This window comes from Tsukamurella conjunctivitidis (genome assembly GCF_007858475.1).
In the GTDB taxonomy this organism is placed as follows: domain Bacteria; phylum Actinomycetota; class Actinomycetes; order Mycobacteriales; family Mycobacteriaceae; genus Tsukamurella; species Tsukamurella conjunctivitidis.
Genome location: NZ_VIGX01000001.1, coordinates 1 through 57,671, shown reverse-complemented (window position 1 = coordinate 57,671; position 57,671 = coordinate 1). Strand labels below are relative to the sequence as shown.

46 protein-coding genes and 1 pseudogene (1 of these 47 running past the window's edge) are annotated in these 57,671 nt (G+C 71.5%); 24 read left to right on the top strand and 23 right to left on the bottom strand.

Features of this window, described 5'->3' with window-relative positions:
• The 8 genes from FK530_RS00235 to FK530_RS00200 form a co-directional block, all read left to right on the top strand.
• Positions 1–115: the 3' end of a hypothetical protein gene (locus tag FK530_RS00235; RefSeq protein ID WP_146484993.1), read on the top strand. The gene continues 179 nt to the left of window position 1, outside the view; 115 of the gene's 294 nt are visible here — the last part of the coding sequence; its start codon lies beyond the left edge, outside the window; its stop codon occupies positions 113–115.
• 110 nt (positions 116–225) lie between these two features.
• The gene (locus FK530_RS00230; RefSeq protein WP_205124160.1) at positions 226–2,535 is read left to right on the top strand and encodes a M28 family peptidase; all 2,310 of its coding nucleotides are present in this window, start codon (positions 226–228) and stop codon (positions 2,533–2,535) included.
• 34 nt (positions 2,536–2,569) lie between these two features.
• Positions 2,570–3,160 (top strand): phosphoribosylanthranilate isomerase, encoded by a 591-nt coding sequence (locus tag FK530_RS00225; protein WP_146484992.1) that lies wholly within the window; start codon positions 2,570–2,572, stop codon positions 3,158–3,160.
• Positions 3,161–3,212: 52 nt separating this feature from the next.
• Complete coding sequence (locus FK530_RS00220; protein ID WP_146484991.1) at positions 3,213–3,893, top strand: hypothetical protein; 681 nt, start codon at positions 3,213–3,215, stop codon at positions 3,891–3,893.
• Between the two features lie 86 nt (positions 3,894–3,979).
• A complete protein-coding gene (locus FK530_RS00215) occupies positions 3,980–5,437 on the top strand; it encodes a PepSY-associated TM helix domain-containing protein (protein WP_146484990.1) in 1,458 nt (485 codons plus the stop codon).
• 70 nt (positions 5,438–5,507) lie between these two features.
• A complete protein-coding gene (locus FK530_RS00210) occupies positions 5,508–6,011 on the top strand; it encodes a ferritin (protein ID WP_068525967.1) in 504 nt (167 codons plus the stop codon).
• A gap of 204 nt (positions 6,012–6,215) precedes the next feature.
• A complete protein-coding gene (locus tag FK530_RS00205) occupies positions 6,216–6,884 on the top strand; it encodes a TetR/AcrR family transcriptional regulator (protein ID WP_146484989.1) in 669 nt (222 codons plus the stop codon).
• On the top strand, positions 6,877–8,388 hold the full coding sequence (locus tag FK530_RS00200) for an ArnT family glycosyltransferase (RefSeq protein WP_146484988.1): 1,512 nt from the start codon (positions 6,877–6,879) through the stop codon (positions 8,386–8,388). Before FK530_RS00205 ends, FK530_RS00200 begins: the two co-directional genes overlap by 8 nt.
• Positions 8,389–8,420: 32 nt before the next feature.
• On the opposite strand, the gene FK530_RS00195 is transcribed toward FK530_RS00200, so the two are convergent.
• On the bottom strand, positions 8,421–9,647 hold the full coding sequence (locus FK530_RS00195; RefSeq protein ID WP_146484987.1) for a Glu/Leu/Phe/Val dehydrogenase dimerization domain-containing protein: 1,227 nt from the start codon (positions 9,645–9,647) through the stop codon (positions 8,421–8,423).
• 133 nt (positions 9,648–9,780) lie between these two features.
• Positions 9,781–10,299: an Lrp/AsnC family transcriptional regulator gene (locus tag FK530_RS00190; RefSeq protein ID WP_166443235.1), complete on the bottom strand. Its 519-nt coding sequence runs from the start codon at positions 10,297–10,299 to the stop codon at positions 9,781–9,783.
• Positions 10,300–10,454: 155 nt separating this feature from the next.
• Between FK530_RS00190 and hppD the strand changes: the two genes are divergently transcribed.
• From hppD to fahA, 4 genes are read left to right on the top strand one after another with little or no spacing between them, the layout of a single operon-like run.
• Positions 10,455–11,699, top strand: coding sequence for a 4-hydroxyphenylpyruvate dioxygenase (gene hppD, locus FK530_RS00185; RefSeq protein ID WP_146484986.1), 1,245 nt, complete (start codon positions 10,455–10,457; stop codon positions 11,697–11,699).
• Between the two features lie 27 nt (positions 11,700–11,726).
• Positions 11,727–12,923, top strand: coding sequence for a homogentisate 1,2-dioxygenase (locus FK530_RS00180; protein WP_146484985.1), 1,197 nt, complete (start codon positions 11,727–11,729; stop codon positions 12,921–12,923).
• Positions 12,920–13,756, top strand: a complete 837-nt coding sequence (locus tag FK530_RS00175; protein ID WP_205124159.1) for a hypothetical protein — start codon at positions 12,920–12,922, stop codon at positions 13,754–13,756. The genes FK530_RS00180 and FK530_RS00175 overlap by 4 nt, the downstream gene beginning before the upstream one ends.
• Complete coding sequence (fahA, locus tag FK530_RS00170) at positions 13,753–14,949, top strand: fumarylacetoacetase (protein WP_205124158.1); 1,197 nt, start codon at positions 13,753–13,755, stop codon at positions 14,947–14,949. Before FK530_RS00175 ends, fahA begins: the two co-directional genes overlap by 4 nt.
• 115 nt (positions 14,950–15,064) lie before the next feature.
• On the opposite strand, the gene FK530_RS00165 is transcribed toward fahA, so the two are convergent.
• Positions 15,065–16,090, bottom strand: a complete 1,026-nt coding sequence (locus tag FK530_RS00165; RefSeq protein ID WP_146484984.1) for an aspartate-semialdehyde dehydrogenase — start codon at positions 16,088–16,090, stop codon at positions 15,065–15,067.
• A gap of 3 nt (positions 16,091–16,093) precedes the next feature.
• The gene (locus FK530_RS00160) at positions 16,094–17,359 is read right to left on the bottom strand and encodes an aspartate kinase (protein ID WP_146484983.1); all 1,266 of its coding nucleotides are present in this window, start codon (positions 17,357–17,359) and stop codon (positions 16,094–16,096) included.
• A gap of 151 nt (positions 17,360–17,510) precedes the next feature.
• Here FK530_RS00160 and FK530_RS00155 point away from each other — a divergent pair, with 151 nt between their 5' ends.
• On the top strand, positions 17,511–18,299 hold the full coding sequence (locus tag FK530_RS00155) for a hypothetical protein (protein WP_146484982.1): 789 nt from the start codon (positions 17,511–17,513) through the stop codon (positions 18,297–18,299).
• A gap of 47 nt (positions 18,300–18,346) precedes the next feature.
• A complete protein-coding gene (locus FK530_RS00150) occupies positions 18,347–19,567 on the top strand; it encodes a mannosyltransferase family protein (RefSeq protein WP_146484981.1) in 1,221 nt (406 codons plus the stop codon).
• Between the two features lie 169 nt (positions 19,568–19,736).
• Here FK530_RS00150 and FK530_RS00145 read toward each other — a convergent pair whose 3' ends face one another.
• Genes FK530_RS00145 through FK530_RS00135 form a run of 3 tightly spaced genes read right to left on the bottom strand, consistent with a single transcriptional unit; the run spans position 19,737 to position 32,087 of the window.
• Positions 19,737–19,940 carry an MbtH family protein gene (locus FK530_RS00145; protein WP_146484980.1) on the bottom strand — a complete coding sequence of 68 codons (204 nt, stop codon included), beginning with the start codon at positions 19,938–19,940 and terminating at the stop codon, positions 19,737–19,739.
• A gap of 43 nt (positions 19,941–19,983) precedes the next feature.
• On the bottom strand, positions 19,984–20,823 hold the full coding sequence (locus FK530_RS00140; RefSeq protein WP_146484979.1) for an ABC transporter permease: 840 nt from the start codon (positions 20,821–20,823) through the stop codon (positions 19,984–19,986).
• Entirely contained in the window at positions 20,820–32,087 is an 11,268-nt protein-coding gene (locus tag FK530_RS00135; RefSeq protein ID WP_158644992.1) for a non-ribosomal peptide synthetase, read from the bottom strand. The genes FK530_RS00140 and FK530_RS00135 overlap by 4 nt, the downstream gene beginning before the upstream one ends.
• A gap of 562 nt (positions 32,088–32,649) precedes the next feature.
• Between FK530_RS00135 and leuA the strand changes: the two genes are divergently transcribed.
• A complete protein-coding gene (gene leuA / locus FK530_RS00130) occupies positions 32,650–34,518 on the top strand; it encodes a 2-isopropylmalate synthase (RefSeq protein WP_146484977.1) in 1,869 nt (622 codons plus the stop codon).
• A 7-nt stretch (positions 34,519–34,525) separates the two neighbouring features.
• Positions 34,526–35,248 carry a polysaccharide deacetylase family protein gene (locus tag FK530_RS00125; RefSeq protein WP_146484976.1) on the top strand — a complete coding sequence of 241 codons (723 nt, stop codon included), beginning with the start codon at positions 34,526–34,528 and terminating at the stop codon, positions 35,246–35,248.
• Here FK530_RS00125 and FK530_RS00120 read toward each other — a convergent pair.
• Positions 35,217–36,179: a DMT family transporter gene (locus FK530_RS00120; RefSeq protein ID WP_146484975.1), complete on the bottom strand. Its 963-nt coding sequence runs from the start codon at positions 36,177–36,179 to the stop codon at positions 35,217–35,219. The genes FK530_RS00125 and FK530_RS00120 overlap by 32 nt on opposite strands.
• On the opposite strand from FK530_RS00120, the gene FK530_RS00115 reads away from it, so the two are divergent.
• A complete protein-coding gene (locus FK530_RS00115) occupies positions 36,178–37,590 on the top strand; it encodes an aminotransferase-like domain-containing protein (RefSeq protein ID WP_146484974.1) in 1,413 nt (470 codons plus the stop codon). The two genes, FK530_RS00120 and FK530_RS00115, sit on opposite strands and share 2 nt — an antisense overlap.
• Here FK530_RS00115 and FK530_RS00110 read toward each other — a convergent pair.
• The 3 genes from FK530_RS00110 to FK530_RS00100 form a co-directional block, all read right to left on the bottom strand.
• Entirely contained in the window at positions 37,574–38,740 is a 1,167-nt protein-coding gene (locus tag FK530_RS00110) for a globin domain-containing protein (RefSeq protein WP_146484973.1), read from the bottom strand. The genes FK530_RS00115 and FK530_RS00110 overlap by 17 nt on opposite strands.
• 101 nt (positions 38,741–38,841) lie before the next feature.
• Positions 38,842–39,648, bottom strand: a complete 807-nt coding sequence (locus FK530_RS00105) for an SDR family oxidoreductase (RefSeq protein WP_146484972.1) — start codon at positions 39,646–39,648, stop codon at positions 38,842–38,844.
• Positions 39,645–41,360 (bottom strand): FAD-binding dehydrogenase, encoded by a 1,716-nt coding sequence (locus tag FK530_RS00100; RefSeq protein WP_146484971.1) that lies wholly within the window; start codon positions 41,358–41,360, stop codon positions 39,645–39,647. Before FK530_RS00100 ends, FK530_RS00105 begins: the two co-directional genes overlap by 4 nt.
• Positions 41,361–41,452: 92 nt before the next feature.
• Between FK530_RS00100 and FK530_RS00095 the strand changes: the two genes are divergently transcribed.
• Complete coding sequence (locus tag FK530_RS00095; RefSeq protein ID WP_146484970.1) at positions 41,453–42,037, top strand: TetR/AcrR family transcriptional regulator; 585 nt, start codon at positions 41,453–41,455, stop codon at positions 42,035–42,037.
• Here the strand turns inward: FK530_RS00095 and FK530_RS00090 are convergent.
• Genes FK530_RS00090 through FK530_RS00080 form a run of 3 tightly spaced genes read right to left on the bottom strand, consistent with a single transcriptional unit; the run spans position 41,993 to position 44,939 of the window.
• A complete protein-coding gene (locus FK530_RS00090) occupies positions 41,993–43,270 on the bottom strand; it encodes an MFS transporter (RefSeq protein ID WP_158644991.1) in 1,278 nt (425 codons plus the stop codon). The genes FK530_RS00095 and FK530_RS00090 overlap by 45 nt on opposite strands.
• Positions 43,271–43,303: 33 nt before the next feature.
• Complete coding sequence (locus FK530_RS00085; RefSeq protein ID WP_146484968.1) at positions 43,304–44,194, bottom strand: LysR family transcriptional regulator; 891 nt, start codon at positions 44,192–44,194, stop codon at positions 43,304–43,306.
• Positions 44,195–44,216: 22 nt separating this feature from the next.
• A complete protein-coding gene (locus FK530_RS00080) occupies positions 44,217–44,939 on the bottom strand; it encodes an SDR family oxidoreductase (RefSeq protein ID WP_146484967.1) in 723 nt (240 codons plus the stop codon).
• 138 nt (positions 44,940–45,077) lie between these two features.
• On the opposite strand from FK530_RS00080, the gene FK530_RS00075 reads away from it, so the two are divergent.
• Positions 45,078–46,073, top strand: coding sequence for an EamA family transporter (locus FK530_RS00075; protein ID WP_146484966.1), 996 nt, complete (start codon positions 45,078–45,080; stop codon positions 46,071–46,073).
• Here the strand turns inward: FK530_RS00075 and FK530_RS00070 are convergent.
• Positions 45,960–46,709: a class I SAM-dependent methyltransferase gene (locus tag FK530_RS00070; RefSeq protein ID WP_146484965.1), complete on the bottom strand. Its 750-nt coding sequence runs from the start codon at positions 46,707–46,709 to the stop codon at positions 45,960–45,962. The genes FK530_RS00075 and FK530_RS00070 overlap by 114 nt on opposite strands.
• Before the next feature lie 28 nt (positions 46,710–46,737).
• Between FK530_RS00070 and FK530_RS00065 the strand changes: the two genes are divergently transcribed.
• Complete coding sequence (locus FK530_RS00065) at positions 46,738–47,979, top strand: Mur ligase family protein (protein WP_146484964.1); 1,242 nt, start codon at positions 46,738–46,740, stop codon at positions 47,977–47,979.
• A 26-nt stretch (positions 47,980–48,005) separates the two neighbouring features.
• Positions 48,006–48,713: a type 1 glutamine amidotransferase gene (locus tag FK530_RS00060; protein ID WP_146485587.1), complete on the top strand. Its 708-nt coding sequence runs from the start codon at positions 48,006–48,008 to the stop codon at positions 48,711–48,713.
• Between the two features lie 34 nt (positions 48,714–48,747).
• On the opposite strand, the gene FK530_RS00055 is transcribed toward FK530_RS00060, so the two are convergent.
• From FK530_RS00055 to FK530_RS00035, 5 genes are read right to left on the bottom strand one after another with little or no spacing between them, the layout of a single operon-like run.
• Positions 48,748–49,278, bottom strand: coding sequence for a methylated-DNA--[protein]-cysteine S-methyltransferase (locus FK530_RS00055; RefSeq protein ID WP_146484963.1), 531 nt, complete (start codon positions 49,276–49,278; stop codon positions 48,748–48,750).
• Positions 49,275–49,880, bottom strand: a complete 606-nt coding sequence (locus FK530_RS00050) for a DinB family protein (protein WP_146484962.1) — start codon at positions 49,878–49,880, stop codon at positions 49,275–49,277. Before FK530_RS00050 ends, FK530_RS00055 begins: the two co-directional genes overlap by 4 nt.
• Before the next feature lie 32 nt (positions 49,881–49,912).
• Positions 49,913–50,461, bottom strand: coding sequence for a uridine kinase family protein (locus tag FK530_RS00045; protein ID WP_146484961.1), 549 nt, complete (start codon positions 50,459–50,461; stop codon positions 49,913–49,915).
• A gap of 3 nt (positions 50,462–50,464) precedes the next feature.
• Entirely contained in the window at positions 50,465–51,112 is a 648-nt protein-coding gene (recR, locus tag FK530_RS00040; RefSeq protein ID WP_146484960.1) for a recombination mediator RecR, read from the bottom strand.
• 10 nt (positions 51,113–51,122) lie between these two features.
• Entirely contained in the window at positions 51,123–51,431 is a 309-nt protein-coding gene (locus FK530_RS00035; RefSeq protein ID WP_146484959.1) for a YbaB/EbfC family nucleoid-associated protein, read from the bottom strand.
• 94 nt (positions 51,432–51,525) lie between these two features.
• On the opposite strand from FK530_RS00035, the gene FK530_RS00030 reads away from it, so the two are divergent.
• Complete coding sequence (locus tag FK530_RS00030) at positions 51,526–52,350, top strand: Rv3717 family N-acetylmuramoyl-L-alanine amidase (protein WP_231706435.1); 825 nt, start codon at positions 51,526–51,528, stop codon at positions 52,348–52,350.
• A gap of 24 nt (positions 52,351–52,374) precedes the next feature.
• Here the strand turns inward: FK530_RS00030 and FK530_RS00025 are convergent, their stop codons facing one another.
• A complete protein-coding gene (locus FK530_RS00025) occupies positions 52,375–53,313 on the bottom strand; it encodes a pseudouridine synthase (protein WP_146485586.1) in 939 nt (312 codons plus the stop codon).
• A 37-nt stretch (positions 53,314–53,350) separates the two neighbouring features.
• Positions 53,351–53,800, bottom strand: coding sequence for an SRPBCC family protein (locus FK530_RS00020; protein ID WP_146484957.1), 450 nt, complete (start codon positions 53,798–53,800; stop codon positions 53,351–53,353).
• Between the two features lie 190 nt (positions 53,801–53,990).
• Here FK530_RS00020 and FK530_RS00015 point away from each other — a divergent pair, with 190 nt between their 5' ends.
• Both FK530_RS00015 and FK530_RS00010 read left to right on the top strand, forming a co-directional pair.
• Positions 53,991–55,388, top strand: a complete 1,398-nt coding sequence (locus tag FK530_RS00015; protein WP_231706481.1) for an FAD-binding oxidoreductase — start codon at positions 53,991–53,993, stop codon at positions 55,386–55,388.
• Between the two features lies 1 nt (position 55,389).
• On the top strand, positions 55,390–56,691 hold the full coding sequence (locus FK530_RS00010) for a class I SAM-dependent methyltransferase (protein ID WP_146484955.1): 1,302 nt from the start codon (positions 55,390–55,392) through the stop codon (positions 56,689–56,691).
• Between the two features lie 30 nt (positions 56,692–56,721).
• Here FK530_RS00010 and FK530_RS00005 read toward each other — a convergent pair.
• Positions 56,722–57,671 (bottom strand): annotated as a pseudogene (locus FK530_RS00005) (DNA polymerase III subunit gamma/tau); the annotation flags it as partial.

Here is a 57,671-nt window from a genome sequence, read left to right as displayed (position 1 = left end):
CCCGCCCTACAACCCGACGTTCCCGCCGTGCACGATGCCCGCACCCACCGCCCCGCCGGCCGCCGTCCCGACGGCTCCGGCGGCTCCCGGCGCGATCCCGGGCCAGCCCTTCTGACCGCACTCGGTTCGGCGCCGGCCGGGCCGCGCGCGGCCCCGGATCGTCGCCGTTGCTGACCTGCGCGTTGCCGACCGGGAATCACCCGGCGCGGGAGTAGTGTTCGGCGCGTGCCCCGCACCGACACCAGTGTCCCCTCGATCCGCGGCGCAGTCACGGGTGCGGTCTCGTTCCTGGTGCTCGCACTCCTCGCCTGGGGGGCGATCGCCACGGTGACGCCCCCGGCCCCCGGCCCCGCCGACGCACCGGCGGCGGTCTTCAGCGCCGACCGTGCGCGGGTCCATCAGGAACGGATCAGCGCGACACCTCATCCCACCGGCTCGGCCGCGGCCTCGGATGTCCGGCGGTACATCCTCGACCAGCTCGGAGCCGCGGGGATCGCCACCCGGGTGCAGGACGCTGTCGGTTCCACGGACGTCCTGGGCGGTGTCGCCCTCGCGCGCGTGCAGAACGTGATCGCGACGCTGCCGGGCTCCGGCTCGTCGGGAACGCTCTTCCTGGTGGCCCACTACGATTCGGCGACGATCTCGCACGGCGCGGGAGACGACGGCGCGGGCGTCGCAACCCTGCTGGAGACCGCGCGCGCCCTCCGCGCGGGCGCCGCCTTGCGCAACGACGTCGTGCTGGTCTTCACCGACGCGGAGGAGGCGTGCCTGTGCGGCGCCGAGGCGTTCGTGAATCAGGATCCCGCCGCCGCGCGCGGGGGCGTCGTCCTGAACTTCGAATCGCGCGGATCCTCGGGCCCCGCCATCATGTTCGAGACGAGCCGGGGCAACGCCGACCTCGTCGCCGCGTACGCGAAGGCGGCTCCCCGCCCGGTCGCCACCAGCTTCGCGGCGGCGGTCTACCGCCTGCTCCCCAACGACACCGACTTCTCGCCCTTCCGCGACGACGACCGGTTCGCCGGGCTCAACACGGCGTACATCGACGGCTCCGCCGCCTATCACCAGCCGCAGGACGACATCGCCCACCAGTCGGCGGAGTCGCTGCAGCACATGGGCGACGGCGGCCTGGCGATGGCGCGGGCCCTCGGCGTCGCGGATATCGCCGCCCTGACGCAACCCGCCGGCGGCGATGCCACCTACTTCCCGGTGCTCGGCCGCCTCGTCCGGTACCCCGGCGGATTCGTCTGGCCGATCGCGATTCTCGCGCTGCTCGCCGTCGGGGCGGCCGCCGTCGTCGTGGTGCGGGGCGGGGTGCTCACCGCTCCCCGCCTGGCCGCGTGCATCGCGTGGGGCCTCGCGCCGCTGCTCGGCGTCGTCGCGGCGACCTTCGTCCTGTGGCGGGGCCTCCTACTGGCGCAGCCCGGATACGGACAGTTCGCCGACCCGTGGGTGCCGGGCTGGTACCGGGTCGCCGTCGTCGCGCTGGTGTTCACGACGGTGCTCGCCTGGCTCGCCCCGCTCCGCAGGCGGTTCGGGACCGCCGCGCTCACCGTCGGTGCGCTGGCCTGGGTGGCACTACTCGGCGTCGTCGCCGCGGCGCTCATCCCGGGCGGTTCGTACCTCCTCGCCCTCCCCGCGCTGCTCGGCGCCCTGGCGGTGATTGCCGGCGTCCGCACGCGGTGGGGCCTGCCGGTGCAGCTGGCCGCCGCGGCCGTGACGGTGCTGATCCTGGCGCCGACGGCAGCGATCTTCTTCCCTGCGACCGGCGTGCGCCTGGCGGCACCGTCGGCCGTCTTCGTCGCGATCATCGCGATCGTGCTGCTGCCGCTGCTGGACACCCTGCTCCCGGGCCCGTCGACCGGCTCCCGGCGCCTCGTCCGGGCGGCACCGGCGCTGGCGACCGCGCTGGTCGCGGCGCTGGCGATCGGCGGGGGCCTCGCCGCGAACCGGCCGTCCGCGGTGCACCCGGTACCCGTCGCCCTGCGGTACCTCCTCGACGCCGACACCGGGAAGGCGTACTGGGCGCGGCCCGGCGCCGACCCGACGGGGTGGACCGGCCCCCTCGTCCAGCGACGCGAGGACCTGTCGGCGGCGTTCCCGATGCTCAAAGGCCGGAGCACCGGCACGACGACGGTCGGCGATGCTCCCGTCGCGGCCCTCGCCCCGGCGGACGTGCGCGTGGTGTCCGAGCGCGTCGAGAACGGCAATCGACTGCTGCAGCTACACGTCACCTCGGGGCGCGGGGCCCGCGTCCTGCAGCTCACCCAGGAGGAGGGCGTCGTCCTCGCCGCGTCCGCCCGCGGGCGCGCTGTGCCGGTCGACGACGGCTTCACGCTGCGTTTCCACGGCCTGCCCGCCGAGGGTCTGGACGTGGCCCTCACGGTCGAGGGCACGTCACGGCTGCGGATCCGGGTCGAGGACGCGAGCGACGGGATCGACGCACTGCCCGGCTTCGTACCGCGCCCGGAGGGCGTCAGCGCGCTCGGCGGGCACACCGCGGAGATGGCGATCGTCGCCCGCACCGTGACGCTCTGAGCCGCGGCCGCGGCGCTCCGCCTACGATCGACGGGTGTTCGTCAAGGTGTGTGGGCTGCGGACCGTCGAGACCGTCGATGCGGCGGTCGACGCCGGAGCCGATGCGGTGGGCTTCGTCTTCGCGCCCGGAAGCGTTCGGCTGATCGAACCCGCGGCGGCGGCCGAACTGATCGCGCGCGTGCCGGAGCGGGTCGAGACCGTCGGGGTCTTCCGCGGGCAGCCCATCGACGAGGTGCTGCGGCTGGCCCGCGCATCCGGCGTCGGCACGATCCAGTTGCACGGCGACGAGCCCGGCGACCATTTCGTGCGCGCCGCCGCCGCGGGCTTCCGCACGATCCGCGCGATCTCCGCCGCGCGGTACACCGAATCCGGTCACGGCGGCGACGAGCGTCTGCTCATCGATGCGACGGTGCCCGGCTCCGGCGCGACCTTCGATCCCGCGGACCTGCCGGTCCCGCCCCGCGCCGACTGGCTGCTCGCCGGCGGCCTGCGCCCCGACAACGTGGCCGCGCTCATCGCCGCGTTCGGGCCCTCGGGCGTGGACGTCTCCAGCGGCGTCGAGTCCGCACCCGGAGTGAAGGACCCGTCGCTGATCCGCCGCTTCGTCGCCGCGGCCCGCCCCTGACCTGCCCGTTCCCGCTCGGGCTCCGTCCCCTACGGGGAGTAGTATTCCCGCTGTGTTCCGCCCAGCCCGCCCCGAAGCCACGGTCCGTGGCGTCGCGGTGGGCGCGGTCTCCTTCGCCGCGAGCCTGACGGCGCACGCCGTCGCCATGCGGACCTCGTCGATGCCCGGGCACGCGATGCCGGCCGGCGCGACGCCGCACCACGTGATGCCCTCCGGGTCGATGCCGCAGCACGTGATGCCCGACGGCAGTGTCATGAGCGGCTCCACCATGGGACACGACATGGGCGGCCACGCGATGCACTCGATGCCGTCGATGGACATGACGGCGATGCCCGGCGCACCGTCGGTCCCCCTGAGCGCGCTGCTGCTGCTGGCGGCGGTGTGCGCGGTCCTCGGGGCGGTCGCCGCGCGTCCGCGGACCGCCGGTCCGCGCGGGGTCGCCGCGCTGCTGCTCCTCGGCCAGGGCGCGGGCCACCTCGCGCTGGGCGTGACGATGGGGCATCTCGCGATGAGCCCGGTAATGGCAGTCGCGCACGTCGGGGCCGCGATCGTCGCCGGTGCCGTCATCGCGGGCGCCGAGCACGCCCTGCGGGTCGCGCTCGCCACACTCACCCCCCTGACCCCGACCTGGCGGACACGGGCGCGCCCCGTCGTCGCCCCGGTCTGGACCTTCCGCGCCGTCCCCCTCCCCGTGCTCGCGCGACACGGGGCACTGCGCGCGCCGCCCTGCTGACACCCTCACCCTTTTCCTCCGCCCGGATCGGCCCCGCGCCGCCCGGGCTTCCCGCGCGTACGCGCACAACCCCGTGAGGTGTCCTCATGTCAGTTACCGATTCGGCGGCCGAGAACGCGCCGCCGACCGAAGCCACTCCCCCCACCGCGCCGTCGGCGCGGCCCGGGTGGCGCGCCGCGATCCTGCGGCTGCACTTCTACGCGGGCCTGCTGGTGGGCCCGTTCCTGCTCATCGCGGCGATCAGCGGCGGCCTGTACGCCGCGGCGCCGACCGTCGAGAGGTTCGTATACGCCGACCAGCTCGAGGCGCGGACGGACGGTCCCGCCCTGCCGTTGGCGGAGCAGGTCGCCGCCGCGCAGGCGTCCCGTCCCGGGCTACCGCTCGCGGCGGTGCGGACCGGCGACGGCCCCGGGCTCACCACTCGGGTGCTGTTCGACGATCCGTCGCTCGCCCCGGACGGCCGGCAGCTCGCCGTGTACGTCGATCCCGCGTCGGCGCAGGTCCAGGGCGCACTCCCCGTGTACGGCTCCGTCGAGGCCCTCCCGATCCGGTTCTGGATCGACCGGCTGCACGTCGACCTGCACCTCGGCGACGTGGGCCGGTTCTACAGCGAACTGGCGGCGTCGTGGCTGTGGGTCGTCGCGCTCGGCGGCTTCTACCTGTGGTGGCGGCACCGTCGGGGGAACCCCCTCCGGATGCTGGCCTACGACCGCAGGGCCCGCGGCCGCGGCGGCAGGATGAGCCGGCACGCCGCCGTCGGCACCTGGCTGCTCCTCGGGCTGCTGTTCTTCTCCGCGACGGGCCTGACGTGGTCGAAATACGCGGGCGAGAACATCGGCCAGCTCCGCGCGGAGCTGGGGTGGACCAAGCCCGCGCTGTCCACCTCGCTCACGCCGGGCGGCGAGCACGGTGGCGGCGGCGAGCACGCCGATCATCAGATGCCGATGGCCGCACCGAAGGTCTCCCCGGAGGTCGCCGCGCAGACCCGCGCGCGGAACATCGCGGTGCTGGACCGGGCCGTCGCGGAGGCGGCGTCCCGGGGCGTCGACGGTGCCGTCCAGGTCTCGGTCCCGACGGATCCGAACGTCGCGATCACGGTCGCCCAGACCCGCCAGCCGTGGCGGATGGGCATCGACTCCGCGACCGTGGATCCGGCGACGGGGCAGGTGATCACGGTGCTCGCGTTCGCGTCGTGGCCGCTCTTGGCCAAGGCGACGGAGCTCCTGATCAACACTCATATGGGCTGGCAGTTCGGTCTGCTCAACCAGATCGCATTGGTTGCGTTCGCCGCACTTCTCGTGACGGTGATCGTCCGCGGCTACCTCATGTGGTGGCAGCGGCGGCCGAAACGCGGCGGGCTCCCGAAGCCGCCGGCGCGGGGCGCGATCCGGAAGGTCGAACCGTCGCACGCGATTCCGGCGATTCTGGGCATCGCTTTCCTGGGCTGGTTCCTGCCGGTGTTCGGTGTCTCGCTGCTCGCGTTCGTGGTCCTCGATCTTGCGATAGGCGTGGCTAAGAGGGGTAGGGCTAACCTAAGAAAATAGCCCCTGACCTGCACAAAGGGTCGCCTTGCCTGCGTTGCACGATCGCTGGAACGGTTCTAGAGTCGGTCCCATGAAGCTCACGGATGCACTCGAAGAGAAGTTCAACGATCAGATCACGCTCGAGTTCGAGGCCTCGCTGGTCTACCGGCAGTTGGCCATCGAGATGGAGATCCGTGATCTGCCGGGCATCGCGGCATGGCTGCGGCACCAGGCCGACGAGGAGATCGTCCACGCCAACAAGTGGATCGATCACCTCTCGGACCGCGACAACCACCCGAAGATCGGCGCCTCGGCCGCCCCGAAGGTGGACGTGAAGACCGTCCTGGACGTCTTCAACGTCGCGCTGGAACACGAGCGCCGCGTGTCGGATTCGATCCGCGACCTGTACCGGGCCGCGAACGACGACATCGACTCGAAGAGCCTCATCCAGTGGTTCGTCAACGAGCAGGTCGAGGAAGAGGCGACGGTCAGCGAGATCGTCGGCCGCCTCAAGCTGATCGACGGTGACGGCCCCGGCCTCCTGCGTCTCGACGAGGAGCTGGGCTCGCGCCCGACGCGCACCACCGAGGCCTGATCAAGCCACCTATTGCAGCCCGGGAAACGGGGTCCTCCGCTCGCGGAGGGCCCCGTTTTTCGTCGCCACCCGCCCACGCGCTCCCGCCCGTCGCCCGCCCCCGCCCCGCCTCGCCCCGTGCCGTCCCGTCCCCCGCGCTCCCTAGCGGGGCGGGAGCAGCGGATCGGGGTCGACGATTCTGGCCGTGCGTGCTATTTTTTGACCATGCGGCCAGAAAATGAGACGAGCGGCCAGAGATCGTTCATCGAAGAGGCTCGCCGCCGCCAGATCATCGCCGCGGCGGTCGAAGTCCTCGCCGACGAGGGCTACGGCCGCGCCACCCTCTCCCGCATCGCGCAGCAGGCCGGGATCTCGAAGGGCGTGATCTCCTATCACTTCGACGGCAAGGACGACCTGATGCGACAGGTCGTGATCCAACTGTTCGTGGCCGGAGCGGAGTTCATGGGCCCGCGCCTCGCCGAGCAGCACACCGCGACCGACATCCTGCGCACCTACATCGCCACCAACCTCGAGTACATCAAGGAGCAACGCAGATTCCTCGGCGCCATGGTCGAAGTGGTTCTCAACCTGCGGAACCCGGACGGCACCCCGGCCTTCAGCCCGAGCGACGGCGAGAAGGAGATGCTCGCGCCGCTCGCCGGGATACTGCGCGACGGGCAGGAATCCGGCGAGTTCTCCGCCGAGTTCGAGCCCACGATCATGGCCCGTCTGATCCGCGACGCGATCGACGGCGCCGCCGGCCGGGCCGCCCGCGAATCCGCGTTCGACATCGACGCCCACGCCGATCAGATGATCCGGACCTTCCTCGCAGCGGTGCAGCCCTCGCCGCACGGACCCGCACCCCTCGTACCGTCGGAGGACACCGATGACTGAGACCACGTCCGCCCCCGCCGATCGCACCGACACCGTCGACCCCGCCCCGATCGCGTGGAGCACCCTCGTGCCCGTCCTCGCCGTGAGCGCGGTCGCCGCGGCGTTCGGTGCGAGCAAGTACCACCTCTTCGGCGACGAGCTGTACTTCATCGCCGCCGGCCACCACCTGTCCGTGAGCTACGCCGACCAGGGGCCGATCCTGCCGCTGCTCGCGCTTCTCGGCGACGCGATGCCCGGCGATTCCCTGGTGCTCTTCCGCCTGCCATCGGTGCTCATCACGCTGGTCGGGATCCTGCTGTCGGCGTTGATCGCCCGCGAACTGGGCGGCGGTCGCTTCGCGCAGACCCTCACCGCGGGCGCGTACGCCACGTCCACGTTCCTGCTGCTGCAGTCCTCTCTGCTCGCCACCAACGCGATCGACACCCCGCTGTGGGTCGCCATCACCTGGCTGGTGGTGCGCTGGGTGCGTACCCGGCAGGACCGGCTCCTGTTCGCCGCGGGCGTCGTCACCGCGATCGACATGCAGGTCAAGTGGCTGATCCCCGTCTTCTGGGGGTGCGTGATCGTCGCGTCCCTGATCTGGGGCCCGCGGGAACTCTGGCGGCGCCCGGCGCTGTGGGCCGGTGGCGCGTTCACCGTGATCACGATGGTCCCCGCGCTGCTCTGGCAGGCCGAGCGCGGATGGCCCTATCTGCAACTCACGAGTCAGGTGGCCGAGGAGAGCCAGTACGCGGGCGGGCGCATCGCCTTCGTCCCGATCATGTTGCTCACCGCCGGCGTGCTCGGCGCACTACTCCTGCTCTACGGCCTCTACGCACTGCTGCGGTCGGATCGGTTCCGCCCCTACCGGTTCTTGGCGCCCGCGTTCGTCCTGCTGGTGCTCGTCTTCATCGCCACCGCGGGTCGGCCGTACTACCCCGGCGGCATGCTGCCGGTGATCATCGCCGCCGGCGCCGTCGCGTTCGAGGCGCTCCCCGCGCCGAAACTGCGACTGGCGGTCACCGCGCCGCTGTCGATCCTCGCGATCGGATCCATCGTCGTGAGCCTGCCGTTCACGCCCGAATCGGAGATCACCGAACCGAAGTCGGTGATGGAGGCGGGCATGCAGATCTCCGTGTACGGCCAGTTCGGCTGGCCCGAGCTGACCCGCGCGGTCGAGGAGTCGATCACGGCACTGCCTGAGGGCGAACGACCGCAGGCGATCGTCGCCAGCTCCTACTGGCAGGCGTCCGCTCTGCAGTACTACGGCAGCGGCCTGCCTCCGGTGTTCAGCCCGAGCCGCGGCTACGGCTTCTTCGGCGAACCCGAGGATTCGGCGACGACGGTGCTCCGCGTCATCAACTCCGACGCCGACCTGCAGGACGACATGTGCGACCGGGCCCGCACGCTCCGGCGGTTCGACTACCGGCTGGGCTTCCCCACCGCGTCGACCGGTGTGGACATCCGGCTCTGCCACCCGCGGGCACCGTGGTCCCGGCTCTGGCCCGAACTGCGCCGCATGTAGCGCCGGCGCGCTCGGCCGATGCTCGCGCCCCGTCAGACCAGCTGATCGAGCGCGATCTCGAAAGCGGTGGCGGCCACCAGGGTCGTGCTCGCGGACCGGGCACGGCAGCGTTCGAGCGCGGTGCCGATGGTGCGCGAGACGTCGCCGAAGATCGCTTCGTCCGAGACCTCGACCTCGCCCTCCATGAGCATCGCGAAGGCGCGGGCCATCCCGCAGTTCGCGATGAAGTCGGGCACCACGGCGACGCACCGGTCGGCGTGCTCGTACACCGGCCCGTAGAAGATCTCGGGGTCGGCGAAGGGCACGTTGGCCCCGGAGGCGACCACGTCGAGACCCGCGTCGATCATCGCGTCGACCTGCGCGCGGGTGACGAGACGCGATGCGGCGCACGGGAGGAAGACCTCGGCGCCGATCGACCAGATCCGCTCGCCCGCCTCCTCGGCGGTCAGCAGCTCATCGGAGACCAACCGGTTGCCCCGCTTGGCGAGGAAGAGATCGGTGATCTCGTCCGCGCTGATCCCCTCGGGCCGGACCAGCCCGCCGTCGCGGTCCAGGATGCCGACGATCTGCGCTCCCGCCTGCGCCGCGTAGTACGCGGCCGCGGCGCCGACGTTGCCCCACCCCTGCACGATCACGCGTTTGCCCTCGAGGGAGCCGCCGTAGACGCGGTAGTAGTGCCGCACGGATTCCGCGACGCCCCAGCCGGTGATGAGGTCGGCCACGGAGTACCGCCGCCCGTGATCGGGTGTGAACCGCGGGTCCTCCACGATCTTCGCGATCCCGAGCCGCAATTGGCCGACGCGCTGCACGTGGTCGCGGCCGTCGGAAGCGAAGTGGCCGTTGACCACTCCTTCTTGCGGGTGCCACAGGCCGTAGCTCTCCGTGATCGGAACGACCTCCGACTTCTCGTCGACGTTGAGGTCGCCGCCGGTGCCGTAGTACGCCTTGAGCAACGGCGTGACCGCCTTGAACCAGCGCCGCAGCACCTCGTCCTTGCGCGGGTCCGTCGGGTCGAAGTCGATCCCCGATTTGGCGCCGCCGATCGCCGGCCCCGCGACGGTGAACTTCACCTCCATGGTCTTCGCGAGCGACTCCACCTCGCGGCGGTCGAGGCCCCGCCGCATGCGGGTGCCGCCGTCGGCCGCGCCGCCCCGCAACGAGTTGATCACCGTCCAGCCCCGCGCGGAGGTCTCGGGATCGTGCCATTCGAAGACCACCTCGGGCGCCTTCGCTTCGAACCGGGTGAGCAGCTGCTTCATGTCGCTCCTGGGGGACGCGGAATGCCGATGTGAACCCGATCACTGTCGAACCGGCCCGCCCTCGCGAGCAACGCTCCGCCGGACGAACGGACAGAATGCGCACCGCATGCACAGCGTCCCGCCGTGGATCTGGTCAATCTGCCGAGCTGCGGTAGCGCGGCGCCCGGGACACCGGCCGCGCATCGAGCGTCCGCAGCAACGGCATCGCACGGAAGGGCACGATCTCCGACAGCACCACGATGCTGATCGACCGCGCGACCAGCGGCGACCGGCCGATCCTGAGCAGGGTCTCCTGCAGTCCCCCGTGCGACGCGGCCGCCACCCGGCACAGCACGTCGCTCGCGCCCGTGGTCGCGAACGCCTCCAGGACGTTCGGGATGGCGGCCAGTTCCTCCGCGACGGCGCTCAGCTCACCCTGCGCGGTCTCGAGCTGGACGAAGCACTGCACCCCGAAGCCGGCCGCCGCCACGTCGAGGTGGGGCTGGTACCCGGCGATGACGCCCGCACCCTCCAGCTTCTTCAGCCGCGCCTGTACCGTCGCGCGCGCGACCCCGACGCGCCGGGACGTCTCGAGCACCCCGATCTGCGGGGCGCGGTGCAACGAATCGAGGAGCGCGAAGTCGACATCGTCCAATGTCACGGGTTCCAGCATGGCGAGCTCCTCCTAGTCGATTTGACTACATCATTCGCCGACTGGGCGGCGATTCGCAGCAGTTTGGCCAGCCTGAGCCGGCGTTCTTGCCACCGCCCAGCCGTGGCCGGATTGTAGTGACGCACGTTACATCCGGCCCGGAAGGTGAGACGACCATGACGACGAAGACCGCGCCCGAGCAGACCTCTCTTGAGCAGACGCTGACCGACGAGGAGAAGCTCGCCGGCCTCGGCGCCGAGCAGCTGCAGCAGCTCGTCGGGCTCGTCTCCTACGACGCCACGCGCGACGCCTTCCCCGTCAACGGCTGGGACGCGATCGTCTTCGTGGTCGGCAACGCCACCCAGGCCGCGCACTACTACCAGTCCGTGTGGGGCATGGAGCTCATCGCCTACCGCGGCCCGGAGCAGGGCGAGCGCGACCACAAGTCCTTCGTGCTGCGGTCGGGCTCCATCCGGTTCGTGGTCAAGGGCGCGGTCAGCCCGGACAGCCCGCTCGTGCAGCACCACGCCCGCCACGGCGACGGCGTCGTCGACATCGCCCTCGAGGTGCCCGACGTGGACCGCTGCATCGAGCACGCCCGCGCCTGCGGCGCAACCGTTCTCGAGGAGCCGCACGACGTCACCGACGAGCACGGCACCGTCCGCGTCGGCGCCATCGCGACCTACGGGGAGACCAGGCACACCCTCGTTCAGCGCGTCGTCGGCGGTACCCGGTACGACGGTGCCTACCTCCCCGGCTACGTCCCTGCCGCCAGCTCCTTCCGCAAGCGCGACGGCGCCCCCAAGCGCATCTTCCAGGCGCTCGATCACATCGTCGGCAACGTCGAGCTGGGACGCCTGGACGAGTGGGTCGGCTTCTACAACCGCGTCATGGGCTTCACGAACATGGCGGAGTTCATCGGCGACGACATCGCCACCGACTACTCGGCACTCATGTCCAAGGTGGTCGCCAACGGCAACCACCGCGTGAAGTTCCCCCTCAACGAGCCCGCGATCGCCCAGAAGAAGTCCCAGATCGACGAGTACCTCGAGTTCTACCGCGGCCCCGGCGCCCAGCACCTCGCCGTCGCCACGAACGACATCCTCACCGCCGTGGACCAATTACGCGCCGAGGGCGTCGAATTCCTCAACACGCCCGACGCCTACTACGACGACCCCGAACTGCGCGCCCGCATCGGCCAGGTGCGGGTCCCCGTCGAGGAACTGCAGAAGCGGGGCATCCTGGTGGACCGCGACGAGGACGGCTACCTGCTGCAGATCTTCACCAAGCCGATCGGCGACCGCCCCACCGTGTTCTTCGAGATCATCGAGCGGCACGGCTCGCTCGGCTTCGGCAAGGGCAACTTCAAGGCCCTCTTCGAGGCCATCGAGCGCGAGCAGGAGCAGCGCGGCAACCTCTGATCCGACACCACCTCCAGGAGGGTTCCGATGGCCTACTACCGCAGTGTCGGCACGATTCCGCCCAAGCGGCACACCCAGTTCCGGCGCGACGGCGGCGAGCTGTACTACGAGGAACTCGTCGGCGAGGAGGGCTTCTCCTCCGATTCCTCGCTGCTCTACCACCGGGGCATCCCGTCGGCCATCACCTCGGCCGAGCCGTGGGAACCCGGCGACCTGAGCCTGCAGCCCAACGCCCCGCTCCTGCCCCGGCACCTGCGCCTGCACGAGCTGTTCGACGATGCGGCGGCGCGGGCCGCGGATGCCGTCACCGGCCGCCGGCTGGTGCTGGGCAACACGGACGTTCGGATCTCCTACGTGGTCGCGGGGGCACCGTCACCCCTGTACCGCAACGCTATCGGCGACGAGTGCGTGTACATCGAGGAGGGCTCCGGAGTCGTCGAGACGGTCTTCGGCGCGCTCGCGTTCCGCACCGGCGACTACGTGCTGATGCCCCGGGCCACCACGCATCGCTGGCTCCCCACCGAGGGAACGACGGTGCGCGCCTACGTCATCGAGGCGTGCGGCGGGGGCGGCGGCCACATCGCGCCACCGAAGCGGTATCTCTCGCGGTACGGGCAGCTCCTGGAGCACGCCCCGTTCTGCGAGCGGGACCTGCACGGACCGTCGGAGCCCCTGCTGCGCGAGGGCACCGACGTGGAGGTACTGGTCAAGCACCGCTCCGGCAGCGACGTCGGCGGCACGCGGTACACGGTGCCCACGCACCCGTTCGACGTGGTCGGCTGGGACGGCTGCCTGTACCCCTACACGTTCAACGTGGAGGACTTCGAGCCGATCACGGGACGGGTGCACCAGCCGCCGCCGGTGCACCAGGTCTTCGAGGGCAACGGCTTCGTGATCTGCAACTTCGTGCCGCGCAAGGTCGACTACCACCCGCTCTCGATCCCGGTGCCCTACTACCATTCCAACGTCGACTCGGACGAGGTGATGTTCTACGTGGCCGGCGACTACGAGGCGCGCAAGGGCACGGGCATCGGGCCCGGCTCGATCTCGTTGCACCCGGGCGGGCACGCCCACGGCCCGCAGCCGGGCGCGATGGAGGGCAGCATCGGCCTCGAGCGGTTCGACGAGCTGGCCGTCATGGTCGACACCTTCGCGCCGCTGCAGCTGGGTGAGGGCGCGCGGGCCACGGACGACGGTGTCTACTACCGCAGCTGGTCCCGGTGAGCGCGCTGCTCGCCGGGCTGGTGGACGACGCCGGCCTGTTCCCGCCGACGGCGCTCCCGATGGCGGAGGCCGTCGCCCGGCACCGCCGGGACCTCGCCGCCGGTGAGCCGATGCTCACGCACCGCTTCCTGTGCCCCGCCGCCCGGATCGACGAACTCCGCGCGGCGCTCACGGGGAGCGACCGGATCACGCTGGGTCTCATCGGCTCCGGCACGGCGCTGTCCGCAGCGGCGGCCGTGGTCGAGGCCGATCCACGGCTGCGCATCGCGCTGGTCGAGTTCGCCGCCGATCCCGGCCGACTCGGCGCCGAGGTACGGGCCGCGTCCACGTGCGGCGCAGCGGTCTTCGTCGAGCCCGTCGAGCGCGCCGACACCCCGCGGCTGGCCACCGCGCTGACGGGGCTCGGCGCGGGACTGAAGATCCGCTGCGGCGGCGTCCGGGCCGAGATGTTCCCGTCGCCCACCCACGTGGCCGAGGCGCTGCTCGTCGCGGCCGCCGCCGGAGTGCCCGTCAAGGCGACCGCGGGGTTGCATCACGCCGTGCGGCATCGGGATCCGCGCACCGGCTTCGTGCATCACGGCTTCCTCAACCTCGTCGTCGGCGCCGCCCGCGCGGCCCTCGACGGCGGGCGGGACGACGTCGCCGAGGCGCTCTCGATCACCGACGGCGCGGCGCTGGCCGCGGAGGCCGCGGAGCTCGCACCCGAATCGGTCACCACGACCCGTCGGCTCCTCGCCTCTTACGGTTCCTGCAACACCGCGGTCCCACCCGCGGAGACCGCCGCGCTCGGCCTCGCCCCCGTCGCCCCCGAACGAGAAGGACACAGATCGTGACCACCACCTGGGCACCCGTGCCCGCCGACTCCGGCTTCGGCGTCGAGAACCTGCCCTACGGCGTCTTCCGCCCCACCGGCGGTGCGCCCCGCGCGGGCGTGCGCATCGGAGAGCACGTGCTCGATCTCGCCGCCGCGCTCGGCGACCCGGTGTTCGCGGCACCGTCGCTCAACGCCTTCCTCGCCCGCGGCCGCCGGGCCTGGAGCGCCACCCGCGCCGAGATCGTCTCGCTGCTCACCGATCCCGCACGTGCGCGGGAGGGTGCTGCGCACCTGTACGCGCTCGGGGACGTGACCCTGCAGCTGCCCTTCGAGGTGGCCGACTACGTCGACTTCTACGCCAGCGAGCACCACGCCACCAACCTGGGCCGCCTCTTCCGGCCCGATTCCGCCGCGCTGCTGCCGAACTGGAAGCACCTGCCCGTCGGCTACCACGGCCGCGCGGGCACCGTCGTCGCCTCGGGGACGCCCGTGGTCCGCCCCGCCGGTCAGCGGAAGGCACCGTCGGACGACGCCCCGACTTTCGGTCCGTCCGTACGCCTGGACATCGAGGCCGAGCTCGGCTTCGTGGTCGGGGCCGGCAGCGACCTCGGAAAGCCGGTGGGCACGGCGGATTTCGCTGAGCACGTCTTCGGCGTCTGCGTCGTCAACGACTGGTCGGCGCGCGACATCCAGGCCTGGGAGTACGTGCCGCTGGGCCCCTTCCTCGGCAAGAGTTTCGCGACCTCGATCTCGCACTGGATCACGCCCCTCGAGGCGCTGGAGGCGGCCCGCGTGGAGACGCCCACCCAGTCGCCCGAGCCGCTGCCGCACCTGCGCGACACCGAGAACTGGGGCCTGGACATCGATCTGGAGGTCGAGCTGCACGGCACCATCGTCTCCCGCCCGCCCTACGCCCAGATGTACTGGTCGCCCGCGCAGATGCTCGCGCACCTGACCTCGAACGGCGCAAGCCTGCGCACCGGCGACCTGTTCGCCTCCGGCACCGTCTCCGGCCCGGAGCGCGATCAGCGCGGGTCCTTCATCGAACTCACCTGGAACGGCGCGGAACCGCTGCGCCTGCCCGACGGTACTGAGCGCACCTTCCTGGAGGACGGGGACGTCGTCAGCCTGCGCGCCAGCGCCCCCGGGACCAGCGGCGCGCGCATCGCACTCGGCGAGGTCACCGCGACCATCGGCCCCACCCCGGCCTGACACGCGCACCGTCGAACACGCCCCTCGATCGTCGGATGGCTCCCCATGTCCATGGACATGGGGAGCCATCCGACGATCGAGGGAGTGAACGCCCCGCTAGGGCGCGGCACCCGGTCTAGACCAGCAGCTCCGCGATCTGCACCGTGTTCAGCGCAGCGCCCTTGCGCAGGTTGTCACCGCTGATGAACAGCGCCAGGCCGCGGCCCTCGGGCACGCCCGGATCCTGGCGGATACGGCCGACGAGCGAGTCGTCGGCACCCGCGGCGGCGAGGGGCGTGGGCACGTCGACCAGCTTCACGCCCGGCGCCGAGGCCAGCAACTCCTGCGCCCGCGCCACCGACAGCGGCGAGGCGAACTCGGCGTTGATCGACAGCGAGTGGCCGGTGAGCACCGGCACGCGCACGCAGGTGCCCGACACCAGCAGCTCCGGCAGGCCCAGGATCTTGCGGGACTCGTTGCGCAGCTTCTGATCCTCGTCGGTCTCGCCCGACCCGTCGTCCACGATGGCGCCGGCCAGCGGCAACACGTTGAAGGCGATCGGCGCGACGTACTTCACCGGTTCGGGGAACGAGACGGCCGAGCCGTCGTGCACCAGCTTCTCCGCCTCGGGCTCCACCGCACGTACCTGGGAGACGAGCTCCTCCACGCCGGCCAGACCCGAACCGGAGACCGCCTGGTACGAGGAGACGATGAGCCGCTGCAGGCCCGCCTCGTCGTGCAGCACCTTGAGCACCGGCATCGCGGCCATGGTCGTGCAGTTGGGGTTCGCGATGATGCCCTTCTTCAGGTCGCGGACCTGCTCCGGGTTCACCTCCGAGACGACCAGCGGAACATCGGGATCCTTGCGGAAGGCGCTCGAGTTGTCGATGACGGTGACGCCGGCGGCCGCGAAGCGCGGCGCCTGCACGCGGGACATGGTGGCCCCGGCGCTGAACAGCGCGATGTCGAGCCCCGCCGGATCGGCGGTCTCGGCGTCCTCGACGACGATCTCGCGATCACCGAAGGGCAGCTTCTTGCCCGCCGAGCGCGACGAGGCGAAGAACCGCACCTCGTCGGCCGGGAAGTCCCGGTCCAGCAGCAGCTGCCGCATGACGGCGCCCACCTGGCCGGTGGCGCCGACGACTCCTACGCGTACACCCATGACCTATCGCCCCGTTCCGCCGTACACGACGGCCTCTTCGTCCGCGCCCAGGCCGAAGGCGTCGTGCAGCACCTTGACGGCCTCATCGAGCTCGGTGTCGCGGATCAGCACCGAGATCCGGATCTCCGAGGTGGAGATCAGCTCGATGTTGATGCCCGCCTTCGACAGCGCCTCGCAGAAGGTGGCGGTGACGCCGGGATGGCTCTTCATGCCGGCGCCCACGAGGGAGACCTTGCCGACGTGATCGTCGTAGACGACCGAGTCGAAGCCGATCTCGCGGCGCAGGGCCTCGAGCTTCTCGACGCCCAGCGGGCCGAGCTCGCGCGGCAGCGTGAAGGTGATGTCGGTGCGGCCCGTGTCCACCTTGGACACGTTCTGCAGCACCATGTCGATGTTGATCTCCGCATCGGCGATGGCGCGGAAGACGCGGGCCGCGTAGCCCGGCTTGTCCTCCAGGCCGACGACGGTGATCTTCGCCTCGCTCCGATCGTGGGCGACGCCGGTGAGAATTGCCTCTTCCACGGGGATGTCCTCCATTGATCCGGCGACGATGGTGCCGGGCTTGGTCGAGTACGACGAGCGCACGTGAACGGGAACGTTGTAGCGGCGCGCGTACTCCACGCACCGGAGCATGAGCACCTTCGCGCCGCAGGCCGCCATCTCGAGCATCTCCTCGAAGGAGACCTTCTCGAGGTGCTTGGCGTTGGGCACGATGCGCGGGTCGGCGGTGTAGATGCCGTCGACGTCGGTGTAGATCTCGCAGACGTCGGCGTTCAGCGCGGCCGCGAGGGCCACCGCCGTCGTGTCGGAGCCGCCACGGCCGAGCGTGGTGACGTCCTTGGTGTCCTGCGAGACGCCCTGGAAGCCCGCGACGAGCACGATTTTGCCGTCGTCGATCGCGGCCTGGACGCGCCCGGGCGTGACGTCGATGATCTTCGCCGCGCCGTGTCGGCTGGTGGTGATGACGCCGGCCTGCGAGCCCGTGAAGGACTGCGCCTCGGCGCCGAGGGAATGGATGGCCATCGCGACGAGCGCGTTGGAGATGCGCTCGCCCGAGGTGAGCAGCATGTCCATCTCGCGGGCGGGCGGCGCAGGGCACACCTGGTTGGCGAGATCGAGCAGCTCATCGGTGGTATCGCCCATCGCGGACACGACGACGACGACGTCGTTGCCGGCGCGCTTGGTCTCGACGATCCGTTCGGCCACGCGCCGGATGCGCTCGGCGGAGGAGACGGAGCTGCCTCCGTACTTCTGGACGACGAGTGCCACGTGGAACCTCTCCGTTGCGGTCTTCGATGTGCGTGTCGATCCTACCGACCTGGGTTCTTCGGTCCGGAGGGCACCGCTCCAAGCGGTGCGCAACCCACCGTTCAGCGACATCGCGGATAATCGATGCGAACGCGAACTTCAGGAGATCCTCATGAATCCCTACGGCGGCCAGTACCCCGGCCGGACCCCCGGCGGGCGGCCCACCGGACAGCCGGGCGGACAGCCCGGTGGACAGCCCTCGCCATGGCAGGGCGGCTCCCCGCAGGGCGGCTATCCGCAGGCCCCTCAGCAGGGCGGTTACCCGCCGACCCGGCAGCAGGGCGCCTACGGGACGCAACCGGGCGCGTACCCCGGCCCGCCGGGGGGCGTTCCGCCCGGCCCGCCGAACTACGGCGGGAACGGCGGCGGCAACGGGGGCGGTGGCAACAAGAAGGGCTTGATCATCGCGCTGGTCTCGATCGTGGCCGTGCTCCTCGTCGCGGCGGCCGTCGGCACCGGCCTGGCCCTCAGGTCCGACTCCACGTCGACGGCGTCGCCGGTCACCTTCTCCGCCGGCGCGACCACGACGACCGCCGGCGCCCCGACGACGGGCACCGTCACACCACCGAGCGAGCCCGCGACGCAGTCCGACGGCTTCCTCACCACGTCTCCGAAGACCACGACCGGCACGTCGACGGGCCAGTCCGTGCGGCTCAAGCTGTCGGCGACGGGCACCGGCGCGGGCGCGGTCCTCGTGGTCGGCGTCAAGGGCGGTGACATCCCTACGGCGTCGACCCTGCCGTGGGAGTGGCAGGGCACCGCGACGATCGGCGACACCATGTCGTTGATCGTGACGGGCACCGGCCCCGTGACCTGCACGATCGTCGTGAACGAGCAGGAGTTCACCCAGTCCGGCACCAACACGGTCAACTGCACGATCACCCGGGTCGCCGCGCCGTGACGTCGGGCGGCGCGCGCGGGGGCGCCGTGCGCGACACCGTCGGTACGATGCAAGCCGTGCCGACCGCCCCCGACCTCGCCGACCCCGGTGCCGCACCGGCACCGTCGTCGCTGCTCGACCGCACCCGCGACGTCTGGCTGCCGATCGTCGTCTACCTCGCGATCCGGGGAATCGGCCTGGCGGTGCTCGCCCGGTTCGCGCAGCTCCGCAACCAGAACCTCGCCGATCTTCTGACGGCGTGGGACGGCAAGTGGATGATCGGGCTCGCCACCTACGGCTACGACGACATGCCGTGGCGCTTCGTCGACGCACGGGGCGAGCACACCGCGGACACCGCCTACGCCTTCTTCCCCGGGTTCCCGATGCTGGTACGCGCCGTGGCGCAGTTGCCCGGCTTCGACGCCTACCGGGCCGCGCTCACGGTCAACGTGATCCTCGGATGCGTCGCCGCGGTCGCCGCCTACCGACTCGGGCGGCTGTGCGTCCAGCACATGCCGCAGGTGCCGAGCCACCTGGCCGAACGGGCCGGCCTGCTCACGACGGTGCTGTTCGCCGCTGCCCCGATGTCCATCGTGCTGACGATGGCCTACACCGAGGCGCTGTACTGCGCACTGGCCGGTTGGGCGCTGGTGGGCGTCATGGAACGCAAGTGGATCCTCGCGGGGATCTGCACGGCCCTGGCCGGCTTCTGCAGGCCGACGTCGGTGGTCCTGATCGGGGTGGTCGCCCTCGCCGCGCTCCTCGCGGTGCTCTCGTCCAGCGGCGCCGAGCGCGTGAAGGCCGCGATCTGCGTGCTGATGACTCCCCTGGGGTGGGTGACCTACCTGTTGATCGTGGCCCACCACACCGGCAGCCTGACCGGCTGGTTCCGGATCCAGACGGAGGGCTGGGGCACGACCTTCGACATGGGACTGCAGACCTGGCAGTTCGTCAACTACACGCTGATCAACGGCTCCGACATCGCGGATCTGTCCGTGGTGGCGCTGCTCGCGGCGTCGATCGTGCTGATCGTGCTCGCGATCCGTTCGACGATGCCCTGGCCGATCACCCTGTACGGCGCGCTGGTCGTGATCTCCCTGCTCGGCTCGGGCGGCCTCATGATGTCGCGGCCGCGCCTGCTGCTGCCCGCCTTCGTGCTGCTGATCCCGATCGCCATCGCGCTGGCACGGGCTTCGAAGCCGGCGCGGGTCTGGACCTGCGTCGGCATCATCACCGTCACCTGCTGGTACGGCGCGCACATGGTGAGCGTGTACCCGCACGCCATGTAGCGCCGCCCCACGGCGCGCCGGCGGGCACGACGGGGCGCCCGGCCACCGTCGGCCTCGGGACACTCACCGGGGTGGCCGACGGACCTCCGCCCGGTCGGCCTCACGGCTCGGCGTACACCGCCGGCCGGCAGGGCGAACCGCCCTGCCGGCCACGGTGGTCGGAGAAGGATCAGGCGCGGAGGCTGAGCGGACGGATGTCCGTCCACGCCGACTCGATGTACTCGAGGCACTCCGCCCGCGAACGACCGCCCTCGCCGAACGCGACGGTCCAGCCGCGCGGGGCCTCGCGGAACGTGGGCCACAGCGAGTGCTGGCCCTCGTCGTTGACGAGCACGAGGAACTCGCCGGTCTCGTTGTCGAAGGGGTTGTTCATATTCGTTTCTCCTTGTTTGGAGGGATGGTGGGTCGGTGGGCCGTCAGTGCTTCATGTACGCACGGGCGGCGAGAGGCACGATGATCACGATCATCGCGACGGAGACGAGGGCGGAGTACGCGGTCGCGTGCTCCGCGGCCCAGTTGATCGGCTCGTTCACCACGGGCTTCGGGCTCAGCGGATTGCCGAAGGCCTCACGCAGCGAGCGCGCCATCGAGGTCACGGGGTTCCACGAGGCGATCGTCCGGAGCGGGCCCGGCAGGTCGCCCGAGGCGATGAAGGCCGACGAGACGAAGGCGATCGGGAACATGACGATCATGCAGAGCGCCTGCGCGGACTCGGGCGTCGAGACGGACAGGCCGATGAGGGCGCCCAGCCAGGACATCGCGAAGCCGAACAGCAGCAGCGTCGCCAGCGACAGCGCCGCGTCCACCCAGCTGCCGCGGAAGCGCCAGCCGACCGCGAGGCCGACGAGCAGCATCACGGCCACGCTGATGACGTTGACCACGAGGTCGGAGACGGTGCGCCCCACCATGACCGCGAGCCGCGACATCGGGAGCGAGCAGAACCGGTCGATGATGCCGTTCTTCATGTCCGACGCGACGCCGATCGCGGTCGGGCCCGCGCTGAACGCCACCGTCTGCACGAGGATTCCGGCGAGCAGGAACTCCCGGTAGCGGTCGCCGCCGACCTCGCCGCCGAGCGCCGAGCCGAAGACGTAACTGAAGAGCAGCACGAACATGATCGGCTGCACCGTCGCCCCGAGGAGCAACTGCGGGATCCGGACCAGGGTGGTCAGGTTGCGGCGGGTCATCACCGCGCAGTCGCTGAGGAAACCGCTCAGCGACGACTCCCGCTCCTGCGGGAAGGTGATCGCGGTCATGCCTTGTCCTCCTCGGTCTTGTTCGCGTCCTCGCCGGTGAGGGCGAAGAAGACGTCGTCCAGGGTGGCCTCGCGCAGCATCGCGGATTCGACGTGGACGCCGGCCTCCCGCAGGTCGTTGAGCACGACCACCAGCTTGTGCTGGCCGTCGGCGACGCGGATCGCGCTGAGCCCGGAGGCCTCGCGGATCGCGGTGCCGTCGATCGCGTGGCGGGCCAGGATCGGCCACGCGGTCACGCGATCCCGCTCGCGCAGGCCGATCTGGATCAGGTCCGCGGCGGCCGCCGACTTCAGCTCGGGAACGGTGCCGGACCGGATGATCCGGCCCTGGTCGATGATCGTGACCAGATCCGCGAGGATCTCGGCTTCGTCCAGGTACTGCGTGGTGAGCAGCACCGAGATGCCGTCCTCCTTGCTCAGCCGGGCGATGACGTCCCACACGTCCTTGCGGCTGCGCGGGTCGAGGCCCGTGGTCGGCTCATCGAGCACCACCAGACGCGGCCGGGCGATGATGGCACCGGCCAGGTCCAGCCGGCGGCGCATGCCGCCCGAGTAGGTGCCCGAGGCGCGGTCCGCGGCGGCGGTGAGCCGGAACTGCTTGAGCAGATCGTTCGCGCGAGCCTTGGACGAGGCCTTGTCGAAACCGTAGAGGCGGGCGAACATCTCGAGGTTCTCCCGGCCGGTCAGGTTCTCGTCGACCGCCGAGTACTGGCCCGAGAGGCCGATGATCGAGCGCGCGCGCCGCGGGTCGGCCAGCGCGTCGACCCCGTCGATCGTCACGGAGCCCTCGGAGGGCTTCATGAGGGTCGAGATGATCTTGACGGTGGTCGTCTTGCCGGCGCCGTTCGGACCGAGCAGCGCGTGCACGCTGCCGGGCGCGATGTCGAGGTCGACGCCGTTGAGCGCGTAGACGGCCTTCTTGCCACGGCCGTACTTGCGCGTCAGGCCCCGGACGCTCACCAGCGGCTTGGAGTCGTCGAGCGTCCTGCTCTTCGACGTGACCACCGCGGTGTAGTTGCCCGTCAGGAAGACGTTCATCGTGCGGGCGACCTCGTCGATCGCCGGCGACGAGCCGAGCTGATTGTGCGTCGCCTCGATGTCGTGCACCTGCACCAGGCCGGTCACGTGCGGCCGCCACAGCTGCGGCACGAGGCCGCCCGTGGTCTGCTCCGTCGCGCGGAAGACCAGCATGTTGCCGTCGTACTCGCGCGGCCGGTGCGAGTAGCCGAGCGTCGTGTTGTGCCGGTAGTTCGACAGCAGCCGCTCCATCTGGCCGCGCGAGAGCTCGCGCGCCGGACCGCCGGCCGAGGCCAGCAGGTCCAGTGCGTCGTCGGTGGACAACTCCGCGTCCTCGTCGACGTCGAGGCCCACGAACTCCCGGAGCAGCGCGGCGATCGACATCTCCTCACGCGGACCGCGGTAGTCGCCCAGCGGGTAGGCGTCCATGAGGGCCAGGTTGACCTTCTCGCCCAGTTCCCGCAGTTCGACGGCCATCTCGTGCGCGATGAGACCGCCGAGCGACCAGCCGAGCAGGTTGTACGGGCCGTGCGGCCGGCTCGTGCGGATGTTGCGGACGTACGTGCGGGCGAGTTCCCGGATCGAGTCCGCGGGCGGCATCGGGTAGGAGATGCCGGGTGCCTGCAGGCCGATGATCGGGATGCTCGGGTCGAGCTCGCCCGACAGGCCGAGGTAGTTCCACGCGAGGCCCACCGCGGGGTGCACGCAGTAGAGCGGGTCGACGCCCGGGGTGCCCGCGCGCAGCGGCAGGATCGGATCGGTGATGGCGGTGTCGGAATCCGCTGCCACACCGGTGATCACGGCCGTGGTGGAGACGGGCGCGGGAGCGCCCGCGATCCGGGCCGCGATCGTGCTGACCTTGGCGTCCTCGAAGAACCACCGGATGCTGGCGTCCTCCGCGTTGAACCGCTCGCGCAGCCGGTCGACGGCGATCGCGGCCTGCAGCGAGGTGCCGCCGACGGCGAAGAAGTCGTCGTCCATGTCGAGCGAGGCCACACCGAGCACGTCGGAGAGGATCTCGGCGACGGCGCCCTCGAGGCTCGCGGCCGAGACCGCGCGCTGCTTCGGCGTTGCGGGCTCCGCGATGGCCGCGAGCGGCGATGCCGGAGCATCGTCCGCCGTGCCCGCCGCGGGTGCGGGGGCACCGACGGGCGGCAGGGCCTTGAGATCGGTCTTGCCGTGCGCGGTGACCGGCACGCTGTCGATCTCCTGGAAGACCGCCGGGACCATGTGCCGCGGAAGACGATCCCCGACCCAGCTCCGCAGGGCGTCGACGGTGACGGCGCGCTCGGTCACGTAGTACGCGACCAGGCGGGCAGCGGCCTGCGCCTCGAGCGAACCGTCGCCGCGGTCGACGACCACGACGGCCTGCCGTACGTCCGGGTGACTCTCGACGGCCGTGGCGACCTCGCCCGGCTCCACGCGGAACCCGCGGACCTTGAGCTGATCGTCGCTCCGGCCGACGAACTCGAGCACCGGCTCGCCGGAGTCGGAGGCGCGCCAGCGGACCAGGTCCCCCGTGCGGTACATGCGCTTGTAGCCCTGCGCATCGTTGTACGGGTTGGCGACGAACCGCGCGGCGGTGAGCTCCGGGCGGTCGAGGTAGCCGTGGGCCACACCGGGTCCCGCGACGTACAGCTCGCCGACGGTGCCGGGGGCGACCAGGTTGAGCCGCTCGTCGCAGATCATCAGCTGTGCGTCGGTGACGGCGTGACCGATGCCGACGTTGTCGGGGTCGACGGCGCCCATCGTCGCGGCGATCGTCACCTCGGTGGGGCCGTAGGCGTTGATCAGGATGCGGCCACCGGACCAGCGGCGGGCCAGCTCGGTCTGCAGCACGTCGCCGCCCACGCTGAGCGCCTCGAGCAGGGGCAGGTCACGATCGGGGATCGTGGCGAGCGCCGCCGGGGTGATGAACGCGTGGGTGACCTCGTTCTCGGCCAGGAAATCGCCCAGCGGCGAGCCGCCGTACAACGTGACCGGCGCGATCACCAGCTCGGCGCGCGACCAGGTCGCGAGCAGCAGCTCGAGGATCGAGGCGTCGAAGCTGGGCGAGGCGAAGTGCAGGACCCGCGCGCCCGCACCCACCGCGTGCTGCCGCACCAGGGTGTCGGCCATCGCGGCCAGGCCGCGGTGCGGCACGACGACACCCTTGGGCTTGCCCGTGGACCCGGAGGTGTAGATGACGTACGCCGGATCGTCCACGCCGACGGGCGCGACCTCGGCCGGCGGGTGCTGCACGCGCGACGTCGCGAGGTCCGCGGTCACCCATTCGACGGACTTCGGCAGGCCGCCGAGGGCGTCACGGACCGTCAGGCCCAGAGCGGGCTTCGCGTCCCCGAGGATGTACTCGATCCGCTCCGCCGGGTAGTTCGGGTCGACGGGCAGGTAGACGGCGCCCAGCCGGGCCACCGCCCAGAAGGCCACGACCGAGGCCGCGGACCGCGGGATCGATACGGCCACCCGGGTTCCGCTGCCCACGCCGAGGCCGGCGAGGCGGTTGGCGAGCGCCGAGACCGCCGAATCGAGCTCGGAGTAGGTGTAGTGCACGTCGCCGTCGCGCAGCGCGGGGTCGCCGGGCCGCTGGCGCACGGCCCGCGCCAGGATCTCCGCCATGGTGTGCGGCTCGATCGTGGTGGAGGCGCGCTGGAACAGCTCCTGCTCCTCGGGCAGCAGCACCGGCAGGTCGGCAACCGGGGTGTCGGGCGAGGCGACACCCGCCGTCACGAGGCGCGCGAGGCGGCCGACGATGCCCTCGGCCGTCGCCGGCCGGTACAGGTCGGTGCGGTAGCGCAGGTTGAAGCGGAGCCCCTCCTCGACCTCGCGCACCTCGAAGGTGGCGTCGAAGGTGGTGGTGGCCGCGGCCAGCGGCAGCGGCTCCAGCTCGAACATGCCGCCACCGTCGGAGGTGATGACGCTGAGCGGGTCGCCGAGGTTCTGGTGGCTGAGGACCACCTGGAAGACGGGGTGACGGTCACGGCTGCGCGGGGGCTGCAGCGCCTCGATCACGCGCTCGAAGGGCGCCGTCGCGTGGACCAGGTCGTCGAGGTCGCCGCTCCGGATCCGGTCGACGAGGGCGTTGAAGCTCTCGGTGCCGGTCACCTGGGTGCGCAGTGCGACGGTGTTGACGAACATGCCGACCACGTCGCGCAGGCGGCGATCGGTACGACCGATCACCGGCGTGCCCACGACCACGTCGTCGGCGCCGTTGACGCGGTGCAGCAGGGCCGCGAGGCCCGCGTGCAGCACCATGAACATGGAGACGCCGCGCTTACCGGCGAAGTCCGCCAGCGCGTCCCGTTCGGCCTTCGGCAGCACGATGGCGACCTCGCCCGCGTCGGTGGAACCGATCGTCGGGCGCGGGCCGTCGGCCGGGAAGGAGCTCTCCTCCGGCACGCCCGCGAGTCGTTGCGCGAAGTAGTCCACCGCGCCGGCGTCCTTCTCCGCCTGGCCCCGCTGCCACACGGCGTAGTCCGCGTACTGCAGCGGCAGCTCGGTCCACTGCGGCTCGGAGCCGGTACTGCGGGCCAGGTACGCGGCCATCAGGTCGCGCGTCAGCGGCACCACCGAGGCGCCGTCGGCCGCGATGTGGTGCACGGCGATCGCGAGGATCGAGCCCTTGCCGGTGGGCGCCGTCATGACCCGCAGCGGTACGTCGCGATTCAGCGCGAACGGGCGGGCGACGAACTCGGCGATCGCCGACTCCTGGCCGGCGACGTTGGACGTGGCGGTACCGAACTCGGCCACGAAGTTGCGGACCTCGGGCGCATCGGCGGGCAGGATCTCCTGGTACGGGCCCTCCGCGGAGGACGGGTAGCGGGTGCGCAGGCTCTCGTGCCGCGCCAGCAGGTCGCGCAGCGCGGCGTCGAGCACGGACTTGTCCACCGGGCGGCTCGCGAGGAAGGCGGCGCCGATGTTGTACGTCGGGCCCGGATCGATCTTGTTCTGCAGCCACATCCGCTCCTGCGCGGAGGACAGCGGCATACGGTCGCCGCGCTGCACGCGACGCAGGCCCTGGTCCTCGAGCGCGGACTCGTTGGAGATCCGGTCCGGATCGCCGATGAGCGCGGTCGCGATGGCCGCGGGCGTGCGCAGATCGAAGACGGTGCGCGCCTCGATCCCGTTGCCCAGCAAGCCCACCAGCTCGTTCGCGGACAGTGAGTTGCCGCCGAGGTCGAAGAAGTCGTCCTCGACGCCGATGGCCTCGCTTCCGAGTACCTTCCGGAAGGCCTCGACGACGCGGCTCTCCGCCGGTGTGGTGGGCTTGGCCGCAGCGTTGCCCGTGCCGCCGAAGTAGGGCTCCGGCAGGGCGGCGTTGTCGAGCTTGCCGGTATTGCCCATGGGCACCGTCGCGATGATCATCACCGCGGCCGGAACCATGAAGCCGGGCAGTCGGGTCCGCACGTGGGCGCGGACCGCCGACGGGTCCACATCGCCCTTGACGTAGGCGACGAGGGCCGGCGCACCGTCGGGCCCCGGGCGCACCTGGGTCGAAACGAAGTCCACGCCGGGCATCGTGTCGATGGTCGCGTCGATCTCACCGAGCTCGATGCGGATGCCGCGGATCTTGACCTGGAAGTCGTTGCGACCCACGAAGTCGACGATCAGCGCACCGTTGTCTCCGCGGGTCCAGCGGACCACGTCGCCCGTGCGGTACATGCGGTCGCCGGGCTCGCCGTACGGGTTCGCGACGAACCGGGCGGCGGTGAGCTGCGGACGGCGGTGGTAACCGCGCGCCAGCTGCGGTCCCGCCACGTACAGCTCGCCGGGCATGCCCACGGGCACGGGACGCAGCTCGTCGTCGAGCACCAGGAGGCCCTGGCCGCGGACGGGCGGGCCGATCGGCACGCGGCCGTCGCCGGACAGCGCGTCCGAGATCGCGGTCATGATGGTGGTCTCGGTGGGGCCGTAGCCGTTGTGCAGGCGACGGCCGACGCTCCACTTCTTCGCCAGGCCGGGGCCCAGCGCCTCACCACCGGCCAGCACGTGCGTCCACGACGGCACCGCGTCGGGGTTGATCGTGGCGAGCGTAGACGGGGTGAGGAAGCCGTGCGTCACACCGTGATCGGCGACGATCTTCTCCAGTTCGCGGCCGCCGGTGGTGCCCGGGGGCACCACGACGAGCGGGGCGCCCACACGGATCGCCATGAGGTGCTCGAGCACCGTCGCGTCGAACGCGGTGGAGGCGAAGGCCAGGACGCGGGTGTCGGCGCCGGTCTGCAGGCGCACGTGGAGCTCCTCGGCGAAGTTGCCGAGGCCGCGGTGGGTGACCACGGTGCCCTTGGGCTGGCCGGTCGAGCCGGAGGTGTAGATGACGTACGCGGCGTCGTCGAGGTTCGGAACGATCTGGGGGTCGTAGCCGTCGCCGTCCAGGTTGTCCATCGCGACCCAGTTGACGCCCTCCACACCGGATCCGGTGGCGGTCACGCCCACGCGGGCGCGCACGTCGTTCGCGATGTAGTCGCGGCGGTCCTGGGGGTACTTCGGGTCCACCGGGGCGACCGCGGCGCCGGCCAGCGTGATACCCCAGAAGGCGGTGATCGACTCGGCGGAGCGCGGCAGGTCGCTGAGCACCGCCTCCCCGGGGCGCGAGCCGGCGGCGAGCACGGCCGCCGCCACCTTGCGGGCGTCGGCGTACAGCTCGCGGTAGGTCAGCACCCGCTCGCCGTCGATCACGGCGGGACGGTTCGAGTAAGTACGGGCGGCCTCGCGCATGAGTTGGCCCAGCGGGGTGTGGAAGTCGGCCGCCACCCCGCGCACGGGGGTGAGCTCGGCGAGCCTGTCCGCCGCCATGATCGGCAGCGCGCCGACGGTGGTCTGCGGGTCCTGGCCGACCGCGGTGAGCACCGCGACGAGGGCGTCGAGGATCGACTCGGCCTGCTCGGTGCGGTAGAGCTCCGAGGCGTAGCGCAGCTCGATGGTGCCGTCGGCGCCGAGGGTGAACTCGAGGTCGAAGCGGGCGATCGGGACGTCCACGGGGACGACCTCGACGTCGACGCCCGCCATCGGGAAGTGCTGGGTGTCGAAGGGCCGCTGGTTGAGCATCACCTGGAAGATCGGGTGGCGGCCGGCGGCGCGCGGCGGGTCGACGAGCTCGAGCACGGACTCGAAGGGCAGGTCCGAGTTGTCCAGCGCGTCCAGGTCACCCCGGCTGACGGCCGCGAGGTGCTGCGCGAAGGTCTGGTCGTTGGTGGTCCGCGTGCGCAACGGGATCGAGTTCACGAACATGCCGACGAGGCCGTCGAGTTCGGCCTCGCCGCGCCCGGCGACGGCGGTGCCGATGACCAGGTCGCCCTGGCCGGACAGGCGCGAGATCGCCGCCGCGAGGGCCGCGTGCACCACGATGAAGGGGGTGGTGGTGTGGGCCCGGGCGAGGCCGGCCACGCCGGCCCACACCTCGGGAGCGACGCGGGTGTCGATCGACCGCGCCGCGGAGACGACGCCGCCGGAGCGCGGCACCGCCGCAGGCGGCACCGACTCGGCCGGCGGATCGGCGAGCACGTCGGCCCAGAACCGGTCGAGCGCCTGCCGGGGCGCCCCGGTCAGGCGGTGCTTGTAGGAGCGCGCGTGCTCGGTGTACGTGCGCGGGAGCGGCGGGAACTTCGGCGCCTTGCCGCGGGTGCGCGAGGCGTAGGCCGTCGCGAGGTCGCCGGCCAGCGGCATCATCGACCAGCCGTCGGCGGCGATGTGGTGGATCACCAGGACCAGCACCTGGTGCCGGTCGTCGATGCGGTACAGGCGAGCGCGGATCGGCACGTCGGCGGCGAGGTCGAAGGGCTCGCCCGCGTAGTCCGAGGCCGCCGACATCAGCTCGTCGAGCGCCACCGTGCGCTCGGTGAAGGGCACGAGGTTCGGGCCGGCGGGCAGCACCTGCACCTCGGGCTCGCCGGCGGTGGGGCCGTTGCGGTAGACGGTGCGCAGCGGCGTGTGCCGGGCCACGACATCGCCCAGGGCGACGCGCATCGCGGAGACATCCACGTCGCCGCGCAGGTGCAGGGCGACCGGAATATGGTACGAGCCATCGGGACTCACGCGATTGCGGACCCACATCTGGTGCTGGGCGGGAAGCAGCTCCGCCGCCTCCTCGGGATCCGACGGCGCCGCGAACTCCGGCTCCGGCTCGGCGGCCGTGGCGGTCGTGGTCTCGGCCGCGGCGGCGATCGCCGCGGCGGGCACGGGAGCGCCGCCGATCGCGGCCGCGAGGCCCTCGACGGTGGGATTGGCGAAGACCGTCGCCACGCTGACGCGGGTGCCGGTGGCCGAGCCGAGGCGCGCCGCGATACGGGTCGCGGAGAGGGAGTTGCCGCCCAGATCGAAGAGCGTGGTGGCGACGTTGAGGTCGTCCTTGCTCGCGCCCGGGATCACCTCGGCGAAGGCCTCGGCGACGAGCTTCTCGGCGTCGGTCTTGGGGCCACGGCCGGCGGAGACGGCGACCGCCCGCTCGGGCTGCGGCAGCCGCTTGTGGTCGACCTTGCCGTTGACGGTGAGCGGGAACTCGTCGAGCGCGATGACGTGCGCCGGGACCATGTAGGCCGGCAGCTCCGCCGAGACGCTCGCGGTGATCGCCTCGGGCTCCGCCGTACCGGTCACGTAGGTGACCAGTTCCGCGGTGGCGGTGTCGTCGCCGTGGACGACGGTGACGGCGCGCTCGGCGCCGGGCACCCGCATGATCGCGGCGTCGATCTCGCCGAGCTCGATGCGGAAGCCGCGCAGCTTGACCTGCGAGTCGATGCGGCCGAGGAACTCGAGCTTGCCGTCGGCGTCCCACCGGACGAGGTCGCCCGAGCGGTACATGCGGGAACCGTCGGCGGCGAAGGGGTCCGCCACGAACCGCTCCGCGGTGAGGAGCGGGTTGCCGTGGTATCCGCGGGCGATGCCGGGACCGGAGATGTACAGCTCGCCGGCGACGCCGGCGGGCGCGGGCCGCAGGTAGGGGTCGAGCACGTAGAGCCGCGTGCCGGGGATCGGGACGCCCAGCCGGACGGGCTCGCCGCCGCGGAGCGCGCCGAGGGTGACGGCGATCGTGGTCTCGGTCGGGCCGTAGACGTTGACGAGGGTGCGGCCCTTGCCCGCCCACTTGTCGACGAGGGCCTGCGGCACGGTGTCGCCGCCCACGCCGAGCGAGGTGAGGGCGGGAAGCTTGGCGGGGTCGAGCGTGGCGACCGCGGCGGGGGTGATGAAGCCGCCGTTCACGCCGCCCTGGGCCAGAACGTCCTCCATCTCCTCCCCGCCGTAGACGTCCGGCGGGACGACGACCAGCGTGGAGGCGCTGTCGACGGCCATGAGGAGTTCGAGGACCGAGGCGTCGAAGCCCGGGGAGACGAAGTGCATGACGCGGGAGCCGTCGGCGAGCCCGTGCGAGCGGACGAGCTCGGCCGCGAGGCTCGAGAGGCCGGCGTGCGTCACGCTGACGCCCTTGGGGCGCCCGGTGGAGCCGGAGGTGAAGATCAGATAGGCGGGGTTCGCCAGATCGATCGTGGGCCAGTCCGCGTCGCTCGCACCGGCGTTCGCGCCGGGGCCCCAGACGCGGGCGAGGTCCGCGGGGGTCAGTGTCGCGACGGGAGCCGCGGCGGAGGCGATGTGGTCCGCGCGCTCGGCGGGCAGCTTGGGATCGATCGGCACGAACGCGGCGCCCGTCTTCACGACCGCCCAGACGGCGATCACGGACTCGAGCGAACGCGGGATGCGCAGTGCCACCCGCTCTTCGGGGGCCGCGCCGACCGTCATCAGGTAGCGCGCCAGGCGGTCGCTGTACTGGTCCAGCTCGCCGTACGTGATGCTGCGGTCACCGTCGACCACCGCGATCCGGTCCGCGTGCGCGGCGGCGGCCCGGCGCAGCAGGTCGGGCATCGGGACGGCGGGCCCGGCGGCCGCGGGCGCGCCCGCGGCCGCACCGGCGAAGCGGTTCCACTCGGCCGCCTCGGCATCGGTGGCGACGGCGAGCGCGGAGAGGGGCGTCGCGCCGGGAGAGGCGGCGAAGCGCTCGAGGTACTCCATGAAGCGCTCGAAGTGCGCATCCAGATCGGCCACGCCGTACGCGGCCGGGTTGGCCTCCATGTCGATCCGCAGCGCGCCCTGCTCCGACTCGTACACGGTGACCGCCACGTCCTCGGCCGGGCCGGAGGTGAGGAGGTTCAGGGTGCCGGCCGCCTCCCCCAGCGTGAGCGCCGAGGAGAACATCATGATGTTGATGGTGTCGCCGAAGGTGGACCCGACGATCCCCTCGCGCAGGGTGGGCGCCTCCATCCGGGCCGCGGGGTAGAGCTGATGCCGGAGACCGTTGCGGAGGTCGAGGCCGGTGCCGTCGATGATGTCGGACACGGTGGCGCCGGAGCCCGCGCGGACCGGCACGGGCAGCACGTTCGCCGTCATACCGGTCGAGCCGCGCAGCGCCGCGGTGGTGCGGGCGGCGACGGGCACCGAGACCGAGATCTCCTCGCGGCCCGAGACGGCGGCGACGTACGCGCCGAAGGCCGCGATGACCAGGCCCGTGCGGTTGGTGCCCAGACGCTCGGCCGCGGCCTCGAGCCGAGCCCCCGCCTCGGCGCTGGGGACGCCGTTACGGCGCAGGTTCAGGCTCGACGGCGCCGCGGCCACGCGGCTCAGTCCCGCCGCTTCGGGCAGGTTCTCGACGACGCCGGCCCAGTACTCGGCGTCACCGTCCGCACGCGCGGACGCGAAGTACTTCTCCTCCGCGGTGACGAAGCCCTCGGGCGCGAGCGGAGCGGGCTTGAGCGGCGAGATCTCGGCCCCGGTGACCTTGGCGGTGTACAGCTCGGCGACGCGGCGCTGCAGGATCGAGGCGCCGTAGCCGTCGATCACGGCGTGGTGCGCGCGGGCGTACCAGAGCCAGCGCTCGTCGGAGACGCGGATGAGGCGGTTGATGATCATCTCGTCGGTCGCGAGATCGATCGGCCGCGAGTACTCGGCACGCATCCACGCGACGGCCGCGTCGATGCGCTGGTCCTCGGGCAGATCCGCGAGGCCCAGGTCGATCACCTGCGCGCCGGCGTCGATGCTGCGGTCGAGCCACTGCACCGGGGAACCCGACTCGTCGACCTCGATGCGGACGTACGGGGAGAGGAACTCGTCGCTGGCCTCGCGCGTCGCGGCCTGCATGGTCTCGACGTCGAAGGGACCACTGATGTCGACGTACTGCGCGACCGTGTACGCGACGTCCGGGGACATCTGCTGACCAAGCCACATTCCGTACTGGGCTCCGGTCAGGGAGTGCACCACGTGGTCCACCAAGCTCTCCTCTGCATCACGATCACAACGCACAACGGTTGCAATCGCAGAATTGTAGGGAGCGGTGCGTTGAAATTGCAACATCTTCAACCGGAATTCCCGTGAGCGAAGGTCACAGAAACACCGCAGGTCGAACGGTTAGCCCCCAAGAAGGTTCAGGAACAGGTGCGGCATCCAGCAGGTTTCTCAGGATTCACCGCCGCCATGTCCAGTTTTGAGTTCACGATCCGACATTGCAGTAGCGTGGATCACAGCCGCCCGTGGAGTCGACGGTCTGCGGAGCGGTGCCCGGGCGGGCGTGGGGCGTTTCGCGGTCGGCCGGCCGCGGACGTCCGATGGTGACGGCCGGGTACCGGCTCGCACGATCGTGCGCTACATTCGAGGCGTGCAGTGGCGCGCTCTTCTCCTCGGTTGCCGCGGCGGGGTCTGATCCAGACCGGCTCCCCGTCGCGGGTTGAGCCGTGGGAACAACGGCAGCGCCGGTCGAGACCCTCAGGTCGCACGACGACCGATTCCGTCCCTGCCAGCCGCAGGGTCGCTCCGAGAAAGTAGCCTCGACATCATGAGCCCCGCAGCCGACTCCTACACCTCCGGCGTTTCCAAGATCACCGCTCCCGCCGGTCCCCGCAACCCGGGCCAGCCCGCGTGGAACCAGCAGCGCGGAAGCGCCATGCCCGCCCACCGCTACCGCTCCTTCGGCGACGAGGTCGAGCACATCGCGCTCCCCGACCGCACCTGGCCCGACAAGGTCGCCACCACCGCGCCCCTGTGGTGCGCCGTGGACCTGCGCGACGGCAACCAGGCCCTCATCGATCCCATGAGCCCGGCCCGCAAGCGCCGCATGTTCGATCTGCTGGTCCGCATGGGCTACAAGGAGATCGAGGTCGGCTTCCCGTCCGCCAGCCAGACCGACTACGACTTCGTCCGCGAGATCATCGAGGACGGCGCCATCCCCGACGACGTCACGATCCAGGTGCTGGTGCAGTGCCGCGACGAGCTGATCGAGCGCACCTTCGAGGCCTGCCAGGGCGCGAAGAACGTGATCGTGCACTTCTACAACTCGACCTCGGTCCTGCAGCGCCGCGTGGTCTTCCGCGCCGACAAGGCGGCGATCAAGAAGATCGCCACCGACGCCGCCCACAAGGTGCTGGAGGAGGAGAAGAAGTACCCGGATACCGCCTGGCGCTACGAGTACTCGCCCGAGTCCTACACCGGCACCGAGCTGTCCTTCGCGAAGGAGGTGTGCGACGCGGTCACCGAGATCATCGCGCCCACGCCGGAGAAGCCGATCATCGTGAACCTGCCCGCCACCGTCGAGATGGCGACGCCGAACGTGTACGCCGACTCGATCGAGTGGATGAGCCGCAACCTGGCCCGCCGCGACAGCGTCATCCTGTCGCTCCACCCGCACAACGACCGCGGCGAGGGCGTCGCGGCGGCCGAGCTCGGCTACCTGGCCGGCGCCGACCGGATCGAGGGCTGCCTGTTCGGCAACGGCGAGCGGACGGGCAACGTCTGCCTGGTGACGCTGGGCCTGAACCTGTACAGCCGCGGCATCGACCCGCAGATCACCTTCTCCGACATCGACGAGATCCGGCGCACCGTCGAGTACTGCAACCAGCTGCCGGTGCCCGAGCGGCATCCGTACGGCGGCGACCTGGTGTACACCGCGTTCTCCGGCAGCCATCAGGACGCGATCAACAAGGGGCTCGACCAGATGAAGGTCGACGCCGACGACGCCGACAAGGATGTCGACGATGTGCTCTGGCAGGTTCCCTACCTGCCGATCGACCCCAAGGACGTGGGCCGCAACTACGAGGCCGTCATTCGCGTCAACAGCCAGTCCGGCAAGGGCGGCGTCGCCTACATCATGAAGGCCGACCACGGCCTGCAGCTGCCGCGGCGCCTGCAGATCGAGTTCAGCCAGTCGGTGCAGAAGATCACCGACGGCGAGGGCGGCGAGGTCACGCCCAAGGAGATGTGGGACGTCTTCGCCGGCGAGTACATCGATCCGATCCTGCCGCTGGAGCGCATGCGCCAGAAGGTGACCGCCTCCGAGGTCGACGGTGGCGTCGACCGCATCGATGCGGTCGTCAAGATCGACGGCAAGGAGCAGGAGATCACGGGCGAGGGCAACGGCCCGCTCGCGGCCTTCGTCGACGCGATCGGCAGCGTCGGCTTCGACGTGCGGGTGCTGGACTACAGTGAGCACGCCCTCTCGGCCGGCGACGACGCCCAGGCCGCGGCCTACGTCGAGGCCATCGTGCGCGTCGGCGATGAGGATCGCACCGTCTGGGGCGTCGGCATCGCTCCTTCGATCACGACCGCCTCGCTGCGCGCCGTGGTCTCGGCGGTCAACCGCGCCAACGGCAGCCGCCGATCCGCGGAGGAGGCGGTCGGCGAGGCGTCGACGCGCACCTGGGCTCCGTAACCTCCGCATGCGGTCCGCCCGCAGGCGCCTGATCATCGCGGCGGCCGTGCTCCTGTGCACGGCCGCCGTGCTGTACGGACTTCTGCAGGTGAGCAAGTCGCGTTCGTTCCAGTTCTTCGGCGACCTCGTCGATCGCGTCGAGACCTCCGAGCGCGTCGTAGCGCTCACCTTCGACGACGCCCCGACCGCAGCGACGGCCGAGGTCCTCGACACGCTCGCCCGGTACGACGTGAAGGGCACCTTCTACGCTCTGGGTTCGGAGCTCGAGCAGGCGCCCGACCTCGGTCGACGCATGGTCGCCGCGGGGCACGAGCTGGGCAACCACACCTTCGGCCACAGGCGGATGGTGGGGACGAACGAGGCACCCGGGTTCGTGCGATCCGAGCTCGACCGCACCGACGCGTTGATCCGGGCCGCCGGCTACGAGGGTCCCATCACCTTCCGCCCTCCGTACGGCAAGAAGCTGGTGGTCCTGCCCTGGGAGCTCGCCCGCCGTGGCGTGACGACGGTGACCTGGGACGTCGAGCCCGACACCTTCCACGCGGGCGACGCCGGCGGCATCGAGCGGTACACCCTCGATCACACGCGGCCCGGATCGATCGTGCTGCTGCACCCGTTCTGCGCGGAGGCGTGCCGCGCCGACCGCGAGGCGCTGCCCCGGATCATCGAACGGCTGCGCGCGGACGGCTACCGCTTCGTCACCGTTCGCGAACTGCTGGACCTGCGCTGACCGCCCTCGTCGCGCGCGTGCGGACGGCAAGCGTCGCGGCGGCGATGACGGCGAGGCCGCCGAGCACCGTCGACCAGCCGATCGACTCCCCGAGCAGAAGTGCGGCCCAGGCGATCCCGAAGACGGGCTGGGCGAGCTGGACCTGACTGACCGTTGCCATCGGGCCGATCGCCAGTCCTCGGTACCAGGCGAAGAATCCCAGGAACATGCTCACCACACCGAGGTAGGCGAAGGCCCACCAGCCGGACGCCGTTCCGCTGACACCGTCCCGCGCGCTGAACGCCGTGAGCGCGAGCATCACCGGCGAAGCCACCACCAGGGCCCACGAGATCGTCTGCCAGGCGCCGAGTTCTCGCGAGAGGAGCCCGCCCTCCGCGTACCCGATCGCCGCAGCGACCACTGCGCCGAACAACAGCAGGTCGGACAGGTGCACGGACCCGATGCCGCCGCCCTGCACCACGGCGAAGGCCACGGCGCACACCGCGCCGACCGCCACCGCGCCCCAGAACGCCGGGCGCGGCCGCTCCCCCGTCCGCCCCACCGCGGCCACGGCCGTCGCCGCGGGCAGCAGCGCGATCACCACGGCGCCGTGCGAGGCCGACGCGGTGGTCAGCGCGAACGAGGTCAGGACGGGGAAGCCGATCACCACGCCGACGGCGACGATGCAGACCCGGAACCACTGCCTCCCCTGCGGCAGCGCCTGCCGCGTGACGATGAGCGCGATCGCCGCGAGTGCGGCCGCGATCAGCGCACGTCCCGCGCCGACGAACAACGGCGGCAGGCCGCCGTCGGCGACGGCGACGCGTGTGAACGGCACGGTGAACGAGAAGGCGAGTACGCCGAGGAGGCCCCACAGCAGGCCGGCGCGCGCCGGAACCGCACCCGGTATCACCGGCGTTCGATGGAGAGTAGCGCTATCATGTTGATTCATGTCCAACGATAGCAGTGGCGCTCGGCTGACGACAGCGCTGCGCGCGTGGATCGCCGCGGCGCCCCCGGGCGCCAAGCTGCCGTCGACGCGCACGCTCGTCGCCGAGCACCGGGTCAGCCCCGTCACCGTGCAGCAGGCCCTGCGCTCCCTCACCGCGCTCGGCGAGATCGAGACCCGCCCTGGTATCGGGTCTTTCGCACGAGTCGAGCGCGCAACACGCCCCGTCGACCTCGGGTGGCAGACGGCGGCGCTCGGAGCGACGGGGCGGCGCAAACCGGCCTCGTCCACGGCGCTCCAACCGTCGGACGGCGACGCCATCGGCCTCCACTCCGGCTACCCCGCCCGCGAACTGCTACCCGAACGTCTCGTGCGGCCGGCGCTGGCCCGGGCGTCCCGAAGCGAAGCGCTCCTCGGCCGGCCACCGATCGCGGGAGTCCCGGAGCTGCGGTCCTGGTTCGCCGCGGAGCTCGCCGCACTCACGCCCGCGGGTGTGGGCCCCGTGGGCGCCCGCGATGTCGTGGTGACCCCCGGCAGCCAGGGGGCACTCCTGACCGCGTTCCGCGCGCTGGTGGGGGCGGGCCGGCCGCTCGTCATGGAATCCCCCACCTACTGGGGCGCGATCCTGGCCGCGGAGCAGGCCGGCGTCGAGGTGGTGCCCGTACCGAGCGGTCCGTCGGGCCCGGATCCCGATGTGGTCCGGCGCGTGTTCGCCGACACCGGGGCGCGGGCCTTCTACGCGCAGCCGGCGTTCGCGAGCCCGACGGGCGCGGTCTGGGACTCCGATCGCGCCGGCGCGGTCCTCGACGCCGTTCGTGAGGCCGGAGCCTTCCTGATCGAGGACGACTACGCGCGCGACTTCGGGATCGACACCGCACCGGTCCCCCTCGCGGCGCGGGACGACGCCGGTCACGTGGTCTACGTGCGGTCGCTGAGCAAGAGCGTGGCCCCGGCGGTGCGGGTCGCCGCGGTGATCGCCCGAGGGCCGGCCCGCGAGCGCATCCTCGCCGACACCCAGGCCGATGCGATGTACGTGAGCGGGGTGCTGCAGTCCGTGGCGCTCGACGTGGTCACCACCCCGGCGTGGCGCGCGCACCTGCGGCGTCTCGGACGCAGCCTCGGCGAGCGCAGGGACCTGTTGCTGCGCTCCCTGCACGAGCACGCGCCGGCGATCGCCGTGGAGGCCGTCCCCCGCGGCGGGCTCGCCCTGTGGGCACGCCTGCCCGACGAGGTCGACCTCGACGCGGTGGTCGACCGGTGTCGCCGGGACGGGCTCGTCGTGGGTCCCGGCGACGAGTGGTTCCCCGCCGAGCCCACCGGCAACCACCTCCGGCTGGCCTACGCCGGGCCGCACCCCGAGCGCTTCCCCGAGGCGGCCGCGATCCTGCAGGCGGCGATCACACGGACGGCGTGAAGGCCTCGAACCACACCCGCTCGCGCGGGACGCCCACGGCCGCCAACTGATCCGCGACGCCGGACATGAAGGGCAGCGGACCGCAGAGGTAGGCGTGCGCGGCCTCGGGGATCCGCAGGTCGCCGACCTCCATTCGGCCCAGTGACTCCCCGTCGCCCAGCGGGTATCCGGCCGGCAGCTCGTCGTACCACGTGCGCAGCGAGGCCTTCGGAATCCGGGCGACCAGCTCCACGAGTTCGGTCCTGTGCGCGTGCGTGGCACGGGTGCGGTCGGCATGCGCGACGAGAACCTCGCGGCCGGCGCCCTCCTCCGCGAGGTGGTAGAGCATGCCCAGGACGGGCGTGATGCCGATCCCCGCCGATGCGAGGACCAGCGGCACCGCCGGATCGCTGTCGAGCACGATGTCGCCGAAGGGCGGCGACGACTGCAGCAGCGTCCCCTCGAAGGCGTACTCGTGGAGGTACGACGACACCTCGCCGTCGCGGCGCACACCGATCCTCCAGCGCCCGTCGCCGCCACGGGACACGCTGTACTGCCGGATCTGACGGGCGCCGTCGGGTAGCTCGACGGCGATCGAGACGTACTGCCCGGGAAGGAAGTCCGGCAACTCCGCGCCGGCGGGGTCCGCGAGCACGAACGCCACGACGTGCGGGGTCTCCTGCCGGCGCTCGGCCACGACGACGGTGCGCCACACGCTCTCCGGGGTGACCGCCGCCGCCTCGTAGAGGCCCTTCTCCAGGGCGATCAGCTCGTCGGCGAGTTGCCAGTAGAGCGCTGTCCACGCCTCCGCAACCGCCGGCGTGACAGCGGCTCCGAGCACCTGTGCGATCGCCGCGAACAGATGCTCGTGGACGATCGGGTACTGGTCGGGCGCGACGCCGAGCGAGGCGTGCTTGTTGGCGACCCGCTCGAGCATCGACCGCGCGGAGATCTCGTCATCGACGACCGCGGTGGCGTACATCGCGATCGAGGCGGCCAGTGAGCGCTGCTGCGCGCCGACCGCCTGATTGCCGCGGTTGAACAGGTCGCGCTCGAGTGCCGGGTGGGCGTCGAACAAGCGGCGGTAGAAGATCGGGGTGATCTCATCGATGGCGCCTCCCACCGCGGGAAGGGTGTCACGGATGATGGTGCACTGATCGTCGGTGAGCATGGGGCATCGGTCCTCGGGCCGGAGGGATTCTGTCCACTACGACGTTATGTAGTAGATACCCGCCCCGGCTAGGGACGAATGTCCCGACGACCCGGGACGGGCTATCGCTTGAGGCCGTGCCTCCGCGCGACGATCGACGAGACGACTTCCACCGGCACGAGCCGCTTCAGCAGGAAGACCAACGGAGCGTTGCTGCCCACCGCGTAGAACTCCCGCGGCCTGTCGGCCTCGATCGCCTTCACGATGACCTCCGCCACCTGCGCGGGGGTGATGCCCGCCCGCTCATTCGCATCGAGGTTCTCGATCATCGTGTCGAAGTCGTTGCGGTACACCGAGTCATCGGCGACGTACTTGGTGCGACGCTCACCGATGCCCGTGGCGATCGAGCCGGGCTCCACGGTGGAGACCCACACCCCGAAGGGCGAGAGTTCCTGCCGGGCCGCGGAAGCGAAGCCCTTGAGCGCGGCCTTCGCCGCCACGTACGAACCGCGGTAGGCCAGTGGGAAGCTGGCGAGCATCGAACCGACCATGATCACGCGGCCGTACCGCCGCTCACGCATCGAGGGCAGCAGCCGCTGAGTGAGCTGCACCGCGCCGAAGACGTTGGTCTGGAAGAGCCGGTCGACCGCGTCCGCGGGGAGCTCCTCCAGGGGCCCGGACTGGCTCTCGCCCGCGTTGTTGACCACGACGTCGATGGCACCCGCGGCCGCGGCGCACGCGGCCACGGACTCGCGATCGGCGAGGTCCAGCGCCAGGTACTCCACGCCGGGGATCCGCTTGGCCGGTGCGATGGTCTCGGGGTCGCGGCTGGTACCGAGGACCCGATAGCCCTTCTGCACCAGCAGCTTCGCCGTCTCGTAGCCGATGCCGGAGGTCGCCCCGGTCACCAATGCCGTTCGTTCGCTCACGCCTGCGCTCCCTTGTGTCCACCGGTGGCGGCCGCCGCTGCGCGGCCCGCCGTCATACCCGAGAATATGCACCCGCCGAGGAACGTGCCCTCCAGCGCGTTGTAGCCGTGCACGCCGCCGCCGCCGAAGCCGGCGACCTCGCCGGCCGCGTACAGGCCGGGCACGGGCGCACCGTCGGCCCCGAGGACGCGTGCGGAGAGATCGGTCTCGAGCCCGCCCAGGGTCTTGCGCGAGAGGATGTTGAGCCGCACCGCGATGAGCGGACCGTGCGCCGGGTCCAGGATGCGGTGCGGTTTGGCGACCCGCACCACCTTGTCGCCCAGGTAGTTCCGAGCATTGTGCATCGCCTGGAGCTGCGCGTCCTTGCTGAAGGCGTTCGCGGTCTCGCGGTCACGCGCCTCGATCTGGCTGCGCAGCCGCCCCAGCTCGACGTGTCCGCCCCGCCCGATGGCGTTCATACCTGCCACCAGTTCCTCGAGCGTGTCGGCCACCACGAAGTCCTCGCCGTTCTGCTTGAAGGCCTCGACGGGACCCGGCGCCCCCTTCGACTTCACCCGGCCGAGAGCGAGTTTCAGATCCTTCTCGGTGATGTCCGGGTTCTGCTCCGAACCCGAGAGCGCGAACTCCTTCTCGATGATCGTCTCGGTGAGCACGAACCACGAGTAGTCGTAACCGGTCTCGAGGATCGCCTTCATCGTCGCGTTCGTGTCGAAGCCGGGGAAGTTCGGCGCCGCGAAGCGGTTGCCGTTCGCGTCGAACCACAGGGAGGACGGACCCGGAATGATGCGGATCGCGTGGTCGGGCCAGATCGGGTCCCAGTTGTGGATGCCCTCGGTGTAGGCCCAGACCCGGTCGCGGTTGACGATGTTCGCCCCCGCGGCCTCGGAGATCGCGAGCATGCGGCCGTCGACGTGCGCGGGGACGCCGGCGATCATGTGTTTCGGGAACGGACCGAGCCGCTCGGTGGGCCAGTACCGGCGCATCAGCTCGAAGTTGTGGCCGATGCCGCCGGAGGTCACGAGGACCGTCGGCGCACGGAACTCGAACTCGCCGATCGTCTCCCGGCCGCTGGCGACGCCACGCTCGAGGTCCGTGGGCTCCAGGACCGCGCCCCGCACGCCCACGATCACTCCGTCGCCGACGGTGACCAGCTCGTCCACGCGATGCCGGAAGGCGAAGCGCACCAGGCCCTGCGCCTCGGCCCGCTCGACGGGCTCGCGGAAGACCCGCACCACCTCTGGGCCCGTGCCCCAGGTGAGGTGGAAGCGGGGCACGGAGTTGCCGTGGCCGTCTGCGCTGCCGCCGCCCCGTTCGGCCCAGCCGACGACGGGGGTGAAGCCGAGGCCGAGCCGCCGCAGGTAGTCGCGCTTGCGATGCGTCGCGAACTCGACGTAGGCGCGGGCCCACTGCCGGGGCCAATGGTCCTCGTCCTCGCGGTCGAAACCGGCCGAGCCGGTCCAGTCCTGCCAGGCCAGCTCGAAGGAGTCCTTGATGCCGAGGCGGCGTTGCTCGGGTGAGTCGACCAGGAACAGACCGCCGAGGCTCCAGAACGCCTGGCCGCCGAGGTTGTTGCGGTTCTCCTGATCCACGATCAGGACCCTGCGGCCCGCCCGCGAGAGTTCGTACGCGGCCACGAGACCCGCGAGCCCGGCCCCCACCACGATCGCGTCCGGCGCGAAGCCGTCCGGTCCCGTCGAATTCTCCTCGGCCATGGCCCGCCTCTCGGATTCATAACTAGACTCGCCGTTCTACTTATCGCTAGCATGACACGCATCACACCGGTCGTCAACGAAACGGAGGAGCCGTGGCCAAGGGCGAGCAGACCCGCGCACGCAGCGTGGAGCGGTTCCTCGACGCGGGCCTGGACGTATTCGCCGAACGGGGGTACCACGCCGCGTCGATGGACGAGATCTGCCGCCGCGCGGATCTGTCCCGCGGCGCCTTCTATTCGAACTTCTCGGGCAAGGAGGCCCTGTTCCTCGCACTGTTCGACCGACACACGGAGCGTCAGATCGGCCGGGTGGCGGCCGTGATCGACGCGGCGGACTCCCTCGAGGACGCGATCACCGACGCCGCCCTGGCGGCCGCGCCCGAGGATCCCGAGGAGCGACGGTGGGGCCTGCTCTCCACCGAGTTCACCATCTTCGCCGCGCGCGACGCGGCCGCCGCCGCGCGGCTCACCGACCGCGATCGGGCGATCCGGGATCGACTGTCCGACGCGCTCTCCCGCTTCGTCCCCGCCGCGGACGCCGCTGCGCTGGCCCGGTTCGCGGTGGCGCTCTACGAGGGGGTCCAGCTCACCCACCTGGTCGACGGCGACTCCGCCGCCGCCCGGGAGCTGCTCCTACGTTTCCTGCCGGCCGGCCTGCACACCGTCGTCGAGCGCTGACGTCCGCTCCGCGACCGTCCGGTCCGCGCCGGCGACGAGCCCGCACAGTAGGAGCGGCACGAGCAGGATCAGAAGGCTGACCAGCGGGATCGTCCAATCTCCGCGCACGCCGTGCAGCACGCCCATCAGCATCGGTCCCCACGCGGCGAGCAGGTATCCCACGGTCTGCGACATCGCGGACAGCGAGACCGCCTGCGCGGTGGTGGCGACGCGCAGGTTCATCATCGTCACGGCCAGCGAGATCATCGCGCCGAGGCCGAATCCGACGACGACGTTCGCGACCCACGCGCCGATGCCGTTGCCGAAGGCGAGCACGCCGAACACCCCGATCGCCTGCAACCCGACCGCCGCTACCGCGACGATCCGCTGCTCGCGCCGCCGCGCCGCCCACTGCGGGAAGCTCAGCGCGGTGACAACGCTGAGCAGGCCCCCGATCGCGAGCATCGCGCCGGCCGTCTCCGCGGACAAGCCGCGATCGCGGTAGATCGTGGGGATCCACCCGATCAGCGCGTAGGCCTGCAAGGACTGCAGACCCATGAATCCGGTGACCGCCCATGCGACGGGGCTGCGCAGCACCGTCCGGGCCGCACCGCGACCGGCGGCACCGTCGGCCTCGGGGACGCTGCGTCGGAACCGCAGGTACCGCACCGTGATCGTCGCCAACAGCACCGCCGCGACGAGAGCCGGGATCGACCAGAGCGCGAGCGCACCCCGCCAGCTGCCGCCCAGTGCGGTCACGCCGGGCACCGTCAGCGCCGAGGCGACGCCCGTGGAGGCGCAGACCATCGCCGTGAACAGGCCCGTCATCAAGCCGATCCGGTGCGGGAAGAAGATCCGTACGAGGACCGGCCCCAGCACGTTGCCCACCGCGATCCCCGCGCCCGCGAGCAGCGTGCCGCACAGCAGGACCGTCCAACTGGGGACGATGCGGACGGCGCTGCCCACGGCCACCATGACGACGGCGATCGTCGCCACCACCACCGCGGTGAACCGCCGGGCCAGCCTGGGAGTGACGGCCGAGAACATTCCCAGGCAGAGCACCGGGCCGGTGGTCAGGAGCGCGACCTCGGCGCCGCTCAGGCCGTACGCGGTGCGGATCTCCGAGAGCACCGCCGACGAGCTGCCGAAGATCAGGCGCAGGCAGAGACCCATGACGATCAGGGCTGCAGCGCACGTCAGCGCGCCGACGGCCCGCAGCGCGGGCGGGGCGGAGGGTACGGATGTCGACGTCATCCCACGAATCATGGGATGACTTTGACGCTCGCGTCAACCGACCGCCGCGACCTCCTCGTCGAGGGCGCGGAGGACCGCCGCCACCGCGGGCCGGCGTTCGGCCCCGGGGCGGGTCGCCACCTCGAGGATCCGGGCCGCGAGCACACCGACGATCTCGAGCCCACGAACGCCGGGATGGGTCACCGCGTGCCGCGCGACGAGCGCGACCCCGAGGCCGGCCGCCACCATCGCCTGGATCGTGTGGAAGTCATTGATCCGCTGCACAATCCGCGGTTGCACGCCGGTGATGGTCGCGAGGGAGCGGAGTACGTCGTCGACGGGGAAGCCGTCCCGCACGCTGATCCAGTCCAAGTCGGCGAGTTGGGTGGCATCGACCCGACCGGCCGCCGCGAGCGGATGATCGACGGGCACCACCAGATCGATCGGCTCGCGCATGAGGACGCGGGAGGCTATGCGCGGCCCGCCCAGAGGCGCGGCGCGCTCGTCGCGGTGCGCGACCACCACGTCGGCGTCGGCGAGCATCGCCGGGAGCTCGGTGCCGGGTAGGTCGGCATCCGCGGCGGCGACCTGGACTCCCGCGGCGGCGGTGCGTCGCAGCACGCCGGGCAGGAGCAACTCCGCCGCCGACGGGAAGAGCGTCAGCCGCACCACGCCGACGGGGGTCGAGCGGTACCGGTCCATCTCCGCCCGCGCCCGATCGAGTTCGCCCAGCACGGATTCCGCGCGGACCACGAGCGCGAGTCCGGCGTCCGTGAGGCGCACCCGACGGCCGTCGGGCTCGAGCAGGTCCACGCCCGCCTCGCGGGCCAGGACCTTGAGCTGCTGCGACACCGCCGACGGGGTCATGTCCATCGCCCGGGCCGTCGCGGCGACGGTGCCGCGGTCGGCGAGCTCACGCAGTATCCGCAGGCGGTGGACGTCCATGCGCACCGAGGGTACGCGCAGCTCAGCGCAGTGCGTACCCGCCGTCGACGTACAGCGTCGAGCCCGTCGTGTACGTGCTCGTGAAGAGATGGACGACTGCGGCCGCGATCTCGTCCTCGGTTCCAGGGCGGCCGAGCACGGCTTCGCGCTCGATGTGCGCGAAGGCCGCTTCGCGCGCCTCCGCGGGGCGGCCGGCCCAGAGGTTGCCATCGACGGTGCCTGGCGCGATCGCATTGACCCGCACCGGCGCCAGCTCGACCGCCAGCCCGCGCGCGAGGCCCTCGATCGCGGCGTTCGCGGCGACGTACGGCGCTGCCGGGCCCGCAGGGCGCACGCTCGCGGCGCCCGACGTGAGCACCACCGCGGCGTCCGCCGTGAGCGCCGGCAGCGCCGCCTTGACCACCCGGTACTGGCCCCAGAACTTGGACTCGAAGGGGCTGCGAGCCTCCTCGACATCGAGCTCGACGAAGGACCCGACGGTGTACGTCGCCGCGGTCGTGAACAGCGCGTCGACCGAATCCACCTGCGCGAAGAAGGCCTCGACACCGTCGGGGTCGGCCGTGTCGACGGTGCGGCCCGTCGCCGCCGGCCCCAGCGCGGCGACGGCACCGTCGAGCCGCTCCTGCGAGCGCCCGCCGAGGACGACCCGGGCACCGTCGGCGATCACCCGTCGGGCGACGGCGAGGCCGATCCCGGAGGCTCCCCCGATCAGGACGACGGTGCGATCGCGGAGTTCGAAGGTCATGGCGCCAAGCTAGCCCGGCGGGCGTCCCGGGCAGCAGGGCTGCGCGCCGGGTGATTCCAGGTCTCGGTAGTAGCGCTACACGGTTGATCAAGAAGTATTCGATTGTTCTTCCGTTCCGGGGCGGCGACAGTGGAGGGCATGAGTCCCCGCCATCGCCTCGTCGCCCTGCTCGTCGTCGTGCTCTGGGGACTGAACTTCCTCGCCATCCGCTACGGCCTCGACTACTTCCCGCCGCTCTTCCTGGGCGCGCTCCGCTTCCTCGTGCTGGCGCTCCCGGTGCTCCTGTTCGTCCGGCCGCCGAAGGGCCCGGTGACGTGGCTGCTGCTCTACGGGCTCGGTTCGGGCACCTTCCAGTTCGGCCTGTTGTTCACCGCGATGCACATCGGCATGCCCACCGGGCTCGCCTCGCTGGTGCTGCAGTCCTCGGCGCCGTTCACGGTGCTGCTGGGCGCGATCCTGTTGCACGAGAAGCTCGCCGTCCGGCAGATCGCGGGCATCGGCATCGCCGTCGTCGGCATGGGCCTGATCATCGCCGACCGCGCGGACGCCGCGGCCGGGGTCGGCGTGCTCGGCGTCGTCCTCACGCTGCTCGGCGGCCTGAGTTGGGCGTTCGGCAACATCGGACAGCGCCTGGCGGCGCCGTCGGAGCCGTTCCGCTTCACCCTGTGGATGTCCGTCATCCCGCCCCTGCCGATGCTGGCGCTCAGCGCAGCGTTCGAGGGCCCCGCCACCGGCTGGAGGGCTCTCGCCCACAGCCTCGACGGTGCCGAGGGGCGCCTCGCGCTCCTCGGGGTGGCGTACATCGCGATACTCAGCACCGTCGTCGGCTACGGGCTGTGGGGCGCGCTGATGGCCCGCTACCCCGCATCGACGGTCGCGCCGGCGACGCTGCTCGTCCCCGTGGTCGGCATCGCGGCCAGCGCGGTGGTCCTCGGCGAGCACCCGACGGCGCTCGCGCTGACCGGCGCCGCGATCGTCATCGCCGGCTGTCTCCTGGGAATGCTGCGCAGGCCCGCGCCGCTACCGGTCGGCGATGAGGGCGATCGTCCCGGCGGCCAGCTCGACGTCGCCGTCGCCGATGACCTCGGCGAGCGCGGCGCGCAGGGCGGCGCGGCGGTCGTCCGGCAGGGTTGAGTGCGCCGAGTAGGTGAAGACCAGGTCCAGCCACTGTTCCTTGGCCTGGATCTCGGTCCAGCCGTCCTCCCGCTGGGCCACCCTGAACCCCGCGGCCTCGAACCTGCCCCGGAGTTCGGCCATCGCGTACATCTGATCGTGCGCGGAGCCCGCGCCCGCGGCCTCGACGTTGATGTAGTCCTCGCTCGCGGCGCGGAGGGCGTCGTTCGACGGGGTGGTCGGGCGCAGCTTGTTCCACAGCAGCACGACGCGGCCGCCCGGATTGAGGAGGTCCGCCAGGCGCGGGACCGCGGTGTCGGCGTCGACCCAGTGCCAGGACTGCCCGAAGGTGACGAGGTCGAAGGTCCGGCCGCGGGCGTCCCACTCCTCGAAGGTCGCGACCTCCGTCCGCACCCCCGAGGCCCGTGCGACCTCCGCCATCGCGGCGTCCGGCTCGACCGCCAGCACCTCGAGCCCACGGTGCCCGAGCTGCCGCGCCAGAATCCCCGTACCCGCGCCGACGTCGACGGCGCTGCCCGCTCCCGCCGTGATCGCGTCGACGGTGACATCGGCGTAGCGGGGCCGGAGCCGGTCGTAATCCTCGGCGAGTGCCCCGAACGAGAGCGCCCGCCGTCGGTCCTCGTGCAGTTCAGCCATGAATCCAGCTTGCCCTATTCTGGAGCGCATGCCCGGACTCCCCCTCCGCGCCCGCGCGGCGCTGCTCGCCGCCCGATCCGCAGCCTGGGCGTCGCAGCGCGCCGGGCGCGGCAAGGGCTCGATGATCGGCGGCCTCGTCGCGCTGAAGATCGAGCCGAATCTGATGTCCCGGCTGGCCGCCGGCAAGCGCACCGTCGTCGTGACCGGCACCAACGGCAAGTCCACCACCACCCGGATGACCGCCGCCGCGCTCGCCACCACGGGTCGCGCGGTCGCGACCCAGGCCGACGGGGCCAACATGGACGCCGGCATCGTCGCCGCCCTGACGGCGCACCAGCGCGCTCCGCTGGCCGCCCTCGAGGTCGACGAGCTGCACGTCCCGCACGTCCTCGACGCGACCGACGCGGAGGCACTCGTGCTGCTCAACCTCTCCCGCGATCAGCTCGACCGCGTCGGCGAGATCAACGCCATCGAGCGACGCCTGCGCGCGGGCGTCGACGCGCACCCGGAGCTCACCGTGATCGCCAACTGCGACGACGTGCTCGTCACGTCCGTCGCCTACGACGCGAAGAACGTCGTGTGGGTCGCCGCCGGCGCCGGCTGGACCAGCGACTCCACGTCGTGTCCCCGCTCGGGCGAGCCCGTCGTCCGCGACGGCGACCACTGGTACTCGACGGGGACCGACTTCTCCCGGCCCGAGCCCGACTGGTGGGTCGACGACGAGCACATCCACGGCCCGGACGGCTTCGTCGCGCCGCTGGCCCTGAAGCTGCCCGGCCGGGCCAACCGCGGCAACGCCGCGCAGGCCGTCGCCGCCGCGGTCGCGATGGGCGCCGACCCGAGCGCCACGGTCGAGGCCGTCGGCACCGTCGGCGAGGTCGCGGGCCGCTACTCGACGGTGACCGTCGGCGAGCACACCGTCCGCATGCTGCTGGCGAAGAACCCCGCCGGCTGGCAGGAGGCCATGTCGATGATCGACGGCACGGCCGAAGGCCTGGTGATCGCGGTCAACGGGCAGGTCCCCGACGGCGAGGACCTCTCGTGGCTCTGGGACGTGCAGTTCGAGCGGTTCGAGAACGGCAAGGTCGTGGCGTCGGGTGAGCGCGGCGCCGACCTCGCGGTGCGCCTGACCTACGCGGGCGCCGAGCACTCGCTCGTGGCCGATCCCGTGGCAGCGATCGCCTCGTGCCCGCCCGGACGGGTGGAGGTGCTCGCCAATTACACGGCGTTCCGCGACCTGAACACGGCTCTCGAAGGGCGGCGCGCGTGATCGACTTCTCCGGATCCGAGAATCGGATCACCGAGTCCACCCTGGTCATCGGCCTGGTACTCCCCGACGTGATGGGCACCTACGGCGACGGCGGCAACGCCCTGGTGCTGCGCCAGCGTGCGCGACTGCGCGGCATCGACGCCGAGGTCCTGCCGATCACGCTCGCCGACCCCGTGCCCGCGACCTGTGACATCTACACCCTCGGTGGCGCCGAGGACTACGCGCAGCGCCTGGCGACCCGCCATCTCACGCAGTACCCGGGCATGCAGGAGGCCGCGGCCAAGGGCGCGCCCGTGCTCGCGATCTGCGCCGCGATCCAGGTGCTGGGCCACTGGTACGAGACCTCCGAGGGCGAGCGGGTCGACGGTGTCTCCCTGTTCGACCTGACCACCACCCCGCAGGCCACCCGCTCGATCGGCGAGATCGAGGGCGTGCCGCTGATCGACGGGCTCACCCAGCCGCTCACGGGGTTCGAGAACCACCGCGGCGGTTCGGCACTCGGGACCGATGCCGCGCCCCTGATGCGCGTGGTCCGGGGCACGGGCAACGGCGCGGGGGCCGCGGTCGACGGTGTCGTCCAGGGCAGCGTGCTCGGGACCTACATGCACGGCCCGGCGCTCGCCCGGAACCCCGAGCTGGCGGACTACCTCCTGGCCCGCGCGACCGGACGGTCGCTCGAGCCGTTGGACCTGCCGGACGTGGACCTGCTGCGCCGCGAGCGCCTGCGGAAATAGGTCCGGCACAGCGACGCTGCGCTGATGGCACGGATCACCAGAGCCCGAGCACGGCCTGCTCGGTGGAGAGCAGGCGCATCTTGGTGGTGACACCGCCGCCGGCGGAGAAGCCACCGGTACGACCGTTCGCCGCGGTGACGCGATGGCACGGCACGACGGGCGGGTACGGATTCTCACCGAGTGCGCGGCCGACGGCGCGAGCGGACCCGGGAAGTCCTATCTCCGTGGCGATCTCGCCGTAGGTACGGGTCGATCCGGGCGGGATCCTGCGCGCGGCGTCGTACACGGCGCGCTGGAATTCGGTGAGTCCGCGCATGTCGAGGGGTACCCAGGCGAGATCGTCGTCGAGGTTCGCGCCCGAGACCAGATCGACCACGGCGTCGATGACGCGGGCGACCTCCGGCGGCGGTGCGGAGGCCTCCGCCCCCTCGCCGAGATACTGCGCGGTCACCTCGTCGGACTCCTCGGGGAGCCGGACGGCGGTGACGACACCGTCTGAGCCCCAGGCGATCCCGCACCGCCCGACCGCGGTGTCGAAGAGAGCGAACCCCGCCGGGCCCGTCATCGGCTCGCCGCCGCAGCCCGCGCCGCGGCCTCGACTTTCGCGCGGTACGCCGGCCGGTCGACACCCTCGGGGAGATTGGTGTTCCCGGGCTGCAGGCCCGCCGCACCGTCGATCAGTTCGCGGACGATGTCGGCTTGGCCGGCGTGCCGGTCGAGGTCGAAGAAGGTGTGCATCGCGAGGCGGTGCAGGGTGACCGACCGACCCCGCTCACCCCACCACGGCACCGTCCCCCTGGTGCTGAGCGGGAGCTCCGCGAGGGTTGCGGTGGCGTGGGCACGGGACCGGTCGAACAGATCGACGATCGCGGCCGTCGGCTCGTCCGCCCGCACCCACAGATCATCGTCGGCGACGTAGTCCGGCGACTCCGGATCCGGCAGGAAGGGGTGGGAGAAGGGCCGCCCGAAGCATCCGCCGAGATACCCCGAGTCGACCATCGCGCAGTGCTTGACCAGTCCCAGGAGGTTCGTGCCCGTGGGCATGAGAGGGCGGCGCAGGTCGTACTCGCCGAGACCGTCGAGCTTCCAGATCAAGGCGTCCCGCGCCCGGTCCATGTACTGCTGAAGGTCGGCCTTCAGGAGCTCCTCGCCGGTGCGCGCGTCCATGGCTCGACGATGCCACAGGGCACCGACAGGTTCTACGGCGCGACCGTCCTGGGTTCGACGAGGGCGCAGCGCCGGCGCGTTCCGTCGACCGCGAACCAGCCGCGTTCGAACTCCTGCCACCGGACGAGCTCGGCCCGCGACTCCTCGCCGTCGCGGGCGACGGCCCGCTCGAGCCTCTCCTCCGCGGTGCCGCCGTCCAACCAGAGGCCCAGGGACAGGCGGCGGGCGAAGGAACGGCGTGCGCTCGAGACGCCCTCGATCACGATGAGCGAGGCCCGCGGGACCCGGAGCTCCTCCCCCGGCGTCGGCACCCCGTCGCGCCAGACCATGGGGCGGTAGAAGGCGTCACGCCCGCGCACGAGGGGGTCGACCACTTCGGTGACCAGCTTCGGCCACCACGACACCGGGTCGTCCCAGGTGGCGTAGTGGTCCGTGCGGATCAGAGCGACGCGGGCACCGTCGGCCCGGAGATCGTCGACGAGACGCTGGGCGTACGTCGACTTGCCGGCCCCGGACGGCCCGTCGATCGCGACGATGCCCTCGGGCGCACCCAACCGGGACAGCAGCTCTGCGGCGTCCACGGGTCAGCTCGGCGGCGTCTCTTCGAGGATCCGCGGCGGTTCGGACAGCGATCGCCGACCGCTCATGGCGCGGCCGAGAGTCAGCTCGTCGGCGAACTCGAGCTCGGCACCCATCGGCAGACCAGCGGCGGGGCGCGTGACGGTGAGACCGGGGAAGTCCTTGAGCATCCGCACGAGGAAGGCCGCGGTGGCCTCGCCCTCGGTGTTCGGATCGGTCGCGATGATCACCTCGTCGACGTCGACCCCGTCGACCGACGTGCCGAGGCGGACGAGCAGTTCGCGGATCCGGAGCTTGTCGGGCCCGACGCTCTTGATCGGGTTCAACGCGCCGCCGAGGACGTGGTAGAGACCGCGGTACTCGCGGGTGCGCTCGACCGCCTGAACGTCCTTGGCCTCCTCGACCACGCAGATCTTGGAGGCGTCGCGGCGCGGATCCGAGCAGATCCGGCAGCGGGTCTCGGCGGAGACGTTGCCGCACACCTCGCAGTACCGCACGTCGTTGCGCACGCGGGTGAGCGCGTTCGTCAGCCGGTCGATGTCGGTGGGCTGCACCCCCAGGAGGTGGAACGCGATGCGCTGGGCGCCGCGCGGTCCCACCCCCGGGAGTTTGGCCAACTCGTCGATCAGCTCCTGAACCGGTCCTTCGTACACGTGCCGACCGTCAGAAGGGCAGGCCGCCGGCCAGCGGCCCCATCTTCTGCTGCGCGATGGCGGCGGTGTTGTCCGCCAGGTTCGCCAGGGCACCCAGGACCAGGTCCTGCAGGGTCTCGACGTCCTCCGGGTCGACCACCTTGGGATCGATGGTCACGGACTTCACCTGGCCGTCGCCGGTACCGGTCACCGTGACGAGGCCGCCGCCGGCCTGGCCCTCGACCGTCGTCACCGCGAGTTCCTGCTGGGCCGCCATGAGCTGCTGCTGCATCGCGCCGACCTGTGCCATCAGGTCTTCCATCGAGCCTCCGGGCTGCATGTGCCGTCTCCCTCCGCCGGTCAGGTGACCCGCTATGTCCGATTCGTGTTACTTGTGTTACCGCTGTGCCGGTTGGGGCGGTACAGTGCGATCCGTGAAGAACCGCCGTTCCGCCGTCCTGGCCGCGACCGTGCTCCCCGCACTGGTCCTCTCCGGCTGCACCATCGGTGACGCCGGACAGCAGCGGAACGCGGCCGCACCCACCAGCCTATCGCCCGGCGGGCCCGCCCTCGTGAACAACGCGGCGCCGCTCGGCGCCGGAGCCTTGAGCGGGAAGAAGATCTTCGTCGATCCCGGTCACAACGGCGCCAACGACGCCTCGATCGACAAGCAGGTCCCGACGGGCCGCGGCGGCACCAAGCCGTGCCAGACGACCGGCACGACCAGCGTGAACGGCGTGCCCGAGCACACGTTCAATTACGCGGTGGCCTACAAGCTCTATCAGGCGCTCACGGCGGCGGGCGCGCAGGTGATGCTCTCCCGCACCGACGACACCTCCGTCGCGTCGTGCATCGACGCTCGTGCCGAGGCCGCCAACAGGTGGGGCGCCGACGCCGCAGTGAGCATCCACGCCGACGGTTCCGCCCCTGGCAACCGAGGGTTTCACGTGAATCTTTCCTCGCCGCCTTTGAATCCCGCGCAGCAGAACGCGAGCCCCGCGTACGCCGCGAAGATGCGGGACGCGCTCGTCGCGGGTGGCTTCACGCCGGCGACGTACATCGGCACCGGCGGCCTCTACCCGCGGTCGGATCTTGCCGGGCTGAATCTGGCGACGGTGCCGTCGGTGCTGGTCGAGGCGGGCAACCTGCGCGACGCCGGCGAGGCCAAGGTGCTCGAATCGGCCGACGGCCAGCAGCGCCTCGCGGACGCCATCGCCGCCGGCCTCGCCGCGTACCTCGGTTCCGGCGCGACGCGCTAGCCGCGAATCCGGCCGAATCCGCGGCTACGAAGCCGAATCCGGCTTCCCGATGTACTGATCCGCCGAATCCACGGCCACCAGTTCACGCCGGCTCACGAACTCCCGCTCGGTCCCGTCGAGCGGGTCGGTGAAGGCCAGGGTGCGTGCCAGCAGGCGCAGCGGATCGGAGAAGTCGCCGTCCACGAAGTCCCGTGGTTCGGGATACAGCGGGTCCCCCAGGATCGGCACCCCGAGCCCGGCCATGTGCAGGCGGAGCTGGTGCGTCTTGCCCGTCTCCGGGCGCAGTCGGTACCGCCCGACGGTGCCGCCCCGTCCGTCCGGAACCTCGGATTCCAGCGCGACGCGGCTGCGCGCGTTCACCGGACCGTCGACCTCGTAGGCCCGCATGATGCCGGGCGTCTTCTCGATCCGGGACTCCACGACCGTCGGCAGCTCCAGGTCCGCGCGCAGCGGCGCCAGCGCGGCGTACTCCTTGCGCGCCGCTCCGGTCGCGAAGAGCTGCTGGTAGGGGCCGCGCACGGCGGGATCCCGGGTGAACAGCAACACGCCCGCGGTGAGCCGGTCGAGCCGGTGCGCGGGCGAGAGCAGCGGCTCGTCGAGCTCACGCCGCAACCGAACGAGTGCACTTTGCACGACCCGCGCACCGCGCGGCATGGTCGCGAGGAAGTGCGGCTTGTCCACCACCACGATCCGCTCGTCCTGGAAGAGGACCGGCATCGCGAAGGGCACATCGATCTCGTCCGGCAGCTCGCGGTACATCCAGACCGCCTGCCTGGCGGCGAGGACAGATCCGGGCCCGAGTGGCGCACCGTCGGAGCCGAGGACGCACCCGGCCGCGCTCTCGGCGGCCACGTACTCCGCGGTGCCGGGGAACCGGGCCTCGAGAACCTCGCCGAGCGTGCGCCCGGCCTCCTCCTCGGCGATGACCAGGCGCGTCGGGTCGACGCCGTCACGCAGCGGCAGCGGCGCGACCGGAGTCCCGCGGTGGCGCCGTGGGCGCCTAGCCGTTGGACTCGACCTGCACCTTGAGGTTGGTGAGCAGCTCGTCGTAGATGCGACCGAGGCCCTTGGGTGCGAAGGTCTTCTCGAAGAACCCGCCGATGCCGCCCGCGCCCTGCCAGGTCGTGGTGATCGTGACGGTGGTCGCATCGCCGGCGCTGTCGGCGGCGACGGCGCGGTAGGTGGTGACCATCGAGCTGTTCGCGTCGGTCTCGGTGACGGTGGCACCGTCGACCGTGACGGTCGCGCGGACGTTGCGCGAGCGCTTCTCGGTGGCCTGGAGGATCCACTCGGCGACGGTGCCGGAGCCCTGCCCGCCCTCGAGCACGCGGTACTCGCGGTAGTTCGGGGGAAGGATCTCGGCGCGGCGGGTGTAGTCCGCGATGGCGGCCAGGACCTTCTCGGGCGCGGCGGCGATGGTGATGGACTTGGTGGCGGTTACCTGGGCCAACGTACTTCGATCCTTACGAGTATCGGGGCCTCCGACGAGGTCGGAGACGTGGGTGTCGGCACCGCCGACGAGTTCGATGCCAGCCTAACCAATCGGTAACGGCCCGCGCGCGTCGCGCCCGAGAGGTATAGCGTCGATGATCGTGAGTGCTCGCAACGCAACGCCGGCGCGAACCCCGTCGACGGTCCCGATCGCTGGAGAAGCCGCCTACGAGGAGGGCCTCGCGCGGTTGCGCGAGAGCTACCGCGCGATTCCCCCGAACGCGCGCGTCCGCCTGTCCAAGAAGACCTCCAACCTGTTCCGCGCCCGCGCGGCCACCGAGGCGCCCGGTCTCGACGTCTCCGGTCTCGCCTCGGTCATCTCGATCGATCCCGAGGCGGGCACCGCCGACGTGGGCGGCATGTGCACGTACGAGGACCTGGTGGCGGCGACGCTGCCCTTCGGCCTCGCCCCGACCGTCGTGCCACAGCTCAAGACGATCACCCTGGGCGGCGCCGTGAGCGGGATGGGCATCGAATCGAGCTCCTTCCGCGCCGGCCTGCCGCACGAGGCCGTGCTCTCGATGGACATCCTCACCGGCAACGGCGACGTGGTGACGGCGACGCCGGACGGACCGGACTCGGAGCTCTTCTTCGGCTTCCCCAATTCGTACGGCACTCTGGGATATTCGACCCGGCTGACCGTACAGCTGGAGCCCGTGGCCAGATACGTCGAGCTGCGGCACGTGCGCTTCCACACGCTGGACGACCTGCAGGAGACGATGGCGGAGATCGTCGATGCGCGGGAGTACGACGGCGAGCCCGTCGACTACCTCGACGGCGTCGTCTTCTCCGCCGCGGAGTCCTATCTCGTCCTCGGCCGCAAGACCGACGAGCCCGGCCCCCTCAGCGACTACACGGGCCGGGAGATCTACTACCGGTCGATCCAGCACGCCGACGGGGTCACGCGTGACCGGCTCACCACGCACGACTACCTGTGGCGCTGGGACACCGACTGGTTCTGGTGCTCCCGGGCCTTCGGTGCGCAGAATCCGAAGGTGCGCCGCCTATGGCCGAAGCACCTGCTGCGCAGCAGCTTCTACTGGAAGCTCGTGGCGCTGGACCGCCGGTGGGACATCGGCGACAAGCTCGCGGCACGCAAGGGCGAGCCGCCCGGCGAGCGCGTGGTGCAGGACATCGAAGTGCACATCGACGAGACCGTCGACTTCCTCGAATGGTTCCTCGACGAGATCCCCATCGAGCCGATCTGGCTGTGCCCGTTACGGTTGCGTGATCCGCTGCCACCCGGCGCCGACGCGGACCGACCGTGGCCGCTGTACCCGTTGGAACCCCGCGAGACCTACGTGAACGTCGGTTTCTGGTCCGCGGTCCCGAAGCAACCCGGCCAGATCGAGGGCCGGGCCAACCGCCTGATCGAGGAGAAGGTGTCGGAGTTGGGTGGACACAAGTCCCTGTACTCCGAGGCCTTCTACGAGCGCGCCGAGTTCGACGAGCTCTACGGCGGAATCCACTTGGAGAAGTACAAGTCCCGCTACGACCCGGAGGATCGCTTGCTGGGCCTGTACGACAAGACAGTCAGGAGGCAGTGAATTGACGCGGTCCACTGAGCATCTCCCCAAGCTCAGCCTCGCCGAGATCATCGAGAAGGTGGCGGGCGGCAAGCTCGCCATCCGGGTGAAGGCCTACGACGGCTCGTCGGCCGGGCCGGACGACGCGCCGTACGGCCTCGACCTGCTCACCCCGCGCGGAACGACCTACCTCGCAACGGCGCCCGGCGACATGGGCCTCGCCCGCGCCTACATCGCCGGCGATCTGGAACTCACCGGCGCGCCCCCGGGAGACCCGTACGAGGCGCTCCGCGCCCTCTCGGACGATCTCCAGTTCGCCAAGCCGGGGCCCAGGCTGATCGCGCAGATCGCACGGTCCGTCGGCGCCGAGCACATGATCCCGATCGCGCCGCCCCCGCAGGAGGCGATCCCCCGCTGGCGGCGGATCGCCGAAGGGCTGCGGCACAGCAAGTCCCGCGACGCCGACGCCATCCACCACCACTACGACGTCTCCAACCGGTTCTACGAGCTGGTGCTCGGCCCGTCGATGACGTACACCTGCGCCTGCTACCCGGACGGCGACGCGACGCTGGAGGAGGCGCAGGAGAACAAGTACCGCCTGGTCTTCGAGAAACTGCGACTCAAGCCGGGTGACCGGCTGCTGGACGTCGGGTGCGGCTGGGGCGGCATGGTGCGCTACGCGGCTCGTCGCGGTGTGCACGCCATCGGTGCGACCCTGTCCAAGGAGCAGGCGGAGTGGGCGCAGGCCGCGATCGAGGCCGAAGGGCTGGGCGAGTTCGCCGAGGTGCGCTACAGCGACTACCGCGACGTCCCCGAGGGCGACTTCGACGCGATCAGTTCCATCGGTCTCACCGAGCACATCGGCGTGCACAACTACCCGTCGTACTTCACGTCGCTGCGCGAGAAGCTGAAGACCGGCGGGCTGCTGCTCAACCACACGATCACGCGGCACGACAACAAGCTGTCGGGCAAGGGCGGTCAATTCATCGACCGGTACGTCTTCCCGGACGGCGAGCTCACCGGATCCGGTCGCGTGATCGCCGCGATCCAGGACATCGGCGGCATGGAGGTGCGGCACGAGGAGAACCTCCGCGAGCACTACGCCCTCACCCTGGCGCAGTGGTGCAAGAACCTCGTCGAGAACTGGGACGAGGCCGTCGCCGAGGTGGGCCTCGGCACCGCCCGTGTCTGGGGCCTGTACATGGCCGGCTCGCGACTGGGCTTCGAGCGCAACGTGGTCCAGCTGCACCAGGTGCTGGCGGTGAAGCTCGACGCGAAGGGCGGGGCGGGCGACCTGCCGCTGCGCCCGTGGTGGAACGCCTAGCGCGACATCGGGACCCGGCGCTCGCCCCGATCAGATGGGGCGGGCGCCGAGTTCGTTCTTGAGCAGCTCGAGAGCGATCTCGTCCGGATCGCGGCGCGGTGCGCTGGTCCCGCCCGAGACGGCGTCCTCGCGATGCGCGGCGTCGATCATCTCCTCCTCGGAGACCTCCTCGACAGGCGCCGGCTCGGGGTCCGGCTCAGGAGGGAGCGGGATGTCGTCGTGGTGCGACGGGGCGCGGTTCTCCCGGCCCGCGGGCCGCGGGTCGGGCCGCTGATCGCCCGCGCGGCTGCGCCGCTCGAACGTGGGGGGCGCCTTGCGAGGCTCGGCGGCCGGACGCTGCTGCTGCGGCGCGGCCGCCGGGGCACCCTGCTGGCGCGCACCACTGCCGTCGCCGACCTCGACGTCCCACTGCGTGCCGAAGACCTCGCGGACCGCATCCCGCAGATTGCCCACGTGCTGCTGGTCGCTGAACCTGCTGAGCAGCGCGGGGATCGGCAGGGCGAGGTGCAGGACATCGCCTGCGAGCCCGAGCACCTGCACGTTCGGCATGAGTGCGAAGGTCACCGTGCTGCGGTCCTTGACGGCTCGGAGCACCTTGGGCCAGGCCGTACGGACTTCCTCCACCGAGGGACCCGACGGCGCCGGAGCCTCCTGGGCGGCCGGCGCGGACTCCGCCGCCGGGGCGGCAGGTGCCGGCTCCGGGGCGCGGTCGGGCTGCGGGGCGGGCGGCGCGGACTCGGCTGCGGGCGCCGCCGTCGCGGCCGCCGGCGGCACTGCGTCGGGCTCCGCGGGCGCGGCGGGCTCCGGTTCCGGCCGGTGCAGCACCGGTTCCTGTTCTGCGGACTCGGCCTGGACGGCCGGCGTCGCCTCCGGCGGTGCGGCGGACTCCGGCGCGACCGGCGCGGTGGGCTCCGGCGCGGTTGTGCGTCCCGACTCCGGCGGGGCGGATTGTGGCGCCGGTTCCGCGGCGGGGGCGGCCG

Coding starts and splice junctions, on each gene's coding strand:
- FK530_RS00215 (WP_146484990.1), top strand. CDS start 3,980: ATGTCAGTTACCGATTCGGCGGCCGAGAACGCGCCGCCGACCGAAGCC.
- FK530_RS00080 (WP_146484967.1), bottom strand. CDS start 44,939: ATGACCTTCGAACTCCGCGATCGCACCGTCGTCCTGATCGGGGGAGCC.
- FK530_RS00210 (WP_068525967.1), top strand. CDS start 5,508: ATGAAGCTCACGGATGCACTCGAAGAGAAGTTCAACGATCAGATCACG.
- FK530_RS00085 (WP_146484968.1), bottom strand. CDS start 44,194: ATGGACGTCCACCGCCTGCGGATACTGCGTGAGCTCGCCGACCGCGGC.
- FK530_RS00125 (WP_146484976.1), top strand. CDS start 34,526: ATGCGGTCCGCCCGCAGGCGCCTGATCATCGCGGCGGCCGTGCTCCTG.
- FK530_RS00180 (WP_146484985.1), top strand. CDS start 11,727: ATGGCCTACTACCGCAGTGTCGGCACGATTCCGCCCAAGCGGCACACC.
- FK530_RS00205 (WP_146484989.1), top strand. CDS start 6,216: ATGCGGCCAGAAAATGAGACGAGCGGCCAGAGATCGTTCATCGAAGAG.
- FK530_RS00150 (WP_146484981.1), top strand. CDS start 18,347: ATGCAAGCCGTGCCGACCGCCCCCGACCTCGCCGACCCCGGTGCCGCA.
- FK530_RS00035 (WP_146484959.1), bottom strand. CDS start 51,431: ATGCAGCCCGGAGGCTCGATGGAAGACCTGATGGCACAGGTCGGCGCG.
- FK530_RS00140 (WP_146484979.1), bottom strand. CDS start 20,823: ATGACCGCGATCACCTTCCCGCAGGAGCGGGAGTCGTCGCTGAGCGGT.
- FK530_RS00195 (WP_146484987.1), bottom strand. CDS start 9,647: ATGAAGCAGCTGCTCACCCGGTTCGAAGCGAAGGCGCCCGAGGTGGTC.
- FK530_RS00075 (WP_146484966.1), top strand. CDS start 45,078: ATGAGTCCCCGCCATCGCCTCGTCGCCCTGCTCGTCGTCGTGCTCTGG.
- FK530_RS00200 (WP_146484988.1), top strand. CDS start 6,877: ATGACTGAGACCACGTCCGCCCCCGCCGATCGCACCGACACCGTCGAC.
- FK530_RS00100 (WP_146484971.1), bottom strand. CDS start 41,360: ATGGCCGAGGAGAATTCGACGGGACCGGACGGCTTCGCGCCGGACGCG.
- leuA (WP_146484977.1), top strand. CDS start 32,650: ATGAGCCCCGCAGCCGACTCCTACACCTCCGGCGTTTCCAAGATCACC.
- hppD (WP_146484986.1), top strand. CDS start 10,455: ATGACGACGAAGACCGCGCCCGAGCAGACCTCTCTTGAGCAGACGCTG.
- FK530_RS00110 (WP_146484973.1), bottom strand. CDS start 38,740: ATGCTCACCGACGATCAGTGCACCATCATCCGTGACACCCTTCCCGCG.
- FK530_RS00070 (WP_146484965.1), bottom strand. CDS start 46,709: ATGGCTGAACTGCACGAGGACCGACGGCGGGCGCTCTCGTTCGGGGCA.
- FK530_RS00050 (WP_146484962.1), bottom strand. CDS start 49,880: ATGGACGCGCGCACCGGCGAGGAGCTCCTGAAGGCCGACCTTCAGCAG.
- FK530_RS00165 (WP_146484984.1), bottom strand. CDS start 16,090: ATGGGTGTACGCGTAGGAGTCGTCGGCGCCACCGGCCAGGTGGGCGCC.
- FK530_RS00155 (WP_146484982.1), top strand. CDS start 17,511: ATGAATCCCTACGGCGGCCAGTACCCCGGCCGGACCCCCGGCGGGCGG.
- FK530_RS00190 (WP_166443235.1), bottom strand. CDS start 10,299: ATGCTGGAACCCGTGACATTGGACGATGTCGACTTCGCGCTCCTCGAT.
- FK530_RS00055 (WP_146484963.1), bottom strand. CDS start 49,278: ATGACGGGCCCGGCGGGGTTCGCTCTCTTCGACACCGCGGTCGGGCGG.
- FK530_RS00145 (WP_146484980.1), bottom strand. CDS start 19,940: ATGAACAACCCCTTCGACAACGAGACCGGCGAGTTCCTCGTGCTCGTC.
- FK530_RS00120 (WP_146484975.1), bottom strand. CDS start 36,179: ATGAATCAACATGATAGCGCTACTCTCCATCGAACGCCGGTGATACCG.
- FK530_RS00065 (WP_146484964.1), top strand. CDS start 46,738: ATGCCCGGACTCCCCCTCCGCGCCCGCGCGGCGCTGCTCGCCGCCCGA.
- FK530_RS00115 (WP_146484974.1), top strand. CDS start 36,178: ATGTCCAACGATAGCAGTGGCGCTCGGCTGACGACAGCGCTGCGCGCG.
- FK530_RS00090 (WP_158644991.1), bottom strand. CDS start 43,270: ATGACGTCGACATCCGTACCCTCCGCCCCGCCCGCGCTGCGGGCCGTC.